Raw genomic sequence first — 55,686 nt, 5'->3', positions numbered from 1 at the left:
CATCGACCCGAAGGTCGTCGACCCGACCGACGTCGAGACCCTGCAGGACCTGATCGTCGGCGCGTTCCAGGACGCCGAGCGTGCTGCTCACGAGCTGCAGGAGCAGAAGCTCGGCGGCGTCGCCGGCGGTCTCGGCGAGCTGGCCGGCGGTCTGAACATTCCGGGTCTTCCCGGCGGCCTGGGCTAGCGCCCGGTGTTCGAGGGGCCGGTCCAGGACCTGATCGACGAGCTCGGCAGGCTGCCGGGCGTCGGACCGAAGAGCGCACAGCGCATCGCGTTCCACCTGCTCGCCGCTGAGCCCGCCGACGTCAGCCGTCTGCAGGACGTGCTGCAGAAGGTCAAGGACGGCGTGCGCTTCTGCGAGGTGTGCGGCAACGTCTCGGAGAAGGACCGCTGCCGCTACTGCTCGGATGCCCGCCGCGACGCCACACTGCTGTGCGTCGTCGAGGAACCGAAGGACGTGCTCGCGGTCGAACGGACCAGGGAGTTCCGCGGCCGCTACCACGTCCTCGGTGGCGCGCTGGACCCGTTGGCCGGCGTCGGCCCCGACCAGCTGCGAATCCGGCAGCTGGTGGCCCGCATCGGCGGCACCGGTCCCGCGCCGGACGAGACGGACATCAAAGAGATCATCGTGGCCACCGACCCCAACACCGAGGGCGAGGCGACTGCCACCTACCTGCTGCGGCTGCTGCGCGACTTCCCCGGGCTGACCGTGTCCCGGTTGGCGTCCGGCCTGCCGATGGGCGGTGACCTGGAGTTCGCCGACGAGCTGACCCTGGGCCGCGCCCTCTCCGGCCGCCGAGCCATGTAGCTCCAGCTCGTGAGTGTTGCGTGTGGTTATAGCCATACTCAACACTCACGAGCGGTCAGGCGGCCTCGACGAGCGCCGCGGCAGGCTGCATACGAGGCAGCTGGGTGACGGTGGCGGCCCGACGGGTCTGCGAGGCCAGGAAAGTCGACCAGCAGGAGACGTCGGGGCGCTGCTTCAGGATGGCGCGGCGCTCGCGCTCGGTCTTGCCACCCCACACCCCGAACTCCAGCTGTTCGTCGAGGGCCTTGGCGAGGCACTGGGTCAGCACCGGGCAGCCCCGGCAGATCTTGCGGGCCTCACGCTGCGCGGCACCGGTCACGAACAGCCGCTCCGGGTCACCGCCGCGGCAGTTCGCCGATGTCGCCCACGCCGCATCTGCACCCATGTCGCACTCCCCGCGTCTCGCCGATCAACTGGACATGAGTCAACCGGGCGCGGAGCCCCTCGAACAGCCTGTGAAACTACTCAATTACCCACGGTGACCTACCTAGGTAAAGCGGCCCTCGACAGATTGTCGATCATGCTGCCACGATGACCGGATGCACAGACGCGCGCTTCGCACGCTGATCTTGCTCACCGTGGGGGTACTCGTGGCCGGTTGCTCGGAAGCGGGCCAACCACCACCGCCAGCCGCTGACGGGCTGGCTGCCCAGCTGAAGGAGTTCCAGGAGGGCTACTTCCAGCGCCAGCCGCCGTTCGCCGTCAGTCAGGGCAGGCACGAGTTCGACGGGAAACTGCCGGACTGGAGCGCGGACGGTCTCAAGGCGACCGCGGCCTGGCTGCACGAGCAGCGCACGAAGGCCGAGGCGTTCAAACCTGAGACGCTGAACGACCAGCAACGATTCGAGCAGCGCTACCTGACGTCGGTGATCGACGGGGACCTGTTCTGGCTGGAGAACGCGCAGCAGCCGTTCACCAACCCCGGCTACTACCTCGACGGCGGTCTCGACCCGAACACCTACCTCAGCCGCCCGTACGCCTCGCCGGACGTGCGGCTCAAGGCGTTCGTGAAGTACGCCCAGGCGGTTCCCAAGGCCGCTGAGCAGATCCGGGCGAACCTGCGCATGCCGATGCCCAAGAGCTTCATCAAGTACGGCGCGGACGGCTTCGGCGGCCTCGCCGACTTCTACCGTTCCGACGTGCCGCAGGCCTTCGCCTCGGTGACCGACCCGGAGCTGAAGTCCCAGCTGAGCGCGTCGATCGAACCGGCGGCGCAGGCGATGCGCGGCCTCGCCGACTGGCTGAACAGCAACCTGGCGACCGGCACCGAGGACTTCGCGCTCGGACCACAGCGCTTCGCCGACATGATCCGCATGACCGAGGGCGTCACGACGTCGCTCGCCGAGCTCGAGCAGGTCGGGCGCGCCGATCTGGCACGCAACTCGGACGCGTTGAAGCAGGCCTGCGCGCAGTACAAGCCGGGTCTGCCGATCGAGCAGTGCCTCGCCGCGATGGCCGCCGACAAGCCGACCGTCGGCGTGGTCGACGAGGCGCGCAACCAGCTCGCCACGCTGCGCCAGTTCGTCGTCGACAAGGACCTGGTCAGCATCCCCGGCACCGAGCAGGCGCAGGTCGCGGAGGCGCCCGCGTACATGCGGTCCAACTCGGCCTACATCGACATCCCCGGTCCGTTCGACAAGGGCATGCCGTCGATCTACTACATCGCCCCGCCTGACCCGACCTGGCCGAAGGAGGAGCAGGACGCCTACATCCCGGGCAAGAACGACCTGCTGTTCACCTCGGCGCACGAGGTGTGGCCCGGGCACTTCCTGCAGTTCCTGCACGCCAACCGGTCACCGTTCGAGTTCGGTCAGCTGTTCGTCGGCTACGCCTACGCCGAGGGCTGGGCGCACTACACCGAGGAGATGGTGTGGGACGCCGGGCTGGGCAACGGTTCACCGGAGACGCACATCGGGCAGCTCACCCAGGCGCTGCTGCGTGACGTGCGGTTCCTGTGCGCGATCGGCATGCACACCCAGGGCATGACCCAGGCGACGTGCGAGCAGATGTTCCGTGAGCAGGCCTATCAGGACCCGGGCAACGCGCGCCAGCAGGCGGCACGTGGCACCTACGACCCGGCGTACCTGAACTACACGATGGGCAAGCTGATGATCCGCAAGCTGCGCGACGACTGGGTGGCCACCCGCGGCGGCAGAACAGCGTGGAAGGAGTTCCACGACAAGTTCCTGTCCTACGGCGGCCCCCCGATCCCCCTGGTCCGCGAACAAATGCTGGGCCCGTCAGCCCCTAGCGCGCTGTTCTGATGCCGTGAGTGATTTGGGCTGCTCCAGCAGCCCAAATCACTCACGGGTCGTCTCACCCAGCATCGGGAGGGGTTCGGCGGGTTCGGCGCCGGGGGACGGGGTGGTGAGGGCTACACCGGCCAGGATCAGGGCTCCGCCCACCGCCTGGATCGGGGTGGGGGTCTCGCCCAGCAGGAGCCATGCCGCAACCGCGGCGGTGACGACCTCCAGCAGGCCGATCAGTGACGCGCGGGCCGAGCCGATCTGGCCGATCGCCGCGATGCCCGCTGTGTACGCGAGCACGGTCGGGACCAGCACCAGGAACGCCGCGGTGAACACCCAGCCGACGTTGAACCCGGCCAGCACCACGCTCGTCACGTCGGTCGAGATCACCACCGGCAGGACACCGAACAGGCCGAGCAGCGTGATCAGCACGGTGCCGATCGCCATGCCCAGCCCGGCGAGCACGAGCGGCGGCGTGCCGGGGGAGTCACCGTTGCCGGACGCGCTCAGGTCGGGCAGCAGGAAGTAGACCGACTGGCACACGGCGGCGGAGAACCCCCAGACGAGCCCCTGCCAGGCGAGCCCGCCGCCGGTCCACACCTGGACCACCATGGTCAGTCCGACCAGCGCGATCGCACCGCCCGCGAGGGTCCGTCCGGTCGGCGGCTGGCGGCGGACCAGCCACACCCAGCCGATCACCAGGATCGGCCCGGTGTACTCCAGCAGCAGCGCGATCGGCACCGGCAGGTACCGCACGGCGTTGAAGTACGAGCCCTGGGCGCCGGCGATGGCGAACGCGCCGTACAGCACCATGCGCGCACCGTCGCGGCGGATCGAGGCCAGCACCCCCGGCCGGGTCACGGCGAGGATCGCGAGCAGCACGACCGTCGAGCCGCCGACCCGCACCAGCAACGCGCCGTTGGACGACCAGCCGGCGTCGATCAATGCCTTCCCGAACGGGCCGGACAAGCCGAAGCTGATCGCCGACAACACCGCAAGGCCAAGCCCAGTAGAACGGCTCACCCCGTGCCCTCCCAAGCGCCCCCACCCACCCCGTTCGTGGAGCCTCGCACACCACGATCAGCGTGCGCATCCGAGTTCCCAACACGTGGTGGCAGGGGCCTGAGGTTGAATGAGCGCGCACCGTCGACGACCAAGGGAGCACGGTGGACTTCACCGGTCAACTCAAGATCGATCGCCTGACCTACCGGCGGATGGTTGTCGCCGCCACCCCCAGGGGCAGGCTCTGGTTCAACCGGGGCCTGGGAGCGCTGCTCCTGCTCATCGCGGCGCTGCACGCCCTCGACATGTACAGCACCAGCGCGCAGGGCAAACCGGTCGGCGTCGGCACGGTGCTGCTGTTCGTCGTCCAGCTGCTCCTCGGTGTGTTCGTGCTGTTCGCCATCGAGCTCGCCGCCGCCCGGGGCTGGCGCAAGCTCGCGGCGATCGGCGGCCTGAAGTGGCTCTACGAGGTCGGTGACGAGGGAATCGGCATCGTCACCGCGCACAACGACACGAAGATCGGGTGGGACGCCATGGCGAAGATCGACACCCGGCCGGACGTGTGGCTGATCAAGCTGGAGACCGGTCCGAGGCTGGCGATCCCCCGAGCGGCCTTCACCAAGATCGACGCCGCCCGCCTGGACGCCCTCGTCGAGCAGCACCACCCGACCACCGCCCCGTGAGTGGCGAGTGGTCTCAGAGGACCACTCGCCACTCACGGGTTTCGGTCAGCGGCTGGCGCGGTTCACCGCGGAGACGACCGCGCGCAGGGACGCCGTGACGATCGAGTGGTCGACGCCTACACCCCAGAGGACGTCGCCGCCCACCGCGCACTCGACGTAGGCGGCGGCCCTGGCGTCGTCACCGGCGGTGAGCGCGTGCTCGTGGTAGTCCAGGACCCGGACGTCGAAACCGACTCCGGCCAGCGCGTCGACGAACGCCGCGATCGGGCCGTTGCCGGACCCGGTGATCTCGTGCTCGGTGTCCTCGACCCGCACCACGGCGACGATCTCGTCCCGGCCGTTGCCGTCGTTGGTCAACCGGTGGCGCACCAGCTGCAGCGGCGTGGCCAGCCGGAAGTACTCGTTGTCGAAGATGTCCCGCATGTCCTTCGGGTGGACCTCGCCACCCTCGGTGTCGGTCACCTGCTGGATGACCCGGGAGAACTCGACCTGCAGCCTGCGCGGCAGCTCCAGCCCGTGCTCGGCCTTCATGACGTACGCGACGCCGCCCTTGCCGGACTGCGAGTTGACCCGGATCACGGCCTCGTAGTTGCGGCCGATGTCCTTCGGGTCGATCGGCAGGTACGGAACCGCCCAGCGGAAGTCGTCGACCGCGACACCCTCGGCGTCGGCGTCGACCTTCATCGCGTCGAAACCCTTGTTGATCGCGTCCTGGTGCGAGCCGGAGAACGCGGTGTAGACCAGGTCACCGCCCCACGGGTGCCGCTCGTGCACCGGCAGCTGGTTGCAGTACTCGACGGTGCGGCGGATCTCGTCGATGTCGGAGAAGTCGATCTGCGGGTCGATGCCCTGGCTGAACAGGTTCATGCCCAGCGTGACCAGGTCGACGTTGCCGGTGCGCTCACCGTTGCCGAACAGGCAGCCCTCGATCCGGTCCGCGCCCGCCTGGTAGCCCAGCTCGGCCGCCGCGACGCCGGTACCCCGGTCGTTGTGCGGGTGCAGGCTCAGGATGATGCCGTCGCGGCGCTCCAGGTGCCGGTGCATCCACTCGATGGAGTCGGCGTAGACGTTCGGGGTGGCCATCTCGACGGTCGCGGGCAGGTTGACGATCATCGGGTTGGTCGGCGTCGGCTGCCAGATCGCGGACACCGCGTTGCACACGTCGACCGCGTACTCCAGCTCGGTGCCGGTGTAGGACTCCGGCGAGTACTGGAACTTCCAGTCGGTGGTCGGGTACTTCTCGCTGAACCGCGCGACCTCTTCCGCACCGTCGGTGGCGATCTTGCGGATGCCGTCGCGGTCGGACCGGAACACGACCTTGCGCTGCAGGATCGACGTCGAGTTGTACAGGTGCACGACCGCACGCGGCGCGCCGTCACACGCCTCGAAGGTCCGCTCGATCAGCTCGGAGCGCGCCTGGGTCAGCACCTGGATGGTGACGTCGTCCGGGATCAGATCGCCCTCGATGATCTCCCTGACGAAGTCGAAGTCGGTCTGGCTCGCCGAGGGGAACCCGACCTCGATCTCCTTGTACCCCATCTTGACCAGCAGCTCGAACATGCGCCGCTTGCGGGTCGGGGACATCGGGTCGATCAGCGCCTGGTTACCGTCCCGCAGGTCGACCGCGCACCACAGCGGCGCCTTGGTGATGCGGGTGTCCGGCCAGGTGCGGTCGGGCAGCGATACCGGCTCGACGAACTCGTGGAACGGTTTATACCGATGGAACGGCATCTGGCTGGTGCGCTGGGGGTTCCACGGTGCCTGACCGGCGGGGATGGGGCCGGCGGGCTTGCGCAGCCTGCTGTTGGGGCTGGCCGTGTAGGCGTCCGGAGACGTGGTCATTCGAAGGTGCTCCTGCTCTGGTGTGCGGTGGTCTTGTTCAAGGACTTGACCGGCGCACGCCAGAACCCGCGACGAGGGGCCGGTCGGTCAGACCCCGCCGCGGCGACGAAGGAGCAGCTGTGCCACGTTGACGAGACTAACGCCGATGATCGCGGGTAAGCAACCGTCGGTTAACGGTTATCCCCTCGGGCGGTGGGTCTTGCCCCCATTCGACGGGAGGCCGTGCCACCATTGGAGTAGTGCCCGGTTCAGCGTTGCCGAGAGGAGCATGATGCGTAGAGGCGTGGGGATTCTCGCAACAGTGCTGCGGGTGATCGGCATGATCATCTTTGCGATTCTGGTGATCCACATTTTGCTGGTGGTGTTCGACGCGAACCAGGCGAACGCGTTCGCCACGTTCATCCGTAGCGGCGCGAACCTGTTCTCCCTCGGGCTGACCGACCTGTTCACCCCGAAGGACCCGAAGGTCGCGGTCGGCGTCAACTACGGCATCGCGGCCGTGGTCTGGCTGGTGATCACCGGGATCGTGGTCGGCCTGGTGCGTCGTGTCCGCTTCTGACTCTCAGACGGGCGACGGCGAGGTCAAGGTCTGGACCAGCGAGCAGGCCAGGACGCCCCGGTTCACCGTGCGCGGCGCGCTGGGCAAGCTCGGCTCGCTGGTCATGGTCGTCGGCCTGGTCATCGCACTGATCATGGTCGCGCACATCGCGCTGGTGCTCGGCAAGGCCAACCCGGCCAACAGCGTCGCCATCCTGATCAACCACTGGGCCGAGCGGCTCGACTTCGGTCTCGGCCAGCTGTTCCTGGTCCCGGACGACCCGACGATCACCGTGATGGTCAACTACACGACCGTAGCGATCATCTGGCTGGTCATCGGCCTGGTCCTCGGGGGACTCATCCGCCGTATCTGAAGGAGCCCCATGCCCACCGCCGCGGTGTCGACCCGCAAGGGTCTGCGACTGTTAGCCAGCGCCGTGAAGCTCGTCGGCTCGATCCTCGCGCTGATCCTGGTCGTGTACATCATCTTCGTGGTCGGCGAGGCCAACCCCGCCAACCCGTGGACCGGCACCATCTCCGACTGGGCACACAGCCTCAACTTCGGCCTGGACAACCTGTTCACCCCGGCCGAACCGAAGCTCGCGGTCACCGTCAACTACGGCATCGCGGCGCTCATCTGGATCGTCCTCGCCTCGATCGTCGCCAAGATCCTGCGCCGCCTCTGACCCTCGGCCGGGGTCGCGCGATACGGGGTCTAGATCGCGTACGGCCAGCCGGTCAGCGCGTAGCCACCGAACCAGGCCGACGCCAGCGTCACCGCGACCGTGACCGACAGCGCCGTGTCGGGGCGGCGGCGGGCCAGCGCCAGCGCGATCGGGACGAACAGCACGAAGGCCGGCAGCAGCAGGCGGGCCTTCGAGCTCATCAGGCCGTTCGAACCGAGGTCCATCACCAGCACCCCCACCGCGTACATCACCAGCGGCCACGGCAGCCGACCCGCCAGGGACTGCCGGATGCACACCACCAGCAGCACCAGCGCGGCGAGCAGCACTGCGACGGTCACGACCTCCAGCACCGAACGGCCGGTGGTGAGGACCTCGCGGGTGAACTTCCAGGTGGCGGCGCCCGCGTCGAAACGAGAGTTCCAGCCGCGTCGCTGCAGGGTGAACCAGCCGAGCGGGGAACCGGTCCGGTATCCGACGAACCACAGGTAGCCGACGAGGCCGAACGGGGCGAGCAGTGCGCCCGCCCACGGCTGCCAACCGTCGCGGCGCGCGACGATCGCGGCCAGCGCGGCGAGACCGACGGCGGCCAGCAGCGCACCCGCCGTCGGGCGGACCGCACCGGCGACCGCCGTGCACCAGCCGGCGAGTACCCAGTTGCGGCGCAACACCGCGACCAGCGCCCACACCGCGCACGCGCAGAACAGCGCCTCCGAGTAGGCCATGCTCCACACCACGCCCATCGGCGCGGCGCTGACCAGCGCGACCAGCAACAGCCCGGCGCGGCGGGAGCCGCCGGGCACGAGCTCGCCGAGCCGCGCGAGCCCGTGCGCCAGCACCAGACCGGCGATCAGCGACACCAGCAGGCCGGACAGGACCAGCCCGGTGCTGCTGAGGAACCGCATGAGCGACACCGACACCGGGTAGCCGGGGAAGAACGCCAGCGGCGTCTCCATGGTCCGGTTGCCGCGCGCGTCGACGAGCCCGAGTGGCACCCCGTTGTAGCCGTTCGCGGCGATCGACAGGAGCCACTTGCCGTCCCACCGGGTCAGCCTGGTGAACGGTTGCTGGTCGTTCTGCCTAGCGAGCCAGGTCAACACTCCCAGCCCGATCAGGCGAACCGACAACCAGATCAAGCTCGGTGCCGCGGCGTGCAGCGCGCGCACCGCCCACTGCGGACGGTCTGAGCCACTCTCAGTCGTTTTCGCGACGTCTGTGCTGGTCACAGGCCCGGAATCTGCGGCGCTCGACGGGCTCGGTGAGGCGTCGGCAGCCGAGGCAACGTCGGTTGCCCGCTGTCCATCCGCCACTCTGCCCACCCTTCGCAACGGTCACTTTGCGTTGTGGCTTCGCTCATCAAGGCTAGTGCGAAGCCACAAGCTCGGTAGGCTGGGGCAACAGATCACACCGCGCGGGGCGCTCTGGTCACCAGGCCGGCGCAGTTCCCGCGCGCCCGACGGGGGAACTGGGAGGCGGTCGCAGGTGGCTCTTGTCGTACAGAAGTACGGCGGATCCTCTGTTCAGGATGCTGAGCGGATCAAGAAGGTAGCGGAACGGATCGTCCAGTTCCGCAAGGAGGGTCACGACGTCGTTGTGGTCGCTTCGGCGATGGGCGACACGACGGACGAACTGATCGACCTTGCCGAACAGGTCAGCCCCGCTCCACCACCGCGAGAGCTGGACATGCTGCTCACCTCGGGTGAGCGGATCTCCAACGCTCTGCTCGCGATGGCGATCCACTCGCTCGGCGCGGAGGCCAGGTCGTTCACCGGTTCGCAGGCCGGGATGATCACGACGTCCAAGCACGGCGACGCCCGCATCGTCGAGGTGAACCCGGGGCGGCTGAAGTCCGCGCTCGCGGAAGGCGCGATCGTGCTGGTCGCCGGCTTCCAGGGGATGAGCGGCGACAGCAAGGAGATCACGACTCTCGGTCGGGGTGGTTCGGACACCACCGCCGTGGCGCTCGCCGCCGCGCTGCAGGCCGACGTGTGCGAGATCTACACCGACGTCGACGGCATCTACACCGCCGACCCGCGCATCGTCCCCGACGCGCATCACCTGGACACGGTCAGCTACGAGGAAATGCTCGAGATGGCGGCCTGTGGCGCGAAGGTGCTGCACCTGCGCGCGGTCGAGTACGCGCGCCGCTACAACGTGCCGCTGCGCGTTCGTTCGTCGTACAACGACAAGCCAGGAACCCTGATCACGGGCTCGATGGAGGACATCCCAGTGGAACAGGCGATCATCACCGGCGTCGCGCACGACCGCTCGGAGGGCAAGGTCACGGTCACCGGCGTTCCGGACAGCCCCGGGCACGCCGCGCAGATCTTCCGTGCCGTCGCCGACGCCGAGATCAACATCGACATGGTGCTGCAGAACATCTCGCACGCCTCGAACCGGCGCACCGACATCACGTTCACGCTGCCGCGCAGCGACGGTCCCACCGCGGTCGCCGCGCTGGAGAAGGCCAAGGCGGCCATCCAGTTCGACGAGGTCTTCTACGACAGCGACGTCGGCAAGGTGTCGCTGGTCGGTGCCGGGATGCGCAGCCACCCCGGTGTGACGGCGCTGTTCTGCGAAAGTCTGTCGCGCGCCGGCATCAACATCGAGACCATGAACACCTCGGAGATTCGAATCTCCGTGCTGTGCCGTGAGGAACAGCTCAACGACGCGGTGCGCGCGCTGCACGAGGCGTTCGAGCTGGGCGGCGACGAAGAGGCAGTGGTGCATGCCGGGACGGGCAGGTAAGTCATGACAGTGCTAGCGATCGTAGGGGCGACCGGCGCGGTCGGCTCCACGATGATCGACATCATCGACTCGCGGGAGACCGTGCCGTGGTCGGAGATCCGGCTGGTGGCCTCGGCCCGCTCGGCGGGCAAGAAGCTGACCGTGCGCGGCGAAGAGCTGACCGTGATCGAGCTGGCACCCGAGGTGTTCGACGGTGTCGACATCGCGCTGTTCGACGTTCCGGACGAGGTCAGCGCCGAGTGGGCGCCGATCGCCGCGTCACGCGGAGCGGTCGCGGTCGACAACTCCGGGGCGTTCCGGATGGACCCCGACGTGCCGCTGGTGGTCCCCGAGGTCAACGCGGCCGAGGCGGCGAACCGGCCGAAGGGCATCATCGCCAACCCGAACTGCACGACCCTGTCGATGATGGCCGCGATGGGTGCCCTGCACCGCGCGTTCGAGCTGCAGGCCCTCGTGGTGGCGTCGTACCAGGCCGCCTCCGGTGCCGGCCAGGTCGGCATCGACCGGCTCTACGCCGAGCAGGCCGCACTCGCCGGCAAGGAGGTCGGGGTTCGCGCCGGTGACGTCGCGGAGGTGCTCGAGGCCGCCGGTCTCGGTGGCGACTCGCCGTTCCCCGCGCCGTTGGCGATGAACGTCGTGCCGTGGGCCGGTTCGGTGAAGGACGACGGCTGGTCGTCCGAGGAGCTCAAGGTGCGCAACGAGTCGCGCAAGATCCTGGGCATCCCGGACCTCAAGGTGTCCGCGACCTGCGTGCGGGTTCCGGTCGTGACCACTCACGCGCTGGCCGTGCACGCGACGTTCGCCAGCGAGGTCTCACCGGACAAGGCCCGCGCGGTGCTCGCCTCGCAGCCCACGATCGTGCTGCGCGACGACCCGGCCGCCGGCCAGTGGCCGACGCCGCTGGAGACCGTCGGTGGCGACCCGACCTGGGTGGGACGGGTCCGGCAGGCGTTGGACTTCCCGAACACCCTCGAGCTGTTCCTGTGCGGCGACAACCTGCGTAAGGGCGCCGCGCTGAACACCTACGAGATCGCCGAAACCGTCGCTGCCGGCTGAGGAGGCCTGACCCGGTGAGTCTTCAGGAGTTGCTGTCCCACCGCCCCAACCCGGCGGAGCTGGACACGAGCCTGTCCGCCCCGCCCGCCGAGAAGGTCGCGATCGTGACCTGCATGGACGCCAGGATCGAGGCCCTCGGGGCGTTCGGGCTGCGGATCGGTGACGCGCACATCATCCGCAACGCGGGCGCCGCGGTGACTACCGACGTGATCCGATCTCTGGCGATCAGCCAGCGCAAGCTCGGCACCCGCGGCGTCATCCTGATGGCGCACACCAGGTGCGGCATGCTGTCGTTCACCGACGACGAGTTCGTCAACGAGCTCGCCGAGGAGACCGGCCAGCCGCCCACCTGGCGGCCGGCTACGTTCGGCGACCCGGTCAGCCATGTCCAGCGAGGAATGGCGCAGCTGCGCACCAGCCCGTTCCTGCTGAAGGACATGACCATCCACGGTTTCGTCTTCAACCTGGACACCGGCGAGATCGACGAGGTCACCGAGTAGCCCGCACAGACCGAACACACGCCGCACAGAGGCCCCAGCCTCTGTTCGGCGTGTGCTTGCTGTGTGTGCGCTGATGGTTTGTCAGGTGTTTGTGCGTTTTCGGTACGGCGGCGGTCGGTTCTGGCTACCGTTCTGGTCTCAAAACCGGCCGGGGCAGTAGAAGGAGACGACTATCGTGGCAGGCATTGTGCCGACCTCGATCGAGTTCGAGCTGCCCGACGGCTGGCAGGCGGCGCCGCCGGACGAGGTGCGTGCCCCGGACGCGGCGTTCGTCGCGCTGTTCCCACACCCGGACCACGGGTACACCCCGACCATCACGGTCAACGACGAGTCGGGCAGCGGTTCACTGACCGACCTCGCCGACGACGCGGTAGCCGCGCTGAAGGACGCGGGCGCCGTCGTGGTGGTGATCAAACGCACCGAGGTCGGCTCGGTCGACGCACCCGGGCTGGTGCAGCTGCTGGCGATCGTCGTCGCGATCGACGGGACCACGTTCGACCTCGTCCAGTCCCAGGTCTACATGTCCCTCGTGGACGGGCCTGAGCTGGTCGTGCTGCGGCTCGTACTCACCGCGAGCAGCGGGCAGTACACCGAGCTGATGGCCGACTTCCAGGATTTCGTCGACACCGTGAGGTTGGAACCCGCCGGTTGATCGGCGACGATGTTCGGCATGCGGCAGCGGCGGCCACCAGGTCCGAAGACGTCCCCACTCGGCCCGCTCCACCACCGGGGACTGTGGTCCCAGATCATCGGTGGTCTCATCGTCGCCGGGGTGCTCGCGGTGGTCGGGCTGGTGTGGAACTCCTCGCCGGCACCCGGTCCGCCGCCGGTGGCCCCGACCGAGGCCGCGAAGACCGTCGTGGGGCAGCTGTCGACCGGGGTCAGCCTGAGCCGGTACGAGCAGCTGCTGGGCGGACCGCCGGCGATCCTGCGGCCTGCCAACGCGGTCCGCGAGGCCGTCTGGGTCGCCGACCTGTACGCGGTGCAGGCGCTGGTCGGCCCCCTCGACCAGGTGCTCGGCTACTCCGTGACCACCAGGTCACCGGCCTTCACCCCGCCGCTGGAACGGCTCGACCAGTACCGGCTCGGGGTGGCCAGGTTCGGTGACATCCCCGAGATCCTGGGCACCGGTGACTCGACACTGGTCAGCTCCTCCTTCGGGCCGCGCGGCGACTGGTTCTACAGCGAGACCATCCCGGCGAGCGGCGCGACGCACGACGACACCATCGCGCTGACCTCGTCCGATGCGTCCGACATCGACTCCGGGCTGACCGACGCCGGCCTGCCCGGTATCGGTCTCGACGGGAAGCCGGAGCTGGTCAGTGTGACCGATCCGAGGATCGCCGGGCTCCGTCCCCGGCTCGTGGTCACGACCTACACGGTTCTCGGGCCACAGCTCGACCCCGCGCGGCTACCCGAGGAGTTCCGGTTCGGGGCCAGCGGAGCGGACATCGACGCGGTGCATCCACCGCACTAGTGCAGACCTCTGACCAGGCGCAACGGTTCGGTGTGCTTGTACCAGGTCCAGCGGGTCACCGGCCGAGGATGGGGCACACCGTCCGAGACGACCAGGGTGGCCAGGCAACCGATCTGCACGGCGCGACCGCTGGACGCACGTACCCGGGAGCCGAGCAGACCCGGGCGCACCACGCGCACGTCCACCCCGACCGGCGCGAGCGGCGTGACCTCCAGGCGCCGGGCACCACCGCGCAGGACGAGGTCGTCGTCGCAGTAGACGACCCCGCGCAGCGGCCTCAGCTCACCCCGCCCGAGCAGCACCCCACCGTTGTCGTCCCTGACCAGCGGCACCGCGTCGGGATCGCCGCGCACCGCGAGCGTGGCCGCCGCGTCCGGGTTCGTCGGCAGCCCCCAGACGTCCGCGACCGCCGAGTCCGGTGACGTCGGCAGGTAGGCGAGCTCGACCTGCGCCAGGCGTTCCTTGCGCAACAGACGCAGCGCCACAGCGGCCAGGTCGGCATCGGTGCCGGCAACCACGATGCGGGTGGATTCCGAGGTCAGCGCGTCGACGTCGTCCTTGCCCGGACGCTCGGCAACGGCGTGCGCCGGGACGTCGGACAGCGCGGGAGGCAGGTCGCCCGCCCAGGAAGGGCAGGTCAGCGTGACGATCTTCATGACGAGGTCAGCGTCTCATAGTGCCCGGGTGGGTGATGAGTTAGTCTCTGCCGGGCCGTGCGCGGCCCCGGTTGTTTGTGCATGCTGTGTGCGTGCACGCGTGAGTGCTGTGTGCACGTTCGTTCGTTGACGTCAGTTGATTCCAGGCCGGGAGTGAGGGCTGACCATGCCCGCAATTGTGTTGATCGGCGCCCAGTGGGGCGACGAAGGCAAGGGGAAGGCCACCGACCTGCTCGGTGGCAAGGTCCAGTGGGTGGTGCGGTACCAGGGCGGTAACAACGCCGGCCACACCGTTGTGCTGCCCGATGGGCAGGACTTCGCGCTGAAGCTCATCCCGTCCGGGATCCTCACCCCTGGCGTCAAGAACGTCATCGGCAACGGGGTGGTCGTCGACCCGGGTGCGCTGGTGAGCGAGCTCGCCGGCCTGGAAGAGCGCGGGGTGGACACGTCCGGCCTGCTGCTCTCGGCCGATGCGCACCTGATCATGCCGTACCACATCGCGATCGACAAGGTCGGCGAGCGCTACCTGGGCAAGGCCAAGATCGGCACGACCGGTCGCGGCATCGGGCCCGCGTACCAGGACAAGATCGCGCGCGTCGGGGTCCGCGCCGCCGACCTGCTCGACGAGAAGATCCTGCGGCAGAAGGTCGAGGCCGCGCTGGAGTTCAAGAACCAGGTGCTGGTCAAGGTCTACAACCGGGCGGCGCTGGACGTCGACGAGGTCATGGAGACCGTGCAGACGGCAGGCCGCCGGTTCGAACACCGCATCGCCGACACCCGGCTGCTGATCAACGAGGCGCTGGACCGGGGCGAGACGGTGCTGCTGGAGGGCTCGCAGGGCACCCTGCTCGACGTCGACCACGGCACCTACCCCTTCGTGACCAGCTCCAACCCGACCGCCGGTGGCGCGGCCGTCGGCGCCGGTATCGGTCCGATGCGGATCGACCGGGTGCTGGGCATCCTCAAGGCGTACACCACGCGCGTCGGATCCGGCCCGTTCCCGACCGAGCTGCACGACGCGATGGGTGAGCGGCTGCGCAAGGTCGGCGGTGAGGTCGGCGTCAACACCAAGCGGCCTCGTCGGTGCGGCTGGTTCGACGCGGTCATCGGCAGGTACGCGACCAGGGTCAACGGCATCACCGACTACTTCCTGACCAAGCTCGACGTGCTGTCCGGCCTGGAGAAGGTCCCGGTGTGCGTCGCCTACGAGGTCAACGGCAAGCGGTGCACCGAGATGCCGATGACGCAGACCGACGTGCACCACGCCGTGCCGGTGTACGAGGAGTTCCCCGGCTGGTGGGAGGACATCTCCGAGTGCCGGTCGTTCGAGGACCTGCCGAAGAACGCCCAGGACTACGTCCTCGCGCTGGAAGGCATGATCGGCGCCAAGGTGTCCGCGATCGGCGTCGGCCCGGGCCGCGAACAGACCATCGAACGTTAAAGACCCGTGAGTGATTTCGGCTGCCAGGGCAGCCGAAATCACTCACGGGTTTACTTGGCCTTGGTCGACAAGAACTGGGTGCGGGCCTCGATGCCGGTGTCCGTGTTGTCGGTGAAGATGCCGTCGACGCCGAGCTGGAAGAACCGCACGTCCTCGTCGATGCCCTTGCCGTAGTCCGACGCGCTGAACGGGTTCGGTGAGCTGCGCAGGTCGGCTGGCAGGAACTGGTTCTCGTCCCGGAACGTGTACGGGTGGACCATCAGGCCCGCGCGGTGCGCGTCCGCGACCAGCGTCGTCGGCTGGCCCGGGTTGCCCGCCATGTCGGTGGGCACGATCTGCGACTTCTCCGGGCCGATGCCCTTCGCGTAGGTGGCGATCTCCGCGAGGCCCGCCGGGGTGAGCAGGTCGGCGTAGGTGCGGCGGTCACCGGCCGCGACCAGGTCGGCAGGCGCTCCGGTCACGTCGATCAGCTGGATCATCGGCACCGGAATCTGGCTGTGCAGGCCCCGGATGTTCGTCTCGAACGACTCGATGAAGACCTTCGAGTCCGCCTTGTTCAGCCCGTTGCGGTTGAGCACGTCGACGAGCATCGGGTCCACGCCGATCCCGAGCGAGCGGAAGAACGTCGGGTGCTTCGTCTCGATGTACACGCCGATCGTGCGGTGCAGCTCGTCGGACATCCGCTTGGCGGTGTCCAGGTACTCCTGCAGCGTCGGAATCTGGTAGCGCCCGTTGTACATCGTGTTGTGCTGCCGTACATCGGGCAGCCGCTCGACCGCGCGCAGCGTCTTCAGCTCGGCGAGGGTGAAGTCCTCGGTGAACCAGCCGGTCATCTGCGTGCCGTCGATGGTCTTCGTGGTCTTGCGGTCGGCGAACTCCGGGTGCGACGCGACGTCGGTGGTGCCGCCGATCTCCGGCTCGTGCCGGTCGACGAGCACACCGTCCTTGGTTGGCACCACGTCGGCCTCGATGTAGTCCGCGCCCATGCGCGCTGCCAGCTCGTACGAGGCGATGGTGTGTTCCGGCCGGTAGCCCGGCGCGCCTCGGTGCCCGATCACCAGAGGTGTTGCCTTGTCGTCGCCCCGGCTCGGGGCGGCGCTGGGCTGGCCGGGGCCGGAGGGCTGGGCGGTCGAACAGGCGGTGGTCAACGCTGCCACCGTGGCGATCAGGCCGAGAGCCAGCCGCCGCGAACCCATCATCATGCGCACACCTTCACCTCGGTCGATGTCCACACCGCGACACCCGGATTGCGCGGGTGTGTCGAGGGAGTGGCAGCTTCGGGCGGGAGCCTGCCAGATTTCTCGATTTCGTGAACGAACGCGGCTCCCACGTGCCATGATCCCGGCCGACCGCTCGTAGATCAACGACACCTGTCAACTACCTCGGGAGTTCAGGCCATGCGCAAGAGGCTCTTCAGCGTGACCGCCGCGTTCGCGGTCAGCGGACTGATCGTCATGGGTGGCCAGCTCGGTCACGCCCCGGCATCGTCGGGCGACCAGCGGGTCGCCCCGGTCGCGATGAGCCAGCAGCTCTCGCGCGACGAGGACGAGATCGACCGGGCCATCCGCGAGGCCCAGGACGGCAGGCAGCCGCAGCGAGCCCAGCCGCAGCGCGCCGCCGCCCCGCCCCAGCGGGCGCCGCAGACCCCGCAGCAACAGCAGGCGGCCCAGCAGCAGGCGACGATCGACCAGCAGAACGCCCAGCTGGCGCAGCAGAAGGCGGAGCTGGACCGGCAGGCACAACTGAACCAGCAGAACCAGGCCACGAACCAGCAGAACGAGGCCGTGAACCAGCAGAACCAGATCCAGCTGCAACAGCAACAACAGCAGCTCGACCGGCAGAACGCCCAGATCCAGCAGCAACAGATGAGCCAATAGCAGCCAGAACCTCGTGAGTGTTGAGTGTGGCTATAGCCACACTCAACACTCACGAGGGGTCAGTCGTCGCGGGAGAGCTGGGCCTCCTCGAGGTCCAGCTCTCGCATGACCCGGCGCAGCACCTCGTCGTCGATGCGGCGTTCGTCCCGGAACTTCACGAACGTCTCCCGCTCGGCCGCGACCATCTCGCGGCGCAGCCGCCGGTGCGCCGCACTGGGGCTCTCACCTGCCTCCTCGGCGCCCCGGCCGAGCCGTTCCCAGGACGAGTTCGTCCGCATCTGCGCCATGTAGCGCAGCTTCTGCACGGTGTGGTCGGTCACCTGACCACCTTCCGCCGCCAGCTCGTCGAGCCGCGCGACAGCGGCCTGCCCCGCGGCGTGCTGCGCCTGTGCTTCGGCCAATGCGTCTGTCGAGGACTCCTGACCGGTCACCCCCAGGCGGCGGATCAGCCATGGCAGCGTCGTGCCGTGCAGCAGCAGCGTCGCCACGGTCACGAAGAACGCAAGGAAGATCAGCTGCTCGCGGTGCGGAACCCCGGGGATGATCGCGAACGCGGCCGCGAGCGAGACCACCCCGCGCATCCCTGCCCAGGAGGTCACGGCCGGCATCTTCCAGCTCATCGCAGGCTCACGTTCCCGAATCTTCTTGGACAGCATCCGGGGCAGGTACGTCGACGGGTACATCCAGACGATCCGGGCCAGCACGGCGGCCGCGGTGATGCCGATGCCGCCGAGCAGCAGCGGCCCGACCGCGCCGACCTCGCGCACCACGCTGGTCAGCTGCAGACCGATGAGCGCGAACACCACCGCCTCCAGCACGGTGTCCGAGGCACGCCACACCGCATCGTCCTGCAGCCGCGTGGCGAACCCGGTCTCCGGCGCGCGGTGCCCCAGGTACAGGCCCGCGACGACGACGGCGAGCAGCCCGGAGGTGTGTGCCTCCTCGGCGATCAGGTAGACCGCGAACGGCACCACGATCCCGAGCGCGCTCTCGATCGGTGAGTCGTTGAGGTGCAGCCGGATCCAGTGCACCAGCCAGCCCACGGCCAGCCCGATGACGGTGCCGCCGACACCGGCCAGCAGGAACATACCGATGCCGGACAGCAGCGAGATGCCCGTGCCCGCGGCAGCGGCCATCGCCACCCGGAACAGGGTGAGCGCCGTCGCGTCGTTGATGAGGCTCTCACCGGCGAGGATCGTCATCGTCCGACGAGGCAGGCCGAGCCTGCGGCCGACCGCGGTCGCCGCGACCGCGTCCGGCGGGGCCACGACGGCACCGAGCACCAGCGCGGCGGGCAGCGTCAGACCGGGGACCAGCCACCACGCGGTCACCCCGACCACGATCGTGCTGAAGATCACCAGCCCGACGGCGAGCAGCCCGATCGGCCGGATGTTGGTGCGAAACCCCAGGTAGGACGAGTCCAGCGCGGCCGAGTAGAGCAGCGGCGTCAATACCAGGAGCAGCACCAGGTCGGGGTTGATCCGAAAGTCCGGCACCCACGGGACGAACGACGCCGCGATGCCGACCACGACCAGCACGAGCGTCGGGCTCGTGCCGAACCTGCGACACACGGCGGTGACCGCAAGGCAACCGAGAACCAGCGCGATGAGCGAAATACCTTCCACGCCAGGAAGAATGACTGGTGGGTCTGGCAAAGGACCAGCCGGGAGCCGCGAAAGGGACACATTGTGAGCTGTACGCACGTTGCATCGTTCGATTCGCCGACCTGGGTCGAGCCGAGGCCGGACAACACCGAGGGCTGCGCCGACTGTCTCGCGGCCGGCGAGCACGTCTGGGCGCACCTGCGGATGTGCCTGGGCTGCGGGCACGTCGCCTGCTGCGACTCCAGCCCGCACCGGCACGCCGCACTGCACTCCAAGGAGACCGGACACCCGGTCATGCGCTCCTTCGAGCCCGGTGAGGCGTGGCGTTGGTGCTTCGTCGACGAGGCGGTGGTCTGACGGGTGCCGATGAACGTCGCGGTGGTCGGGGCCGGCGTCGTCGGCCTGGCCACCTCGTCCGCCCTGCTGGACGCGGGTGCGCGGGTGAGCTGCTTCGAGGCCGAGGACCCGATGAGCCAGCGCTCTGCCGGTTCGTCGCGGGTGTTCCGGCTGGCGCACGCCGAGCCGGAGCTCGTCTCGCTGGCGATGCGCGCCCGGGAGCGGTACCGCGAGTGGAGCGAGCTGGCCGGCCGGGCGTTGATCGGCTCGCAGACGACGATGTTCGCCTCGTCGGACGCCCCGCGGTGGGCCGCGGCCATGCGCACCGCCGGTGCCGAGGTGGAGATACCCGACCCGGTGTCCGTACCGGTTCCGGTGGGTGATGCTCCGGTGCTGGTCGACCCGGCCGGTGGGGTGGTCGACGTGACCGGCGTCGGGGAGTTCCTCGTCCGGCGCGTCGGCGGGAGCCTTGTCGAACGCGCGGTGCGCTGGGTCGAGCTGAGCGGGGATCGGGTACTGGTCGACGGCGAGACGTTCGACGCGTGCGTGATCGTCGCCGGTGCGGGGACCGCCTCGCTCGCCGCGCAGGTCGGGTTGAGCGTGCCGGACCGGTTGGCGCGGCACTGCCGGTTCACCTTCGCGGTCCACGATCCGGGGCTACGACCGCCCTGTGTGCTGGACCGCAGCGAGCACTGGAGGGCCGGGTTCACCAGTTATCAGCACCTGACCGCGCCTGGGCGGTGGGCGGTCGGTGGGCATCTGGCCGGGAACCCCGTTGAGACCGATCAGGTGTCTCGGCAGGGGTTGATCGACGCTGCTCGTGAGTTCACCAGCTCGTATGTGCGGGAGAGTCTTCCCTGGTGCGACCCGGAGCCGGTGGAGGAGCTGTACTGCGACAGCCTCAGTGGGTGGGGGGACGGGTACGTCGTGCAGCGGGCCGGAGCCGTGGTGGCGCTGCACGGGGACAACCTGTTCAAGCTCGCGCCCGTGTTGGGGGATTCGTTGGCTGCCGCTGTTGTTGCGTGAGGGTGGTGGCGGGGTCTACTACCCGTGAGTGGCAAGTGGTCCTATAGCGACACTCGCCACTCACGACGAAAAGCGTGTCGTGAGTGGCGAGTGTCGCTACGCCTTCGGCGCCCCTTCGGGGTAGGGCCACGTGCCACTCACGAATTCTGCTCTGGCGAAGACTGCTGCGTCCGTGTTGTCGGTGAAGATCGCGTCCACGCCCAGCTGCAGGTAGTGGTGGATTTCCGCCACCGCGTCGGGGTGTGCCAGCGGGATGAACTGCGGCTCAGCGCGGAACGTGTACGGGTGGACGGCCAGGCCCGCCGCATGGGCGTCGTCCACCAGCGCGGCGTCCAGCATCGACTTGTCCGGGCCGATCGCCGACGCGTACCGGGCGACCCTGGCCAGGCCCTCCGGCGTCGTCATGCGCTGGTAGTCCGACACCGCGTTGTCCGCCGGGCCGCCGCTCGCGCTCAGCAGCTGCACCAGCGGGACGCTCAGCCCGGCGGCACGCAGCTCCCGCAGGTTGTTGACCTCGAAGGACTGCACGAACACCGGGGCATCCGGCCGATCGAGCCCGAAGTCGCGCAGCGAACGCAGCAACAACGGCTCCAGCGGCAGACCGATCGACGCGTGATAGCTCGGGTGCTTCGTCTCCGGGTACACCCCGATCGGCCGGCCCAGCTCCTCGGTGAGGCGACCGGCGAGCGCCAGGATCTCGTCGAACGTCGGAATCGGGAACTGGCCGTCGAACCGGGTGTTGCGCGGCCGGATCGCCGGGATGCGCTCGACCGCGCGCAGCGTGCGCAGCTCGTCGAGCGAGAAGTCGCCGGCGAACCAGCCGGTGCGGGCGACGCCGTCGATCTCCCGGACGGTCCGCCGACCGGCGAACTCGGGATGCTGTGCGACGTCCGTGGTCTCGCCGATCTCCGGCTCGTGCCGGGCGACCAGCACACCGTCGCGGGTGCTGACCAGGTCCGGTTCCAGGTAGTCGGCACCGAGCCGGGCAGCGAGCTCGTAGCCGGCCAACGTGTGCTCGGGGCGGTATCCGGATGCGCCGCGATGCGCGATGATCAGCGGGGACCGGGTCAGCAGCGTGGTCATAGCGCGCACGATTGTGGGTGCTGACGACCGGCGTGCCACGTCCGGGGGCCCGGCGGTGAACGTGTGGGTGAACGCTGGTGGCCGCCATCAACTCCGGGTAGGCAAGATCCGCGAAGTCGACCTGCGAAATATCACGATCCGTGGAGGCGGTTAGGCTCCGCATCTGTGCGAGTCCTGGTAATTGGCTCCGGAGCCCGTGAGCATGCCCTGGTCCTGGCGATGGCGCAGGATCCCTCGGTCACCGCGCTGGCGTGTGCCTCCGGCAACGCCGGCACCCAAACGGTCGCGGAGAAGCTGGGTCTGGCCGATGTGGCCGACCCCGACGAGGTCACCGCGCTCGCCCGGCAGTGGCGAGCCGACCTGGTGGTGGTCGGCCCCGAGGTGCCGCTCGTCGCCGGGGTCGCCGACGCCGTGCGCGCCGACGGGATCGCCTGCTTCGGTCCCAGCGCCTCGGCCGCCGCGATCGAAGGCTCCAAGGCGTTCGCCAAGGACGTCATGGCCTCCGCGAACGTACGGACCGCACGCGCCGAGATCGTGGACAACCCGGCACACCTGGACGCCGCGCTCGACCGCTTCGGCCCGACCTGGGTGGTCAAGGACGACGGACTCGCCGCTGGCAAGGGCGTCGTGGTCTCCGACGACCTGGAGACCGCACGGGCGCACGCCATGATGCTGCTCGACGGTGGCCACCCGGTGCTCCTCGAGTCCTTCCTCGACGGCCCGGAGGTGTCACTGTTCTGCCTGGTCGACGGCACCACCGTTCGGCCGCTGCTGCCCGCGCAGGACTTCAAACGCGTCGGCGACGACGACACCGGACCCAACACCGGCGGCATGGGCGCCTACGCGCCGCTGCCCTGGGCGCCGGAGAACCTCGTCTCGGACATCGTCGCCTCGGTGGTCCAACCCGTCGTGGACGAGATGGCCGCGCGGGGCAATCCGTTCAGCGGTCTGCTGTACGCGGGCCTCGCGCTCACCTCCGAAGGTCCCGCTGTCGTCGAGTTCAACTGCCGGTTCGGTGACCCGGAGACGCAGGTCGTGCTCGCGCTGCTGCGCTCCCCGCTCGCGGCCCTGCTGCACGCGACCGCCACCGGCACGCTCGGCGAGCAGCCCGAGCTGGAGTGGGCTTCGGGATCGGCCGTGACGATCGTCGTCGCGGCCGACGGATACCCGGGGACGCCCCGCCTCGGGGACGTCATCACCGGCGCCGAGGTCGACGGGGTGCTGCACGCCGGGACCCGGCTGCGTGACGACGGGGCCGTGCTGTCCGCGGGCGGGCGGGTGCTGTCCGTCGTGGGGACAGGCTCGGACCTTGCCTCGGCTCGGGAGGATGCGTACCGGCGGGTTGTCGAGGTCCGGCTTCCCGGGTGCCACTACCGGACCGATATCGCGCTGAAGGCGGTCGAGGGAAAAGTCGTTCTCTAACTCGGCCTGCTTCGCGCGCCATCGTTCCCGGCAGGCCCTCCGGGCCAACCGGGAACGATCCAGGCGGCTCGCCTAACGGCTCGCTGCCTGGGGTTTTTCCTCGCGGACCCCCTTCGGGGGCCCACTGCGGAAAAAAGTCGCCTTCGGCGACGCGCGCGCTTGGTGCCCTGCTTGGGAGCCGCCACTCAGGCACTACCCGCCTTCGGCGGAACGGCCTTCGGCCCGCCTTGCGGGGCCCAGCCTTGAAACGTGCGGCACCACGTTCCCGGTGCGGGGTGAGGTGGTTGGGTTGCGATGCGCATCCCACGCTCGGGGTGTGGGTTACGTCTTTTCGGTTCTTCTTGCTTCTTCTGCCAGGTGGTCTATTCGGTGTTGCACGCCCGGGGAGTCGGGGATGTCGGCCAGGGTGATCATTTCGGCGTAGCGGTGGGCCACGTCGTTGTAGCGCAGGGCCGCTGCTCTGGCGGCGTTGCCGAGGCGGCGGGACTCTCCGTGGTCCGCCAGTGCGGCGATCACCTCGTCGGGCATGCGTAGCGCATCCGAGGGGAACCCCAGTGGCTCGGCCGCCGCCAGGTACTCGCCGAACTGGCGCGACGACGTCGGCAGGTCGCCCACCAGGGCGCAGCCTGCCGCCATCGCGTCGTAGAAGCGGCCGCCCACCTCCCGGTGCTGGCCCGCGTGGCGGCGGTGGTCGAACTGGCTGAAGTTGGTCAGCATCATGCGCGACCTGGTTGCCATCGTGGTGAAGATCCGCCGGTGCTGCGCGAGCGAGGTGATGGCGCCGAGCTGGCCGATGTCGTGCTGGTAGCGGCCGCCGTTCGCGTCCGCCCAGTGGTTCAGCAGCCGGTGCTGGCCGGGTGGGCGAGCGCCGGGGCTGAAGATGTCGATCGTGCGTTCCTCCGACTCCCTGGTGGGGAACGCCAGCACGTCGATCATCGGCGGGACCACCCCGACGGTGCGCAGCCGGTCCGAGCGCAGGTGCCCGAGCGGTGGCATCTCGGTGCCGCTGAACAGCGCGTCGACCCGCTTGCGCAGCTGACCGACCAGCTCCGGGTACCTGCGCAGGTCACGTTCGGTGACGACCGAGATGTGCACCAGAACGACGTCACCGAGCTCGTGCCAGCCGGGCACCCCGACCAGCACGGCCGCATCGGCCAGGTCGCGGGCCAGCACGACCAGCACATCGGCCGGATTACCTCGCTGCTGGTGGTGCTCGATCCGATACGGGTGCACCAACCGGCTCGAGTTCATCGCGCGGCGCAGCACGCCCGAGGTGAACGGCGGCCGCGAGTACCTCGGAGAGGACAGCACGACCCGGTACAACCCGGCTGACGTCGTCTCGACCAGCACCTCCTCGGCCTCGTGCAGACCACCGAAGTCGGCGATCGGCCGCACCTCGCGCAGACTCAGTACAGCGACGCGCGGCCCGCGGTCCGGCTCCGTCCGGTCCGGGCGGGGCAGCCCAGCGGGCACCGACATCTCGACCACCTCGCCGGGCACGACGCGGGGGAGCGACTCGCCGAATGGGTTGGGGCGCAACGTCAACTCTCTGGGGTCAACTCTCGGTTCGGAAGAGACGGTTCTTCGCTGAGCGGCCAGTATGAATCAGCACACAACCGTCGACGGCCTGTTTTGGCAAGACACGTCACCGCGTTCACTCCAGAGCACCGCGGTCGGTTCACGTCACCGCGTTCATCCCAGCGCCGATCCGGTGACCAGCATGAAATTTCCGATGAGCGGTGGATTTGCCCGATGGTGGGCGTGGCAGAGAGGGTCTGGGTGACCGGTCACCGCGGCGCGGGTGCGGGTCGCGGACGCGACGATGGGTGACCGTAACCACGCCGGTACCGTTTATCAGATGACGATCGTAGTCGGCTGCTGATCAGCGTATGGCAGCGATGAGTACCGCGACCGATTCCCGGTCGGCACTGCGGATCGGACCGTTCCAGGTCGACCCGCCGGTGGTGCTTGCCCCGATGGCCGGGGTGACGAACGTGGCGTTCCGCCGGTTGTGCCGTGAGTACGGCGCCGGCCTGTACGTCTGCGAGATGATCACCTCCCGGGCGCTCGTCGAGCGGCACCCCGAGACGTATCGGATGATCCGGTTCGACCCGGAGGAGTACCCGCGCTCGCTGCAGCTCTACGGTGTCGACCCGGCGACCGTCGCGGCGGCCGTGCAGATGGTCGTCGACGAGGACCTGGCCGACCACGTCGACCTGAACTTCGGCTGCCCGGTCCCGAAGGTGACCCGCCGGGGTGGCGGGGCCGCGCTGCCGTACAAGCGCCGGCTGTTCGAGCGGATCGTCACCGGCGCGGTGCGCGCCGCGCAGACCAGCGCGAAGCCGGGCGGAATGCCGCTGACCGTGAAGATGCGCATCGGCATCGACGATCAGCACCACACCTACCTCGAGGCGGGCCGGATCGCGGCCGATGTGGGCGCGGCCGCCGTCGCATTGCACGCGCGGACCGCCGCGCAGCGCTACTCCGGTCAGGCCGACTGGTCGGCCGTCGCCCGGTTGCGGGACGCGCTGCCGGGTGAGCTGCCCGTCCTGGGCAACGGTGACGTGTTCAGCGCTGCCGACGCGATGCGGCTGATGGCGGAGACCGGGTGCGACGGCGTCGTGATCGGTCGCGGCTGCCTCGGGCGGCCGTGGCTGTTCGGCGAGCTGGAGGCGGCGCTGTCCGGTCGTCCGGTGCCGCCGACGCCCACGCTCGGTCAGGTCGCCGGCACGCTGTCGCGGCACGCGCGGCTGCTCACCGAGCACCTCGGCGCGGACAAGGGCATCCGGGACTTCCGCAAGCACATCGCCTGGTACCTCAAGGGCTTCCCGGTCGGTTCGACGCTGCGCCGCGAACTGGCGATGGTCGGTTCGCTCGACCAGCTCGATGAACTGGTCGCCCAGTTGGACGGCTCGGCGCTGCCGGACGACGTGGAAGCCCCACGCGGACGGCAGGGGTCGCCGGGCAAGGTCACCTTGCCGCACGGGTGGCTGGAGGATCCGGACGACGTCACGGTTCCCGGCGGGGCGGAGTTGGCGAGTTCCGGCGGGTAACTAAACGTAAAGGACACCGATTCGCTCACTCGGGCGAAAAGACCAGGACACGGGCCGTAACAACCGGCCAACCGGCGATCAGCACCGACGATGGGGACCCCTAGGAGGTGGATGTGGAGTGAGTTCCTCGCAGCGCGGCCGGACGGCCGAGCGGCCCTCGCACCGTGCCGACAGCGCGGTGGGGCGCGTCCCCGCGGCGCGTCCGGAGAGTTCGCTGAACACTCATCTAGAACTTGACTCCCATCTCGACCTGACGGCCGTGCAGGAATGCATCGCGGACGGCGAGGAACTGGCGCGGCTCGGCCTGTGGGAGGAGGCGTACCGGCGCATGGCCAACGCGGTCGAGCTGCTGCACGACGCGCCCGATCGCCCGCACCCGGTGCGCGCCGAGCTGGACCGGCTGCGTCACGAACACGAGATGGTCCGTGAGCAGGCCCGCCGTGACTTCCTGACCGCCAGCTACAACCGCCGCTACCTCGACGATCGGCTCAGCACGCTGCTGAACGACCCGGCCGTGGTCCGCTCCGGCATGGCGCTGGCCATGGTCGACATCGATCACTTCAAGAAGGTCAACGACCGCTACGGGCACCCGTTCGGTGACCGGGTCCTGCAGCACGTGGTCGCCCAGCTGGACGCCGCGCTGCCCGACGGCGCGTTCTGCGCACGGTACGGCGGCGAGGAGTTCGCGCTGGTCATGCCCGGTTTCGAGCCGTCGGAGGCGGTCGAGGTGTGCGAGGTTGCCCGCACCCGCATCGACACGCACCGGTGGCTCGAGCTCGACCCGGACCTCCGGGTCACGGTGAGCGTCGGGGTCGCGCACAGCGTCGCCGAGCCACCGGACGTCGAGCAGCTCCTGGTCGGCGCGGACGTGCTGCTGTACGCGGCGAAGGGGGCGGGTCGCAACGCTGTCGCGTACCGCAAGCACGACGGCGCGGTAGCCCTCGCCGGGGCTGCCGGCGCACGGCGTGACATCCCACAACCGGCGTCGATGCGAGGGTAAACTGCCCAGCGCACTGCTATAACGCCGTGCGACCTCAGGGTGACCGAGGGACCTGGGTACGATTTCCACAAGTACCCAGGCTCACGATCAAGATCAGCCGGGAGGTGGCGTGGCGGACGGTGACCCAGAACAGGTGACCCGTACCCGCCGCCGCCGAGACGCCGAGGAACCGGGCGGTCTCAGCGTGGCCGACCTGCTGGCCAAGCACGGTGCCGACGTCTCGCCGAGGGAGACCAACCAGCACAGCCTGCGCGGTCAGCCCCAGGACGAACCGGTCGCCGACGACGACCAGGATGCGCCGCCCGGCTGGGACACTCCGGACGACGCGGGCGGCTGGGACGACGAAACAGCCCGCGATGACCCGCGCGACTGGGACGAGCCCGACGGCTGGGACGTCGATCCGCCCAGGTCGCCGGACCGGAACGGTTACCCCGGGCCGGCTCCTCAGCCCTCGAACTGGGACAACGGCGAGACCGCCGAGTTCTATCCCCGACGCGTCCTGGACAGCATCTTTCCGAAGGGCGTGCCCAACGCACCGGCGTCCCGGCCGGGCGGGGGCGCCTACGACGTGCTCGGTGACGACGACCAAGGCGTCACCGAGAAGCTGTTCCCCAAGGGCTCGATCAGCGCGCTGAACTCGCCACTCGGTGCCTACGGCGACCAACCGCCTCGCCGGCAGGGCGGCACCGAGCCGCACAGTTCTCTCGACCAGCCGACGAGCGAACTGGCGGTTCAGCCGGGGCCACAGAAGCCGACGTCACCGGTGGACGTGCTCACCGCCGAGATCAGCGCCGAGGATCTGTTCGACGACGCACCGGCCGGCGACGACGCCTCGGACGATCCGGTGGTCAACGGCCGCCGCCCGGATCTCCCGAGCGACCGGTCGCACGACGAGCGGGACGCCGACGACGAGTACGGCCGTGACGAGGACGACCGCGAGGACGACCACGACGACGAACCCGTCGAGCCCGAGGTGTCCGAGGTGCCCGCCGCGCCGCGCACCGAACGGGAGTACTCGGGTGACCAGCCGGAGGAACTGGTCGGGTTCGAGCTGCGCGCCGCCAAGATCGACGAGACGCTGACCAGGCTCACCGCGATCCACGCCGGTATGGGCAAGGAGATGACCGCGCGGGTCAGCCGCACCGGCAAGGTCCCGGTGGTCGCCCCGAAGGCAGAGCCCGAGGCAGCAGAGCCGCCGGCACCGCCTGAGCCGCCCTCCACCCGGCGCAAGGCGGTCCGGATCGTCGCGATCGCCGCCGCGGTCGCGTTGTTCGTCGCGATCACCGCGGGGTGGATCACCCAGCTGCAGCTGGACGGCAAGCTGCGCACGGTCGCGGCACTCGACCCCAACTCGGGCGCGATCGTCGACGCCGCCGCGCAGGCCGGCGACCACAACTATTTGATGATCGGCACCGATCCCGGCGGCCTCGACCAGACCGTCACCGGCGCGGTCAAGGCGACCGGCATGAGTACTGTCCTGCTGGCGCACGTACCGGCCGCGCGGGACCGCGTCGTCTGGCTGTCGCTGCCGGCGAACCTGGAGATCGACCGCCCCAGCTGCGACACGTACAACCAGGCGAGCGCGAGCTACCCGGGTGGCACGACGCCCGCGCAGTCCGGGGTTCAGCTGGCCAGCGCGTTCCAGGTCGGCGGACCCCGATGCGTCACCAAGGCGATCCAGCAGCTGACCGGGCTCGCGGTCAACCACTTCACCGCGCTGGACCTCGCGGGCGTGCAGAACATGGTCGACGCGATGAACGGCCTCGTCGTGTGCGTACCGAAACCGGTGCTCGACAGCCAGCTCGGACCGATCGTCTCGGCGGTCGGCAAGCAGGTCATGGGCGGTCAGACCGCGCTCACCTACATCCGCGCGCAGCACGTGCGCGGCGAGTCGCCCTCCGGGGTCGAGCACAACCTGCGTCAACAGGCGGTACTCGCCGCGCTGCTCGCCAGGGGCACCTCCGACCAGACGGTCGGCAGCATCGGCAAGCTGGAACGCCTGGTCAGCGCATTCGCCGAGCATTCGGTGAACGACTCGGCGAACCTGACCGACATCGGCAAGCTTGCCTCGGCGATGCACGACGTCGACCCGACGAAGGTCGACTTCGTCGGCGTGCCGACCGCCGCGCAACCCGACACCCGGGGCAACCAGGTGCTGCGACCGGACGACGCGAAGACGCTGTTCGACCAGATCCGGACGAACAAGGCACTGCCGGGCGAGGGTGCCAGCACCACGACCGTCACCGGCCCGACCAGCGACGACGCCGCGTCCGCGACCGTGCCACCCAGCGCGATCACCCTGGTCGTGCGCAACGGCTCTTCGAAGTCCGGCCTGGCGAACCAGGCGGCCGATTCGCTGCGGACCCTCGGCTACACGGTGTCGAAGACCGGCGACTCGCCGCACCTGGAAGACGGCAAGAGCGTCATCCGCAGCTCCCCGGATCAGGCGGATCAGGCCGCGACACTGGCGCAGGCGGTGCCCAGCGCGATCACCCAGACGGTGTCCGGGACCGGCACGCTGGAGCTGGTGCTCGGGGATTCCTTCGACGGCCAGGTGCAGGCGGCTCAGGGGCCTGCCGCCGCCGCGCCGCCCAGCCTGGTCACCGCAGCAGCCCTGAGCTGCAAGTAATCTGCCCAATTCACCTTCCGTTCACCTGGTGATGGGGGGTGGGTGATCCCTTTCGCATACTCTTATCCAATGCGTGAGGCGTATCAAACGAAGCTCGACGGCCTGGCTGGTGAGCTGGCGGACATGTGTGAGTCCGTCGGCGCTGCGATGCGGAAGGCCACCGATGCTCTGTTGAACGCCGACCTGGCGCTCGCCGAGCAGGTCATCACCGAGGACCTGCGGATCGACGAGCTGCGCAACCGGACCGAAGAGGACTCGTTCGCGCTGCTCGCCCTGCAGGCCCCGGTGGCCACCGACCTGCGGGTCGTCGTCGCCGCCATTCACGCGGCCGGTGACCTGGAACGGATGGGTGACCTGGCGCTGCACGTGGCGCGCGCCGCGCGGCGTCGGCACCCGGCCGATGTGCTGCCGGAGGAGGTCAAGCCGTACTTCGCCGAGATGGGCAAGGTCGCGTGCGAGCTGGCGCAGAAGGCCGCGGCTGTGATCCGTAACCCGCAGGTGGAGAAGGCCAACGAGCTGGACTCCGACGACGACGCGATGGACGACCTGCACCGGCACATGTTCACCGTGCTGATGAGCCCGGACTGGACGCACGGTGTCGCCGCCGCCGTCGACATCACGCTGCTGGCCCGGTTCTACGAGCGCTACGGCGACCACTCGGTCGCGGTGGCCCGCCGCATGGTCTACGTCATCACCGGCGAAATGCCAGGCCCCCTGGAGGTCTAACCCCCCCGTGAGTGGCAAGTGGTCCTATAGCAACCCTGGGCACTCACGACGGAAAAGCTGTCGTGAGTGCCCAGGGTTGCTACGCCTTCGGCGCCCCTTCGGGGTAGAACCACTTGCCACTCACGGGGTGGCGACCAGTTCTCGTTCCTGGACCGCGGGGCTCAGCTTTGCTGCCTGGGTGGCGGGATAGAGGCCCGCCAGCAGGCCCAGGAGGAGGCTGGCGCCGAAGGCGATCAGGACCGCCTGGATCGGGATCTCCACCGCGCCGGCGCCGCCGGTGAGCTCCGGCATCACCTGGGTCTCGACGAGCACCAGCGCGCCGATGCCGAGGCCGACGCCGAGGATTCCGCCGAAGGCGGCCAGGATCGTCGACTCGGCGAGCACGTGCCGGAAGATCGTGCTTCTCGGAGTGCCGTCCGCGATGTGCTGGCGGATCTCCTCGGTGTGTTCGGACACGGTGAGCAGGATCGTGTTGGCGATGCCCAGCGCGCCGACCAGCAGCATGCAGGCCGCGACCGCGATGATGAACCAGTTCAGCATCGTCAGTGACTGGCTGGAGGACGCCACTGTGTTCGTCGTGTCCGCGCTGTAGTTGCGCTGCGCGGACGACCCGATGTTGTGCTCCCGGTCCATGATCTTGCTGATCTGATCGGACAGCGGTGTCAGCGAGTCGAGGTCCTTGGCGATCACCGAGATGCTGTTGAGCGAGTCGGTCCCGCCGAAGAGGTAGGCACGGGCGGTCGGCATCGGGACCAGCGCGACGCCGTTGCCGACCGCGGACTTGGCGAGGATGCCGATCACCTTGAACTGGTGCCGGCCGATGTAGATGTTCTGGCCGAGTGCCGCTTCCGAGTTGCCCGCGAACAGCCACTTGACGACGGACGAACCGATCAGCGCCACCTTGGCCTTGCTCCGGTACTGGTCCTCGGTGAACATCGAGCCCGCCGCGATCTGCCTGGTCCGGAGCTTGAGCAGGCCCTCGTTCGAACCGGTGGCCTTCGCGGTCCGGAACTCGTTGGCGCCGAAGCGCATCACCGCGGCGCCCTCGACCACCGGCACGACCCGGTCGACCAGAGTCGGGTCGAGCTCACGCTGCAGCGCGGCGAGGTCGCCGTCGTCGAGACCCTGTTTCGGCGCGAGGATGTCCGGCGTCGACGGGGTGATCGCGATGGTGTTGTTCGTGTTGTTCAGGGTGGTGCCGACCATGGAGAGCACGCCGTTGCTCAGTCCGATCAGCACGATCATGGCCGCGACGCCGATCATGATGGTCAGTGTGGTGAGCCCGGTGCGCAGCCGGTTCGCGCGCATTCTGTGCAGCGTCATCCGCAAGGCATTCTTCGACTGCATTCAGTCACTCCCTGGCCCGGCCCCCCGGGATCCTAAGAATGTCCTCAGAATGACTGACCTGCACGAATGGCGCAAGATGTGATGGCGGTAACCCCCCGATGGCCCAGCCGGTTGCGCAAACGGCGGAACGCACACACAAGATCACCACCGCCTGAGGGCTGATTCCCCCTCGAAAATCAGCCCTCAGACGGTGGTGATCTTGAGCGGTGTCGGACCCATTCGAGGTGGTTGGAGAGGTGCCTCCGGACTCGGTGGGAGTCGGACGGGAGATGAACTCAGTCGTTCGACGCTCTACAGCGGCCCTTATCGCACCGTTCAATCTTCCAAGCTGTGCACTTACTTCCCTTGCATGCTTGGATTGCTTTGCGTAATGTCCATATCCCGCTACCGTTCTCTGAAGCTACAGTGGTTACGTAGTTGTTTCTATCGTCGGGATTGTGCAGATTCGCAACCTGCTTGCGTTGCACATTGTCGTTCCAGGCGTACGTAAGTTGAGCATGCGCATTGCAATCGGGACTACCCATGCTGCCGTTAAACTTGATCCCCATGACGGGTGAACCGCCACCCTGAGAGATGCCGCCCATCGGGATAATGCTGATCCCGATCTCGCAGTCCTCCATGGTGGTTGACAGCACGTCGGAAGGTGCCGATGCCTTAAATAAAGGACCTGTCCCCGTACTGGCGCTGGCCTCTGACTGAAGCGCGGGGATTGCGCACATGAATACCGCGGTCAAGGTAACTGATAGAGCTTTGCGCCACTGCAACTTCAGTACTCTCCGCTCGGATGGATAGTGTCGGCTCCTGGGAGTCCTGATCAGTCAGGAACACCGTCATGACACTTCTATCGTATAGCGGTGGCGAGACATGATGGCGAAAGTGTTTGCAATCGCGAACGTTGGCTCGATTGCGGCCGGCAGGCCGTCCAGGTGTGTTCGAGGGCGGCGGACACTATCGGTTCGATGACTAGCCGAAGCGGCCGGAGATGTAGTCCTCGGTCGCGCGCTGAGTGGGGTTCGAGAAGATCTTGTCGGTGTCATCGATCTCCACCAGCTGGCCGGGCTCGCCCGTCGCGCGCAGGTTGAAGAAGGCCGTCTGGTCGCTGACCCGGGCGGCCTGCTGCATGTTGTGCGTGACGATGACGATCGTGTAGTCCTTCTTCAGCTCACCGATCAGGTCCTCGATGGCGAGGGTCGAGATCGGGTCGAGCGCCGAGCAGGGCTCGTCCATCAGCAGCACGTCGGGCTGCACGGCGATGGCCCGCGCGATGCACAGCCGCTGCTGCTGACCGCCGGACAGGCCGCCACCCGGCTTGTTGAGGCGGTCCTTGACCTCGTTCCACAGGTTTGCACCGCGAAGCGAGCGCTCTGCGATCTCGTCCAGACTCTTCTTGTTCTTCTCACCCTGTAGCTTCTTGCCTGCCACGACGTTGTCCCGGATCGACATCGTCGGGAACGGATTCGGCCGCTGGAACACCATGCCGATGGTGCGCCGCACTTCGACCGGGTCGACGCTGTCGCCGTAGATGTCCTCGCCGTCCAGCAGCACCTGGCCGGACACCTTCGCGCCGGGGATGACCTCGTGCATGCGGTTCAGGGTGCGCAGCACGGTGGACTTCCCGCAGCCGGACGGCCCGATGAACGCCGTCACGCTGCGTGGGGGAACCGACAGGCTGACGTTCTGCACTGCGTGGAAGGTGCCGTAGAAGATGTCGACGTCTTTGAGATCCAGCCGCTTGGCCATGATCGAGTCCTTACTTCGTCTTCGGCGCGGTGATCTTGGACAGCGCCGCGGCGATCAGCTGGAAAACGGTGATGATCAGGATCAGGGTGAGCGCGGAACCCCAGATGCGGTCCACTCCAGCGTCGGTGGGGTTGTTGCGCTCGACGGTCATGGTTAGCGGAAGTGAGGCCATGGGGCCGTCGAACGGGTTGAAGTGGATGTATGGCGCATATGCCACCAGGATCAGTACGGGTGCCGTTTCGCCCATGATCCGGGCGAGGGCAAGCACGATGCCGGTGAGCATGCCGGACAGCGCGGTCGGGATGACGATCTTGACGATGGTCTTCCACTTGGGCACGCCGAGTGCGTACGCGGCCTCGCGCAGGTCATCAGGGACGATCTTGAGCATCTCTTCGCAGGATCGCACCACAACTGGGACCATCAGCAGCACCAGCGCGAGCGATACCGCGATCGCGCTGCGCGGAAGTCCCAGGATTGAGATCCAGACCGCGTAGATGAACAGGGCGGCAACAATGGACGGCACGCCGGTGAGGATGTCCACCATGAACGTCGTGGTTTTCGAGAGCCTGGAGGTGGCTTTTCCTCGGCCGCCGTATTCCACTAGGTAAATGGCAACCATGACACCGATTGGAGTGGCGATTAGTGCCGCGACCAAACTCTGAATCAGCGTTCCGTAGACCGCGTGATAGACCCCGCCACCGGTCTGCCGGGCGAGTAGCCCGTTGAATGACTGAAACCACCAATTGGCGTTCAGTACCACGTCCAGGCCCTTGGCGAGAACGGTGATGATCACCCATAGCAGGGGTACCAGTGCGATGACGAAGCATGCGGTTACCAGCACGGTCGCGAGGCCGTTGCGGAACTTGCGGGCCGCACTGATATTGGTGAATGCGGGCTTGATCGCCGGTGCGTCGATCGGTGGTGAAGTAGTCACGTTGAGTCTGCCCCTCGGTTCACGATGGCCCTCGCCAACGAGTTCACCGCGAAGGTGAAGATGAACAGGACCAGGCCGGCTGCGATATAAGCGCCGGCGGACAGCGCATTGTTCAGCTCGGCGAAGGACAGCGCGATCTTGGAGGCGAATGTAGCGCCACCATCGAACAGGCTGCCCCGGAACGGTGCGTTCACGGTCGAGAGAATGACCATCAGACCGATGGTCTCGCCCAGCGCACGACCCAGGCCGAGCATCGAGGCGCTCACGTATCCGGCCCGGCCGAAGGGCAGCACAGTCGTCTTGACGACCTCCCAACGGGTAGCGCCGAGAGCAAGCGCAGCTTCTATCTGGGTGCGCGGGGTGCGCTCGAACACCTCACGTGTCACTGCTGTGATGATCGGCAGAATCATCACCGCGAGCACGATGCCGGCGGTGAAGAGGTTGGTGCCGCGTGCGACCGGCACGTTGTCGTCGTAATGGTGGAAGAGGAAGAACCAGCCGAAGTGGGCATTGAGCCACACGCCGATCGGGCTGATGACGGGTGCAAGTACGAGCAGGCCCCATAGCCCGAAGATGATCGACGGGACAGCCGCCAGAAGATCGATCAGGTAGCCGAAGGGTTTGGCGAGCCTGCGAGGTGCGTACTGAGTGAGGAAGAGTGCGATGCCTAGGCCTACCGGCATTGCCAGCACGAGCGCATAGGCAGACACCTCGATGGTGACCAGCAGCAGGTCGAGAATTCCGAAACTCAGAGCGTTCGGATTCTCTGCGGTGAAGTCCCGGCTGGTCAGGAAGTTGGCGTGGTTGGCGAGCAGCGCGGGGACGGCCTGGATCAGCAGGAACAGCCCGATCGCGCCGATGACCAGGACGATGAACCAGCCGGAGCCGGTGGCCAGGCCACCGAAGATCTTGTCGCCCCGCTGGACGACGGCTCCACGGCTCGGTTCGGGCGGCGGATCGACATGCTTCGGTGGCGCCAGGCCCTCGGTCGGCGCCACTTCCCGGGGCGGGTGCTCGCCGTCCGGTGTCGAGTCGGTGCGGGAGATGTTGCCGACCTCCGTCATGTCTTACCCCCAAAATTGTGCCAGTCGGGCCGCGCGAGTGCGACGGCCCGACCGGCTGCGACGGATGGTTAGGAGATTGCGTTGATCGCGGTGAGGAGCTTCTGCTTGAACTCCTCGGGCAGCGGCGCGTAGCCGGCCTCGGACAGCTGCGCCTGGCCGCTGGTGGCCGCGGTGGTCAGGAAGGACTTGACCGAGGACGCGACGTCCGGGGTGTAGCCCTTCGAGCAGACCAGCTCGTAGGTGGCGAGGATCAGCGGGTAGGCGCCCGGGGTGGCCGCGCCGTAGACCGACTTGAGGTCGAGCCGCAGGTCGTTGCCCTCACCGGTGATCTTGGCAGAGGAGATGGCCTTGCCGACCGTGTCGTTGTTCAGTGCCACCGGGCCGGCGCCGTTGTCCAGCTTGGCCATGCCCAGCTTGTTGTCCTGGGCGTAGGACAGCTCGACGTAGCTGATCGTGCCGTCGGTCGAGCTGACCGCCTGGGACACACCGGCCGACTGGTTCGCACCGGAGCCGACGCCGCCGACGAACTTCTTGCCGGCGCCCTTGGTCCACGCGCCCTTGCTCGCGGCCTGGAGGTACTGCTGGAAGTTGTCCGTGGTGCCGGACTCGTCCGAGCGATAGATGACACTGATCGGCAGGTCCGGCAGCTGGGCACCGGTGTTCTGCGCGGCGATCGCCGGGTCGTTCCACTTGGTGATGCTGCCGTCGAAGATCTTCGCGGCGGTCTCGCCACTGAGTGTCAGGTTCTCGACGCCCTTGACGTTGTAGGCGATCGCGACCGGCCCGAACACGAGCGGCAGGTTCCAGGCCGGGTTGCCCTGGCAGCGCTTGTTCGCGGCGTCGACCTCACCGTTGTCGGCCTTCAGCGCCGAGTCCGAACCACCGAAGTCCGAGAGCCCGGCGGTGAACTGCTTGACACCGGCACCCGAGCCGGACGGGGTGTAGGCGAGGTTCTTACCAGGGCATTTCTGCTGGTAGGCCTGGATGAACACGTCGATCGCGTTCTTCTGGGCGCTGGAGCCCTCGCCGGTCAGGTTGGCTTTACCGCTGCAGTCGACAGGGGGTCCGGCAGCTTCGCCGCCACCGGCCGCGCCCCCTGAGTTGGGGTCGCTGCCACATGCGGACAGAGCCAGTGCGCCGACTGCCGCCATGGCGAGCACGACGCCGGGCGTCTTGAGCTTCACGCAGTTCCTCCGGGGTGATCGAGTCCATAGGTGGGCTCTTGCGGACGCGCAGCGGCCGCACTACCTCGAACGGTAGGGAGGATGAGTGGACGGTTTCCCGCGAAAAGGTTAACGGAGGGTGAACACATCACTGTTCGTGATCGCCGCCACTAAGATATACCACCGATAGTGATCCCACCGGTCACTCTATTCCCAGCCGGCTGCGGTTCGGTGGGGGGCTCGTGAGTGCTGAGGCGGCTACGCTTCGCGCCCCTTCGGGGTAGACGGCCTCATCACTCACGAGGCTCATGCGAGAACTGGGCGTCCACGTGCCAGCGGGTGAAGCCCAGCTTCTCGTAGACGCGGACCGCCGCGTGGTTGTCGGCCTCCACATAGAGGAGCACGTCGCTCAGGCCCTGGTCCCTCAGGTGGCGCAGGCCCGCCAAGGTCAGCGCGGCGCCCAGCTTGCGGCCCTGCGCCGTGGGATCGACGCCCAGGACGTAGACCTCTCCGATGTGTTCGGGATCGGTGTGGACCTTCGTCCAGTGGTAGCCGAGCAGCCGTCCGGTCGCCGCGTCCTCGGCAAGGAAGAAACCGGCCGGATCGAACCAGGCCTCGGACTCGCGTTCGGCCAATGGCGTGACGTCCCAGCCGCCCTGCTCGGGGTGCCAGTCGAACGCCGCGTTGTTGACCCGCAGGAACTCGTCCTCGTCCTGGCCGACCACGAACGTCCGCACCCGGACGTCGTCGGCGAACTCCGGCTCGGCGAGCTCGGGATCGCTGAGGCTCCTGCGCATCTGCCACAGCGCGCGGATCTGACGGAATTCCAGTCGCTGTGCCAGGCGCAGCGCGCCGGGGTGCTCCCCGTGTGCCCAGATCCGCAGCTCGGCGCCGTTCGCGCGGTCCAGTAGCCCTTGGACCAGCTGCGTGCCGACGCCTCGACGGCGCGCGTCGGGGTGGACGGCCAGCTCGGCGGTCGCGCCGAAGTCCTCGTCGTCCAGCTGGGCGTAGCCGACCAGCCGGTCCTTGCCCGCCTGTCCGACGCCGTCGTGCAGCAGTAGGTGAGCGCCCTTCTTGGTCAGGCCCATGACCACGTGCTCGCCGACCGGCGGGGTGCCGTCGGCCGAGGTGGCCGCCTCGATCAGCGCCGACACCTCGGCGGCGGTGCCCTGGTCCAGCTCCTCGGTCCAGGTGGCCGCGCTCACCGGTGCTGCAGCCGGGTCGTGGCACCGAAGCGGGACTCGTTCGCGTCGGGTTCGGCGTCCGCCGTCTCGTCGGACAGGTCGCCGGTGTCACGTCCGGTGTCCCGGGAGCCGAGGCCGCCCCTGCCGGGACGGACGAACTTGTAGCCCACGTTGCGGACCGTGCCGATCAGCTGCTCGTGCTCGGGCCCGAGCTTCGCCCGCAGCCGCCGCACGTGCACGTCGACCGTGCGGGTGCCGCCGAAGAAGTCGTAGCCCCACACCTCCTGCAGCAGCTGAGCGCGGGTGAACACCCGGCCCGCGTGCTGCGCCAGGTACTTGAGCAGCTCGAACTCCTTGTACGTCAGCTCCAGCGCCCTGCCCTTGAGCCGCGCCGTGTAGGTGGCCTCGTCGATCATCAGCTCGCCGAGCATCAGCGCGCCGCTGCCGGACTGGGCGTCGGCGCCGGGACGCGTCTTCAGCAGCCGCAGCCGCGCGTCGATCTCGGCGGGACCCGCGCCGGGCAGCAGGATGTCGTCGACCGCCCATTCGGCGGACACCGCGACCAGCCCGCCCTCGTTCAGCACCGCGACCACGGGGACGTCCATACCGGTCGTGCCCAACAACCGACACAGACCGCGTGCCGCGACCAGATCGGTGCGTGCGTCGACCAGCACCGCGTCGTGCGGACCGGCGTCGAGCAGCGCGGCGACCTCGGGGGCGCCGGTGCGGACACCGTGTGGGAGCAGGGCCAACGCCGGTAGGACAGCCTCGGGGCTGGGGTCGGTCGTGAGCAGCAGCAACTCCACGGTTACCTCCATCCGGGGCGCACCGCGATCGTGCCGCGTGCCGCCCCCAGGCCAGACCCGGTTGTCGGAGAAATCCTGGTTACCGGGAGGATACCGGGGTGAGCCCGTCCGTGAACCGTTCCGCGTCGAACCTCACGCTGATGGCTCTTAACAAAACTTTCGGTAACTGTATCGACGGAGACCTGGGATGAAGCGAATCGTGATCGGACTGATCGTAGCGATCGTGCTGCTGGTCGCGGTCGACTTCGCCGCCGCGTCGGCCGCCGAGTATCAGGTGTCGGCGAAGATGCGCGAGCAGCTCGCACTGCCGGACGACCCCGCGGTGAAGATCAACGGGTTCCCGTTCCTGACGCAGGCCTTCGCCGGTGACTACAGCAGGGTCGACGTCGAGGCGAACTACCTCGCCATCGGCAAGATGGAGAACCTCGGCATCCGCACGCAGCTCTTCCACGTGCGCGTGCCGTTCTCCCAGGTGATCAGTGGCTCGGTGCGCAGCATCCGGGTCGACAACGCCGAGGGCACCGTCCGCATCATGAAGGACGACCTGATGCGGCAGATGAGCCAGGTCACGCCCATCACGAAGCTGACCGTGTCGCCGGTCGACGACGGTGCGCTCGACGCGGCGCTCGCCGATTCCGGCAAGGCGACGCCCGGTTCGTCGGTGACCGGCATCAACCCCGACTCCGCCGTGCGGCTCGGCGGTGTCGTGTCATTCCTCGGTCAGAAGATGAACGTCCAGGTGATCGCGGTGCTGAACCTCGCGGGCAACCAGATTCAGATCACCCCGCGCGACATCCGCATCGGGTCCGGCGCGGAAGCCGCCCAGCTGCCGCAGCTCGTGCAGACGCAGCTGCGCAAGCTGTTCACCGTCAAGGTCGACCCAGGTGTCCTGCCGTTCTCGGTGACCCCGACCAGGCTGCGCGCCGTTCCGGACGCGCTGGAGATCTCCGGTGTTGCGCACGACGTCGTGCTGGGCTCCCCGACCCAGCCCACGACGAGTACCAGCAACAACTGATCCCGGGCCACGCGCGCCCAGAAGATCACACCCCAAACCGACACATCCTCCGTTACTCTGGCAGCCGTGTATTGGCCGCTGACCAGACGACGCGCAGTTGACCTGTGTCGTGTCGGCAGCTGCCTGTGTCCGGTTCGCTGAGCGCGAACCGCTGACGCGCCTTTCTCTGGCGCTTTGTCGAGCCCTCGTTCGCATCCGGTCGCGTCTCGCGTCCTCCGGTGCCGCGCGCTCATGCCCAGCAACGCCGTCCACCACGTTCGTCAGCCAGATGAAGATCAAAGGGAGCAAAATCGTATGAGCCGCCAGGATGTCCTGGTCACCGCCGACTGGGCCGAGCAGAACCTCGACACCGATGGGGTGGTGTTCGTCGAGGTCGACGAGGACACCTCCGCCTACGAGGGCGGACACCTTCCGGGCGCGGTACGCATCGACTGGAAGACCGAGCTGCAGGACCAGGTGGTCCGCGACTTCATCGACAAGGCCGGCTTCGAGAAGCTGCTGTCCGAGAAGGGCATCGGCAACGACGACACCGTCGTGCTCTACGGCGGCAACAACAACTGGTTCGCCGCGTACGCCTACTGGTACTTCAAGCTGTACGGGCACGACAAGGTGCAGCTGCTCGACGGTGGGCGCAAGAAGTGGGAGCTGGACGGGCGCGAGCTGAGCAAGGACCTGCCGGACCGCAAGCAGACCAGCTACACCGCGCAGGAGCCGGACAACTCGATCCGCGCGTTCCGCCAGGAGGCCATCGACGCGATCGGCAACAAGAACCTGATCGACGTGCGCTCTCCCGACGAGTTCTCCGGCAAGATCCTCGCGCCGGCGCACCTGCCGCAGGAGCAGTCGCAGCGCCCGGGTCACATCCCGACCGCGCTGAACGTGCCGTGGAGCAAGACCGCGAACGAGGACGGCACCTTCCGGTCCGACGAGGAGATCGCCGCCATCTACAAGGAGGCCGGCCTCGACGAGTCGAAGCCGACCATCGCGTACTGCCGGATCGGTGAGCGCAGCAGCCACAGCTGGTTCGCGCTGCACGAGCTCCTCGGACACACCGACGTCAAGAACTACGACGGTTCGTGGACCGAGTACGGCTCGCTCGTCGGTGCCCCCATCGAGCTCGGGACCGGTGCCTGATGTGCGGCGCGCCTGACCAGGCGCAGTTGCTGCCCGCCGGTACCGACCTGACCAAGGAGACCGTGGTCGTCGGCCGCGTCGTCGCCGGAACCGAGCCGGTCGCCGGTGCGTTCGTCCGGCTGCTCGACGGCGGCGGCGAGTTCACCGCCGAGGTCGTCTCCTCGGCATCGGGTGACTTCCGGTTCTTCGCCGGCCCCGGCAACTGGACGGTGCGTGCGCTGTCCCGTTCCGGCAACGGCGAGACCCAGGTGACCGCTGACGGCCCCGGCCTGCACAAGGCCGAGGTCGCGGTCGGCTGACCTTTCTGATCTCGCGGGCCGGGGCGTTTGTCGCCCCGGCCCGCGCCACAGGTCAGTTCGGGAGTGCCATCAGTCGTCCACCCATGTCGTAGACCTGGTCGGCAGACGGCGCGGTGACCGGTTTCGGGCCGCCGTAGTCGCTGTAGTCGGCCGCCCAGGTCGTCTTGCCGAGTTGAGGACTGTCCGCGCTCGCCTCGGCATGGACCGGCAGGCCGCGTTCGTCGAGCCACAGCTCCAGATGTTCCGCGGAGATACCCATGGCGTCGAACTCCGAGCGCAGCTGGCCGAGAACCTCGTCGGTCAGGCCGAGATTCAGGTCCGTGACCAGCTTGTGCAGCTCGATCGTCCCGGCATAGTGGGTCGTCGACACGCCACCCCGCTGTTCCTCGCCGACCTCGGTGAGATCCCCCGCCTGGCGCAGCATCGCCGCGGACCGCACCGGGTTCGTCTGGCCGAGTGCCGCCGTCAGCAGCTGTCCCATCGGGCCGTAGGCCTTCTCCGCGTCGGCGTAGGTCAGCTTGCCCCACGCCTTGCCGCCCATGAAGCTCTGCAGCTGGGCGGGCATGCTGGTGTACATCGCGTCCTCGGTGAAGACCGCGCGGGTCGGTTCGCCCGGGCTGAGACCGCCCATGGTCAGCTCGCCGGTCGTGCCCTGTACCCAGGACAGCGACCCGTCGATACGCATCGGCGGCATGGACCCGGTGGTCGCCGTCGCCGAGACCTTGGCGGACCGGGCGTTGAGCGCCTGCTCCGAGGAACCCGCCAATGCCTGACCCGGACTGCTCGCCGAGCCACAGCCCGCCGTCAGCCCGACGACCAGCGCTCCTGCCAATACAGCACGTCTCATGGGCACCCCTCCGCGTTCGGTGATCGCACACGGTAGCGGTTATGCCACTCGGCTCTCAGCTGTTTACGTCTATAACGGCTGGTGGAGGGGCATGACGGTCGGGGAGTGTGCGATGCGCGGGTGGGCGAGTGCGGTAGCCGGGTTGACGATTGCTCTGGCGGGTTGTGGTGCTTCGGTCCCGTCGACCTCGCCGCCGGAGCCCGTCGCTGCTCCGGCGCAGGTCAACCCGTGTGCGTTGCTGAGCACCGCGCAGCGGACCACGCTGGGACTGGGCATGGGCTCGCAGCAGCCCGACGACCGCGACGCCGGTCTGGTCAGCTGCAGCTGGACCAACATGCCGATCGCGGCGAACGAGCCGAGCATCGACTACACCGCGCGGCTCGTGGACGGGCCGGCCGTGACGTCCGGCGAGGTCGCCAGGCCGAGCGAGGACCAACGGACGCACTGCACCTACCAGGTGGAACTGTCGCCGAGCCGTTCGCTGGTCGTCGGCTACGGCAACATTCCCGGCGACGTCCCTGGGATCAACCACCAGTTGGCCTGCCAGCAAGCCCAGGCGGCGGCCACCGCGATGACCGCCACCTACCGAGCAGCACCCCGGTAGGTCGTGAGTGGCTAGGGCGCCTATAGGCGCCCTAGCCACTCACGACCTTGGGCTGGGTGGTGAGCGCGGCGGCGACCGCGGCGGTCCAGGGTTCGGTGGGACGGCCGAGCAGGCGGCTCAACGTGCCGTCGCCGCGGGCGAGCTCACCCCTGGCGACCGCGTCGTCGACGTCCTGCAGGATCGCGGCCACGTCGGCGGGCAGCCCGGCGCCGACCAGGATCGCCCGGTGCTCCTCGGGTGACACGTGCTGGTAGACCACCGACCTGCCGGACCGGCGCGACACCTCGTCGGCCAGTTCGGCGAAGCTCCACGCGGTGTCACCGCTCAGCTCGTAGGCGGTCTGGACCGGGCCGTCGGCGAGCAGCACGGCCACCGCGGCCTCGGCGTACTCGGCGCGGGTCGCCGAGGCGACCCGCGCGTCCGGCCCGGCCGACCCGACGATCGCGCCGCGAGCGATCGCGGGCGCGAGCTGCTCGGTGTAGTTCTCCGTGTACCAGCCGTTGCGCAGCACCGCGTACTCCAGGCCGGACTCGGCGAGCGCCAGCTCCGTTCCCTTGTGGTCGTCGGCGAGCGTGAAGTTCGCCTGCTCGCCGCCCAGCACACCGGTGTAGACCAGTCGCGTCACGGTGCCGCTCGCCTTCGCGGCGTCGATCACCGCGCGGTGCTGTGGAACCCGCTGACCCAACGGTCCGGAGGACGAGACCAGCAGCACCCGGTCGGCGCCGGCGAGCGCGGCGGACACCGTCTCGGGCCGGGTGTAGTCGGCGAGCCGCGCCTCGACACCGAGGTCGGCTATCGACTCCGGTCGGCGGGCCGTCGCCACGATCTCGCCGGCGGGCACACCGTTGGCCAGCAGCTTCTTGATGACTCCTCGGCCGAGGTGGCCGCTTGCTCCAGTGATCACGATCATGGGTTCGACGGTAGACTCGACACTAACTTTAGGTAAGTACGTACTCGAAAGTGCGGTAATGGCATGCAGGTAAGTGTCGAGGTAGAGGGCTTTCCGTTCGATGTCTTCGAGCCGAACTGTCCGAGCCGGGGTGTCCTGGAGCACGTCACGAGCCGATGGGCGGTGCTGGTGCTGTGGCTGCTGCTCGAGGAGGGCACCCTGCGGTTCAGCCAGCTGCGGCGCCGGGTCGGCGGGGTCAGCGAGAAGATGCTCGCGCAGACCCTGCAGCGCCTCGAACGCGACGGCTTCGTCGAGCGGATCGCCCATCCGGTGATCCCGCCGCACGTCGACTACTCGCTCACGCCGCTCGGTGTTCCCGCTGCTCAGCAGGTTGCCGGCCTGGCGTCCTGGATCGAGCAGCAGCTGCCCGCCGTGCAGTCCGCGCGCGAGGCGTACGACAGATCAAAATGACGCCAAACCGTGTCGTGAGCACGGTGAAAGATTCATCTGACAGGTATATAAAAGTGTTTCGGGGGTCAAGTACTGAAAGCTGGTGATCACGGTGGGCCAGTGGCTGCGAGTAGTCGCCGGTATGGCGTGTGGTGTCGGTGTGGTACTGGTAGCGGCGTGTGGCACTGCCAACCCGCCTTCGGGTTCGGCGACGATCAGCGCTCCGACCAGCGGCGCGGCGGACGCCACGACTGATTCGTGCAAGTTGCTCACCCCGTGGCAGTTACGTCAGCTGGCCGTCACCAAGGGCGCGCCGCAGCAGAGCAACGACAACCTCGGCGGAACCTTCTGCACCTGGTCGAACATCCCGGCCAGCGACGGCAGCGTGTACTCGGCACGGCTGATCAACAGCCCGGTCTCGTCGACGAAGCCGGCGGCCGCGATCTCCGGGTTCAACACGACCGAGGTGGCCGCCTCACAGCTGAACCCGGACACGAGCTGTGTCTACCTGCTGAACGTCGAGCAGAACCGTCAGCTGTGGGTGCAGTACACCAAGGGCGGCAACGTCCAGGGCATGAACCATCAGGTGGCCTGCCGCAAGGCGCAGGCGGCGGCGGCCGACATGGCGGTCACCTACCGTTCGCTGCGGTAGGGCAAGTCCAGACGGCGGTGGAAGCGAACCTCGGGTAGCTCGGTTCCGTCGGGACGGTGTTCGATGCGTTCGGCACCGTCCTCCCGCCAGTCGTGCCGGCGGTAGAAGCTGAACGCACGTTCGTTCCCGACGAGGGCCCACAGGATCGCGTCGGCGAACCCGAAGTCCCGCATCGCGGCCAGTGCGGCGGTGTGCAGCCGGCTGCCGATTCCCTGGCGCCACCGGTCCGGCCGCAGGTAGAGCGCATACAGTTCGCCGTCCGAATGGTCACCGCGACACGGGCCGATGGAGGCGAAACCGACGATGTCGGCCTCGGTGGCCACGAACGTCGCGGTCCTGGGCATTTCGTCGGCGAGGATGCTCGACCATCGTTCCCCCCGGTGGGCGGGGGACAGGTTGTCCAGCACTTCGGCGGGGAGCAGACCCCGGTAGGCCTCACGCCAGGAAGCGACCTGGACCTCGGCGATCCCGGCCGCGTCCTGAACGGTCGCCGAGCGAATGTGCATCAGAGATTGTTGCGTAGGGACGTCGGCGAGCGCTCGTACGGCCGAGCAAGATGGTCCGGTGACAAACGATCAGGGTTACCTGTTGGACAACCAGCAGTCCGAGGCCGGGCGGCGGTTCGACGCGCTGTCCCGGCTGCTCGACCCGGTGACGTTCCGGCACTTCACCGCGGTGGGTGTGGCGACGGGGTGGGCGTGCTGGGAGATCGGCGCGGGCGGGGCCAGCGTGCCGGCCTGGCTGGCCGAGCGGGTCGGTCCGTCGGGCCGGGTGGTGGCGACCGACATCGACACCGCGTGGATGCCCGCCGAGGGCGCCGCGTTCGAGGTGCTGCAACACGACGTCGGCGTCGACCCGCCGCCCTCTGGCGGTTTCGACCTGGTTCACGCCCGGTTGGTCCTGACCCATGTGCCCAGGCGGGTCGAGGCGCTCGCGTCGATGGTGCGGGCGTTGCGACCTGGTGGCTGGATGGTGATCGAGGACGCCGACCCGGCGTTGCAGCCGTTGATCTGCCCGGACGAGTTCGGGCACGCGCAGCAGCTGGCGAACCGTCTGCGTCAGGGGTTCCGCACGTTGATGGCGGAGCGCGGCGCCGAGCTGGCGTTCGGCAGGACGCTGCCCCGATTGCTACGGGAGTCGGGGCTGGAGGACGTGCAGGCAGACGCCTACTTCCCGATCACCTCACCAGCGTGCACCGACCTGGAGACCGCGACCGTGCACCAGATTCGGGATCGGCTCCTCGCGGCCGGTCTGGCCACCGAGGCGGAGATCGAACAGCACCTGGCCAATGTGGCCGATGGTCAGCTCGATCTGGCTACCGCGCCGTTGATCTCGGCGTGGGGCCGCAAGCCGCTCTAGAGCGCCTGATCTGTGGACTGGTCCATCACGTAGATCGCGGCGCCACCCGGGTCCTGGTACGTGGCCAGGAAGCCGCCGGGAATCTCCGAGGGCTCCGCGACGACGCCGAGGGTCTCTGGACGTCCGGCATGGAAGGTCTTGAGGCTGTCGACGACGAACAGCGGCCCGACCGGAGCTTCGGGGTCGTTCGCGTCGAGCATGACCTGCACATCGCTACCTGGCAGCGTGAGGGCGACGGTCGCGTCGCCCTCACGCCACACCTCGGTGAAGCCGAGGGTGTCTCGGTAGAGGGCGAGTGAGGCCTTCAGATCGGAGGTCGGGACGAGCAGGAACTCGAGCTTCACGGCGGATCCTCTCGTGTCGTAACTGGATTACGGCGGAGCATAATCGCATTATGTCCACGTGCACGAGTGGATTCCGGTGTCGACCTCGCCGAAGGGCAGGCTCGCGCTCGCCGCGGTCACGGAGTTTGGCCTGCGCCCCTTCGACGAGGTCACCGTGGCGGAACTGTCCGCCGCGGCCGGGGTCACCACGGGTGCGCTCTACCACCATTTCGGCAGCAAGCTCGGGCTGTACGCCTTCGTGCGGGAGGACGTCGAGCAGCGCCTCCTGGACCGCATGGAAGGCGCGCTGGCAGCGGGTCAACCGGACCGGTCTGCCGCTGTGACATCAGCCTTGCTCGTCGGGCTGGATTTCGCCGTCCGGGAGAGCTTCCTCCGCATCCTGGGTGACCCTCCCGCTGGTACGGATCACGACCGTCTCGCCGACATGCTCGGCCGCACGACGGCACCGGTTCTCGGTCAGGTGCTCGCGGCGGCCTGGCGCGCGGCACTCACCGCCGTCGCGGAGGGAGCCGAGCCGGAGGAAGCTCGCGCGGCCATCGCGGCTCTGATGGTGCAGACACCGCTCAGTGGGTGAGCTGCCAGACCTCGCGAGCGATTTCGGCGTAGCGGTCTACGGGGCCGGCGATGTCCGCACTGAACCAGTGCGTGAATTCTTCGTGGATGATGCGCCGCAGGTCGGACTCGGTCGCGGCTTCGGCTAAACGGGGGACGATCGTCCTGGCTTCCGGCCCGTACTCGTCGGTGTTGTGCTCGAAGTTGATGCCGATCGGGTCGTGCCGAAACAAGAGCGCCTCGACGTCGGCTTCCAACCCATCCATGCGTCGAACGTTATCAAGTATGAGCTGGTTGTCGTCACGTGTAAGCCGCACGCCATGTCTGGTTTGCCCGGTGTTCGGGTGATACGCGCGATCCTTGCAAGGTCAAGGATGAGGAGCGTGGTCACCGTGGTGGTGCTGGGTACCTGGAACCTGGAGAACCTGTTTCGTCCCGATGGTGGTGCGCAGGCCTATGACGCGAAGCTGGCGGCGCTGGCCTCGACGATCACCACGTTGAGCCCGGACGTGCTGGCGGTGCAGGAGGTCGGCCAGCCCGAGGCGTTGGCCGACCTGGTTGCTCGGCTGGGCGGCGAGTGGCACACCGAGCTGGCTGCGCCCGACGGTCGAGGCATTCGGGTCGGGTTCATCTCCCGGTTGCCGCTCGCGGGTGTGGAACAGGTAGCGGACTTCCCCGACAAGCTTCGCCCGGTGCAGGTCGACGACACCGGTGCGCCGGTCTCGACGATGGGTCGTCCCGCATTGCATGTGCGGGTCGAAGCCGCCGGCCGCGCGTTCGACCTGGTGAGCTGCCACCTGAAGTCGAAACTGTTGACCTTCCCGGGTGGGCGCTTCTCCACGTCGGACGAGGGTCTACGAGCCCGGTACGCGGTGTACGCGCTCAACCGGCGCGCCGCCGAAGCCGCCACGGTCCGGGACTACGCAACGCGGCTGCTCGACGGACAGGGCGATCAACGAGCGGTCCTCGTGCTCGGCGATCTCAACGACGAGCCGGAGGCGGCGACGACGCAGATTCTGCTCGGTCCGCCGGGCTCGGAGATCGGGACGGGCGGGTTCACCCAGCCTGATCAGGGTGACGGTCAGCGACTGTGGAACCTGGCCCCGCTGATCCCCGCCGAGCAGCGCTATTCCCGCATCTACCAGGGCAGGCGCGAGCTCATCGATCACATCCTGGCCAGCGGTGCCGTGGCGCGAACGCTGACCGAGGGTGACGTGACCAGCGGCGGCGCCACGCCCGCGTCGATCGGCGACAACCCCCACGCGCGCGCCGACCAGCCCGGCTCGGACCATCGCCCCCTCGTCGTCGAGGTCGCTGACCGGCCGTGACCACTAGAGGGCGATCGCCGATCGCAGGTCCCTCAGTGACTCGTCCATCAATCGCCTGAGGGCGGTCGGGTCGTCCTGGTCGACCCAACGGGCGAAGGCCACGTGAAAGACGGTCACGCTCGCGTGGGCGACGAGGATCGCGGCGTTGGCGGGGACGCCGCGATCAACGAGCGCGGCCTGGACGGCTCCGGCAAGCGACTGAAGCTTGATCAGCTCGCGCTCCTGCAGCTCCGGGTTCGCCGCGACGACCCGGGCCCGTATCCGGGCGAAGGCGTAGCGGTCGGTGAACAGCTCGGCCACCCCATCGAGCCCAGCAAAGACCGCGACCATCGGGCCTGCGTCCGCCGGGGCCGTTTCGATCCCGGCGACCCAACGTTGCTGAAGCTCGTGCGCGCCGCTGAACAGCACTTCGCGCTTATCGGAGAAGTACCGGAAGAAGGTCCGTTTGGTCAGGCCAGCGGCCTCGGCGATCTGCGCGACCGTGGTCTGGTCGTAGCCCTGCTCCTCGAAGAGGGCTATGGCGGCCCGACTGAGGCGGCCTTCGGCGTCTGGTCTCCAGCGGGACATCGCCTCTCAGCGTACTTGATGGCACCAAGTGACATGGGGTGCTACGTTCGATGTCACCAAGTGACATCGAATCCTTGATGGAGTCCTCATACATGTGTTCGTCACCGGAGCGTCAGGCCACATCGCCGCCGCCGTCATCCCCGAACTGATCAACAACGGGCATCGGGTCGTCGGCCTCGCACGCTCCGACGCCTCGGCCGCGGCGATCACCGCGCTCGGTGCCGAGGTCCACCGCGGCGATCTGGACGAACTCGACGATCTCAAGGCCGAGGCCGCCCGGGCCGACGGCGTGATCCACCTCGCCTTCAAGCACGAGGCGATGCGTACCGGCGACTTCACCGGCGCGGTCGACTCGGATCTGGCCGCCATCCGAGCGATCGGCGAGACCCTGGTCGGTACCGACAAGCCCTTCGTGACGACCGGCGGCACCTTGATGCTCGCCATGGCCGGGATCACCGGCCGCCCCGGCACCGAGGACGACCAGTCCGGCGGCGGTCCCCGCGTCGATGCGGCGAACTACACGATCAGCCTGGCCCAGCGGGGCGTGCGCTCTTCGGTCGTGCGGCTCGCGCCCATGGTCCACAGTGACCTCGACCACCACGGCTTCACCCACGCCCTGATCGGCTTCGCCCGGGAGAACGGAGTGGCCGCCTACACCGGTGACGGCTCCAACCGCTGGCCCGCGGCCAACACCTACGACATCGGCGTCCTCTACCGCCTGGCGCTGGAGAAAGCCTCCGCCGGTTCGACGCTGCACGGCGTCGGCGACACCGGCATCACGCGCAAAGTGATCGCCGAGACGATCGCGGGCAAGCTCGGAATCGAGACCATGAGCATCACCGAGGAGCAGGCCCCGCGGTACCTCGGCTTCCTCGCCGTCTTCGCCGGCCTCGACAACCCGACGTCCAACAACAAGACCCGCGAACTGCTGGGTTGGGAGCCGACCCGTCCCGGCTGGATCGAGGGCGTGCGAACCGGCCATTACTTCGGGTAAGTCCGGCGCCAGGACGACTCTCGGGTGTCCAATAGGACGTTCAGCGACCAGCCCGGTCACACCACCATGCGGATGAGGAGTCGGACCTGAGGTAAGTGTGGGCCCCCGGGGGATCGAACCCCGAACCCGCGGATTAAAAGTCCGCTGCTCTGCCGATTGAGCTAGAGGCCCCGTGCGGTGACCCAGCGTACCTGGCCCGTCCGAGTGGACCTGACCCTATCCGAACGGGTGACCCGATCCGGTGGCGTTGGCCTGGGAGAGAAGCCAAGACATGATCGTTTCCCGATGATTACACTATGCAAAAGTTGAAGAGATACCTGACGGTCGTCGGGACTACGGGTGTACTGCTCGCCGCCGCCGGGTGCGGGAGCTCCGAGAAGCCGTCCACGATGCCGGACATGCCGCATCCGGCGTCGTCCAGCACCGGTACGCAGGTGATGGTCACGTTCGCCAAGGACAAGGCTGCCTTCAACTACGACAAGAAGCTCGTGCCGGACGGCGCGCGGGCGCTGGTCGCGGAGTACATCCAGGACAACTCGACGACGATCACGTTGAGTGTGCACGGGTTGCTGCCGAACCGGGCGTACGGCGCGCACGCGCACGCCAAGCCGTGTGGGCCGGTGGGGGATGACGCGGGTGCGCATTTCCAGCACATGCCTGATCCGGTGAAGCCGTCGGTGAACCCGGCATTCGCCAATGCGCAGAACGAGATTTGGCTCGACTTCACGACCGACGCGCAGGGCAACGCGACCGTCACGCGCACCGTCGAGTGGAAGTTCACCGATGCGCGGGCCGGGTCCGTCGTGATCCACGCCGACCCCACTCAGACCGCTCCCGGCAAGGCCGGCACCGCGGGCGCACGGGCGGCGTGTGTGAGCGCCAGTCTCTAATGGGATTGCCATGATCACCACCGCCTGAGGGCTGATTTCGGGCCGAAGAACAGCCATCAGACGGTGGTGATCTTGGCGCCACTAACTCGATGGAACCGTTGCGTGTCGGGAGCCGTCTCTACTGGCATGACGCGCTACGTGACCAAGGACCTCGAGCAGGTCGGCACCGAGTTGGCCCGGCGGGCCGCTGAGATCACCACCTGGTTGGACTCGGCGGCCCGAGCTGCTCCCCCTGGCGTGCCCGACGAGCAGGCTCGGGCGATCGCCGACGTCGATCTTGCCTGCTACCAGGCGTTGTCGCAGACGGCGGACCGATTATCCGCGGCGGCGGGCGCCGTCGCGGCCTGCGCGATCGACATGCGGACCACGGACGCCGACATCGCCCGGCGGATGTGCCGGACGGGTGTCTGGTGAGCACGCCCTCGGAGGCGGCGTCGGTGCGCTGGGCCGAGGCGTCGGCGTTGCTCGGGCACGCGGGGCGGGCGCCGATCCAGCTGGTCACGTGGCTCGGGCCGGCGTGGACCGGGGACGCGGCCCGGGCGTACCAGGGCTGGGCCGAAGCGCTCGAACAGGCCACCCGCCGGCTGGCGGGGGCGTTGTCCGGCCTCGCCGCCGTGGTGACGAGACGTCCGTCGCCGGGGTGGGACCTCGAGCTGCGGGCCGTGGAGCGGGCGTTGCGTGAGCTGTCCCAGGTACGGGTCCCGGGAACACCTCGAGCGCCGACGCCGAGGCAGAACATTCCTCGGCCTCGGCCGCCCACTGACGAACGCCTGCATCCGGTCACGCCGAAGCGCGGCGGCGGCTCGGTCGACCAGTGGGTAACCGAGGCCACCCGGATTCTGCGTGCGAACGGGTACCGCGACGAACAGATCGACACGGAGGACATCAAGACGATCATCAAGTACGAGTCGGCGGGCAACCCGGACGCGGTCAACAACAGCGACAGCAACGCGCGCCGGGGGACACCGTCGACCGGGTTGATGCAGACGATCCCGCCGACGTTCGCGCGCTGGCACCTTCCGGGACACGACAACATCCGCGATCCGGTCGACAACATCATCGCCGGCGTCCGGTACGCGGTCGCCCGCTACGGCTCGGTGTCGCAGGCCCCGGGCATCGTCAGTCTGGCGGCGGGAGGTCGATATCGGGGCTACTGAGCGGCTTAGGCTGCACCACATGATCGGTGGAGCTGAGGCCAGGCTGTCGGTGGCGCAACGGGCGGCGGTCGAGCCGTTCCACGTGATGGACGTCTGGGCGGCGGCAGGCGCGCGGCAGCGCAGTCACGGCGACCTGATCAACCTGTCGGCCGGTCAGCCGTCCACGCCGGCACCCGCGCCGGTCCGCACCGCCGCGGTTCAGGCGCTGAACACGGATGTGCTCGGCTACACGGTCGCCACCGGTATCCCGGAGCTGCGTTCCGCGATCGCCGGCCACTACCTCGGTTGGTACGGCGTCACCGTCGAGGCCGAGGACGTCCTGGTCACCACCGGGGCATCCGGTGGGTTCCTGCTCGCCTTCCTCGCCGCGTTCGATGCCGGCGATCGCGTCGCGCTGGCCCGCCCTGGCTACCCCTGCTACCGCAACATTCTGGGTGCGCTCGACTGCGAGGTCGTGGAGCTCGACTGCGGACCGGACACCCGTTTCCAACCCACCCGCGACATGCTCGAGGAGGTCCATCGATCCGACCCGGTCAAGGGGTTGATCCTGGCGAGCCCGGCCAACCCGACCGGCACCGTGCTCGAACCCGACGAGCTGGCCGACATCGCGCGGTGGTGCGAGGACAACGGGGTGCAGCTGGTCAGCGACGAGATTTACCACGGCCTGTCGTATCCGGGTGCGCCCTCGACCAGCTGCGCGTGGCAGACCTCGCGCGAAGCGATCGTCGTCAACTCGTTCTCGAAGTACTTCTCGATGACCGGGTGGCGGCTGGGCTGGCTGGTCCTGCCACCTCGGCTGGCCGACGCGGCCTACCGGCTCGCCGGCAACTTCACGGTGTGCCCGCCCGCACTGCCGCAGCACGCCGCGGTGGCCGCGTTCGACCCGGTCAGCATCGCCGAGGTCGAGGGACACGTCGCCCGGTACGCGGTGAACCGGTCGCTGCTGCTCAACGGGTTGCCCGAGATCGGCATCGAGGCGCTCGCCCCGGCGGACGGAGCGTTCTACGTCTACGCCGACATCGGGCATCTCAGCCAGGACACGATGAGCTACTGCCGCACGTTGCTCGCCGACACCGGCATCGCGGTCGCGCCCGGACTCGACTTCGACACGGTGCGCGGCCAACGCTTCATCCGGCTGTCGTTCGCGGGCGAGACCGCCGACATCTCCGAAGCCCTGGACCGCCTCGGCAAGTACTGGGGCTGAGTCAGGCGGGGCGAGTGCTCGGCGCCTCGACCGGGCCGATGCGGGCCAGCGCTGTCTCGATGTCGGCGTCGGTCAGGTCGCCGTGGGTGACGAACCGGACCGCGTTGCCCATCGGTACCGCCAGCACACCGGCCTGCTCGAAGCGGCGCAGCGTGCTGGACAGGTCGGCCGGCCACATCAGCACGATGTTCGTCGCCGGCTCGTTGACCTGCCAGCCGCGCTCCGCGAGGCCCGAGGCCAGGCGGGCGGCCCGGACGTGGTCCTCGGCGAGTCGCTCGATGTTGTCCAGCGCGACCAGACCAGCCGCGGCGAGCACACCGCCCTGGCGGACGCCGCCACCCAGCATCTTGCGCAGCCTGCGAGCCTCCGCGATGAACTCGGCCGACCCGGCGACCACCGAGCCGACCGGCGCGCCGAGGCCCTTGCTGAGACAGACCTGGACCGTGTCCACCCCGACGGTGAGCGCTGCGGGCGGGAGCCCGAGCGCCACCGCGGCGTGCCACAGGCGAGCGCCGTCGAGGTGCACGGTGAGCCCGGCGTCCCGCGCGGCGGCGGCGAGCGCGGCGTGCTGGTCGACCTCGGTGACCGTGCCACCGGCCGACATGTGCGTGTTCTCCAGACACAGCAGCGTGGTGCGCAGCGCGTAGTACGGCGCGTCCTTGCCGGCCGCGCGCACCACCGCGTCCGGGCTGATCCGGCCGGGACCGGCGTCGTGCGGCAACGGCCGGGGCATGCCGCCGGCCAGCCACGCGGGTGTACCGAGCTCGGCGTCCAGAACGTGCGCACCGGCGGGCGCGAGGAACGCATCGCCCCGCTTCAGGTGCGCCATCATCGCGATGATGTTGCCCATCGAGCCGCTGGGCGTCCACAGCGCGGCCTCGGTGCCGACCAGCTCGGCAACCCGATCCTGCAACGCGGCCATCGTCGGGTCGCCGTCGAGAACGTCGTCGCCGACCTCGGCGGCGGCCATCGCCTCGCGCATCCGCTTGCTCGGACGGGTGACGGTGTCAGAACGAAGATCGATCATCGACGTGACCGACGACCGGGATCGGCCGCCGAACCGGGAACCGCTTCGAGTGCTGGACCGCGACCCAGCGCGTGGAGAATGCCGCACACTGAGACATTGAAGCAGCCCCCACCGACAATGTCGCGGCGGGGTAACGAACTGATAAAGGCGTCTTTACCTGTGGCGGGAGTGACTGGAGTGGATCAGGCCGGCGAGGCGGCGTTCGCCGACTACTTCCGGGCCCGGCGCGAGGTCGTGCGGCGAAACGCCTACCTGTTGTGCGGCGACTGGCACCGGGCCGACGACCTCGCTCAGACCGCGTTCGTCGCGCTGCACCGCAAGTGGGACTCGATCCGGGATCCCGGTGCTGTCGATGCCTACCTGCGTCGCATCCTGGTCCGTGCCATGATCGACGAGACTCGACGGCCGTGGCGCCGCGAGCGGGCGGTGCCGGAGACCCCCGAACCGATCCATCAGGGTCGGTCCGATGGCACTGCGGAGCAGGTGACCACCCGGCACACGCTGACCCAGGCGCTGGACCGGCTGCCCCCTCGGCAACGCGCGGTACTGGTGCTGCGTTTCCTGGAAGGACTGGACGTGGCCGCGACCGCGAAGGCGCTGGGCTGCCGGCAGGGCACGGTGAAGAGCCAGACCTCGCACGGTCTGGCGACGCTGCGCACGGTGCTGGGAGGGGAGTCGGCGTGGATCAACGCAAGCTGACCGAGATGTTCTCCGACGCGGCGGACGACGCGGACCGAGGTGCACCGCCCGCCACATTCGGCCATGACGACGTGCTGGCCGGGTCCCGGCGGGCGCGCGAACGGTCCCGGCGCAGGATGACCGGCGGCGTGGCGATCGCCGCTGTGGTGCTGGTCGGGGCCGGACTGTTCAGCGCGGGCCGGCTGACCGCGCCGTCCGGTGATTCGACGACCCTCGCGCAGCCGTCGAGCGCCCCCGCCGAGGCACCCGCCCAGCCGTACGCGGCGGCACCGGACGCCGCGCAGAAACGGGTCGCGCCCAGCGACTGCTCCGAACCGGACCAGCAGCTGTTCGACCAGCTCAGCGCGGTGTTGCCGCAGCTAAAAGGGGTCACACCACGCCCACTGGGTGATCAGGTGAGCTGTCCACGAGGCGCGCGGGGCTTCGAGGTCGACGTCACCGACGGCGCCGCCAGCGGCACGCTGCGGGTGCTGCTCTCCCCGAACGGCGGCGGAATGACCATCCAGCGTGGCCACGGCGGATCGATCATCACGACCTCGACCAGCACCGAGAGCGGAGGCTCGTTGTCCCTCTCGGCCATCTCGGACTCGGGCCCAGCCCCCTACGGCAAACGCATCAACCAGTTGGCCCACACCCTCGCCGACCAGAACTGAGGCCGGCCCTTCGCGCGTCCAAGTTTCCGGTCGGGACCCCTCGTCGGCTTCGCCTCGAGGGGTCCGCGACCGGAAACTTACGGCGGCTTCGCCGGTCGCTTCGCTCCGGCTTCGCTGCCGTCGCTGACGCGCGCTTGTCTGGTTGCGTTCTGCTTCGCCTGGTGCGTTCTTTGCAGTGCTGCGCACTGAACCCCCTGCGGGGAGACTCGCGGAGCGGACCTCGCGCACTCGCAGACCTTCTGGCCCACCTCGCAGACCCACGTGTTGTGTCGCAGATGCTGCAGTGTCTGCGACGCGACATGACGCTCTGCGAGGTGTTGCGAAAGTGGTCAGTGGGGCCAGGGGT

61 protein-coding genes and 1 tRNA gene (1 of these 62 running past the window's edge) are annotated in these 55,686 nt (G+C 68.5%); 38 read left to right on the top strand and 24 right to left on the bottom strand.

The window, feature by feature from the left end; all coding sequences use genetic code 11:
- Positions 1 to 187, top strand: the 3' portion of a protein-coding gene (locus tag G406_RS0141135) for a YbaB/EbfC family nucleoid-associated protein (RefSeq protein WP_028938400.1). It extends 164 nt beyond the left edge of the window; only the last 187 of its 351 coding nucleotides appear in the window; its start codon lies off the left edge, out of view; its stop codon occupies positions 185 to 187.
- Between the two features lie 6 nt (positions 188 to 193).
- Positions 194 to 811: a recombination mediator RecR gene (gene recR, locus G406_RS0141130; RefSeq protein ID WP_028938399.1), complete on the top strand. Its 618-nt coding sequence runs from the start codon at positions 194 to 196 to the stop codon at positions 809 to 811.
- 55 nt (positions 812 to 866) lie between these two features.
- Here recR and G406_RS52990 read toward each other — a convergent pair whose 3' ends face one another.
- Complete coding sequence (locus G406_RS52990) at positions 867 to 1,196, bottom strand: WhiB family transcriptional regulator (protein ID WP_051343368.1); 330 nt, start codon at positions 1,194 to 1,196, stop codon at positions 867 to 869.
- Positions 1,197 to 1,350: 154 nt separating this feature from the next.
- Here G406_RS52990 and G406_RS0141120 point away from each other — a divergent pair, with 154 nt between their 5' ends.
- Positions 1,351 to 3,075 carry a DUF885 domain-containing protein gene (locus G406_RS0141120; RefSeq protein WP_028938398.1) on the top strand — a complete coding sequence of 575 codons (1,725 nt, stop codon included), beginning with the start codon at positions 1,351 to 1,353 and terminating at the stop codon, positions 3,073 to 3,075.
- Between the two features lie 36 nt (positions 3,076 to 3,111).
- Here G406_RS0141120 and G406_RS0141115 read toward each other — a convergent pair whose 3' ends face one another.
- Positions 3,112 to 4,080 (bottom strand): EamA family transporter, encoded by a 969-nt coding sequence (locus tag G406_RS0141115; RefSeq protein ID WP_028938397.1) that lies wholly within the window; start codon positions 4,078 to 4,080, stop codon positions 3,112 to 3,114.
- A gap of 143 nt (positions 4,081 to 4,223) precedes the next feature.
- On the opposite strand from G406_RS0141115, the gene G406_RS0141110 reads away from it, so the two are divergent.
- Positions 4,224 to 4,742 carry a YcxB family protein gene (locus G406_RS0141110; RefSeq protein WP_028938396.1) on the top strand — a complete coding sequence of 173 codons (519 nt, stop codon included), beginning with the start codon at positions 4,224 to 4,226 and terminating at the stop codon, positions 4,740 to 4,742.
- Between the two features lie 45 nt (positions 4,743 to 4,787).
- Here the strand turns inward: G406_RS0141110 and leuA are convergent, their stop codons facing one another.
- Entirely contained in the window at positions 4,788 to 6,584 is a 1,797-nt protein-coding gene (gene leuA, locus G406_RS0141105; RefSeq protein WP_028938395.1) for a 2-isopropylmalate synthase, read from the bottom strand.
- Between the two features lie 271 nt (positions 6,585 to 6,855).
- Between leuA and G406_RS52985 the strand changes: the two genes are divergently transcribed.
- Genes G406_RS52985 through G406_RS0141090 form a run of 3 tightly spaced genes read left to right on the top strand, consistent with a single transcriptional unit; the run spans position 6,856 to position 7,807 of the window.
- Positions 6,856 to 7,143 carry a hypothetical protein gene (locus G406_RS52985; RefSeq protein ID WP_245607409.1) on the top strand — a complete coding sequence of 96 codons (288 nt, stop codon included), beginning with the start codon at positions 6,856 to 6,858 and terminating at the stop codon, positions 7,141 to 7,143.
- Positions 7,130 to 7,495: a hypothetical protein gene (locus G406_RS52980; protein WP_028938394.1), complete on the top strand. Its 366-nt coding sequence runs from the start codon at positions 7,130 to 7,132 to the stop codon at positions 7,493 to 7,495. The genes G406_RS52985 and G406_RS52980 overlap by 14 nt, the downstream gene beginning before the upstream one ends.
- 9 nt (positions 7,496 to 7,504) lie before the next feature.
- A complete protein-coding gene (locus G406_RS0141090) occupies positions 7,505 to 7,807 on the top strand; it encodes a hypothetical protein (RefSeq protein ID WP_028938393.1) in 303 nt (100 codons plus the stop codon).
- 29 nt (positions 7,808 to 7,836) lie between these two features.
- On the opposite strand, the gene G406_RS0141085 is transcribed toward G406_RS0141090, so the two are convergent.
- Positions 7,837 to 8,970 carry a hypothetical protein gene (locus G406_RS0141085; RefSeq protein WP_245607408.1) on the bottom strand — a complete coding sequence of 378 codons (1,134 nt, stop codon included), beginning with the start codon at positions 8,968 to 8,970 and terminating at the stop codon, positions 7,837 to 7,839.
- A gap of 316 nt (positions 8,971 to 9,286) precedes the next feature.
- On the opposite strand from G406_RS0141085, the gene G406_RS0141080 reads away from it, so the two are divergent.
- From G406_RS0141080 to G406_RS0141060, 5 genes are all read left to right on the top strand, one after another.
- On the top strand, positions 9,287 to 10,552 hold the full coding sequence (locus G406_RS0141080) for an aspartate kinase (protein ID WP_028938391.1): 1,266 nt from the start codon (positions 9,287 to 9,289) through the stop codon (positions 10,550 to 10,552).
- Positions 10,553 to 10,555: 3 nt separating this feature from the next.
- On the top strand, positions 10,556 to 11,608 hold the full coding sequence (locus G406_RS0141075) for an aspartate-semialdehyde dehydrogenase (protein WP_028938390.1): 1,053 nt from the start codon (positions 10,556 to 10,558) through the stop codon (positions 11,606 to 11,608).
- Between the two features lie 14 nt (positions 11,609 to 11,622).
- A complete protein-coding gene (locus G406_RS0141070; RefSeq protein ID WP_028938389.1) occupies positions 11,623 to 12,108 on the top strand; it encodes a beta-class carbonic anhydrase in 486 nt (161 codons plus the stop codon).
- Between the two features lie 175 nt (positions 12,109 to 12,283).
- On the top strand, positions 12,284 to 12,760 hold the full coding sequence (locus tag G406_RS0141065) for a hypothetical protein (protein ID WP_028938388.1): 477 nt from the start codon (positions 12,284 to 12,286) through the stop codon (positions 12,758 to 12,760).
- Between the two features lie 18 nt (positions 12,761 to 12,778).
- Entirely contained in the window at positions 12,779 to 13,585 is an 807-nt protein-coding gene (locus G406_RS0141060; RefSeq protein WP_156935439.1) for a hypothetical protein, read from the top strand.
- Here the strand turns inward: G406_RS0141060 and G406_RS0141055 are convergent.
- Positions 13,582 to 14,241 carry a hypothetical protein gene (locus tag G406_RS0141055; RefSeq protein WP_028938386.1) on the bottom strand — a complete coding sequence of 220 codons (660 nt, stop codon included), beginning with the start codon at positions 14,239 to 14,241 and terminating at the stop codon, positions 13,582 to 13,584. The two genes, G406_RS0141060 and G406_RS0141055, sit on opposite strands and share 4 nt — an antisense overlap.
- 166 nt (positions 14,242 to 14,407) lie before the next feature.
- Between G406_RS0141055 and G406_RS0141050 the strand changes: the two genes are divergently transcribed.
- Positions 14,408 to 15,682: an adenylosuccinate synthase gene (locus G406_RS0141050; protein WP_028938385.1), complete on the top strand. Its 1,275-nt coding sequence runs from the start codon at positions 14,408 to 14,410 to the stop codon at positions 15,680 to 15,682.
- 50 nt (positions 15,683 to 15,732) lie between these two features.
- On the opposite strand, the gene G406_RS0141045 is transcribed toward G406_RS0141050, so the two are convergent.
- Complete coding sequence (locus tag G406_RS0141045; protein ID WP_028938384.1) at positions 15,733 to 16,878, bottom strand: glycerophosphodiester phosphodiesterase; 1,146 nt, start codon at positions 16,876 to 16,878, stop codon at positions 15,733 to 15,735.
- A 201-nt stretch (positions 16,879 to 17,079) separates the two neighbouring features.
- Here G406_RS0141045 and G406_RS0141040 point away from each other — a divergent pair, with 201 nt between their 5' ends.
- The gene (locus G406_RS0141040; protein ID WP_028938383.1) at positions 17,080 to 17,559 is read left to right on the top strand and encodes a hypothetical protein; all 480 of its coding nucleotides are present in this window, start codon (positions 17,080 to 17,082) and stop codon (positions 17,557 to 17,559) included.
- 59 nt (positions 17,560 to 17,618) lie between these two features.
- On the opposite strand, the gene G406_RS0141035 is transcribed toward G406_RS0141040, so the two are convergent.
- Positions 17,619 to 19,184, bottom strand: a complete 1,566-nt coding sequence (locus G406_RS0141035; protein WP_028938382.1) for a Na+/H+ antiporter — start codon at positions 19,182 to 19,184, stop codon at positions 17,619 to 17,621.
- A gap of 63 nt (positions 19,185 to 19,247) precedes the next feature.
- Here G406_RS0141035 and G406_RS0141030 point away from each other — a divergent pair, with 63 nt between their 5' ends.
- Both G406_RS0141030 and G406_RS0141025 read left to right on the top strand, forming a co-directional pair.
- On the top strand, positions 19,248 to 19,520 hold the full coding sequence (locus tag G406_RS0141030) for a UBP-type zinc finger domain-containing protein (protein ID WP_245607407.1): 273 nt from the start codon (positions 19,248 to 19,250) through the stop codon (positions 19,518 to 19,520).
- A 9-nt stretch (positions 19,521 to 19,529) separates the two neighbouring features.
- Positions 19,530 to 20,525 carry an FAD-dependent oxidoreductase gene (locus tag G406_RS0141025; protein ID WP_028938381.1) on the top strand — a complete coding sequence of 332 codons (996 nt, stop codon included), beginning with the start codon at positions 19,530 to 19,532 and terminating at the stop codon, positions 20,523 to 20,525.
- Between the two features lie 96 nt (positions 20,526 to 20,621).
- Here the strand turns inward: G406_RS0141025 and G406_RS52975 are convergent, their stop codons facing one another.
- Positions 20,622 to 21,608, bottom strand: coding sequence for a glycerophosphodiester phosphodiesterase (locus tag G406_RS52975; protein WP_051343366.1), 987 nt, complete (start codon positions 21,606 to 21,608; stop codon positions 20,622 to 20,624).
- Between the two features lie 165 nt (positions 21,609 to 21,773).
- On the opposite strand from G406_RS52975, the gene purD reads away from it, so the two are divergent.
- Entirely contained in the window at positions 21,774 to 23,030 is a 1,257-nt protein-coding gene (gene purD / locus G406_RS0141015; protein WP_028938380.1) for a phosphoribosylamine--glycine ligase, read from the top strand.
- Positions 23,031 to 23,351: 321 nt separating this feature from the next.
- On the opposite strand, the gene G406_RS0141010 is transcribed toward purD, so the two are convergent.
- The gene (locus G406_RS0141010) at positions 23,352 to 24,569 is read right to left on the bottom strand and encodes a glycosyltransferase (RefSeq protein WP_156935437.1); all 1,218 of its coding nucleotides are present in this window, start codon (positions 24,567 to 24,569) and stop codon (positions 23,352 to 23,354) included.
- A gap of 359 nt (positions 24,570 to 24,928) precedes the next feature.
- On the opposite strand from G406_RS0141010, the gene dusB reads away from it, so the two are divergent.
- The 4 genes from dusB (at position 24,929) to phoU (ending at position 30,438) form a co-directional block, all read left to right on the top strand.
- A complete protein-coding gene (gene dusB, locus G406_RS0141005) occupies positions 24,929 to 26,083 on the top strand; it encodes a tRNA dihydrouridine synthase DusB (protein WP_037081276.1) in 1,155 nt (384 codons plus the stop codon).
- Positions 26,084 to 26,201: 118 nt separating this feature from the next.
- On the top strand, positions 26,202 to 27,083 hold the full coding sequence (locus G406_RS52970) for a GGDEF domain-containing protein (protein WP_051343365.1): 882 nt from the start codon (positions 26,202 to 26,204) through the stop codon (positions 27,081 to 27,083).
- A 109-nt stretch (positions 27,084 to 27,192) separates the two neighbouring features.
- Positions 27,193 to 29,712, top strand: a complete 2,520-nt coding sequence (locus G406_RS0140995; RefSeq protein WP_028938377.1) for an LCP family protein — start codon at positions 27,193 to 27,195, stop codon at positions 29,710 to 29,712.
- 69 nt (positions 29,713 to 29,781) lie between these two features.
- A complete protein-coding gene (gene phoU / locus G406_RS0140990) occupies positions 29,782 to 30,438 on the top strand; it encodes a phosphate signaling complex protein PhoU (RefSeq protein WP_028938376.1) in 657 nt (218 codons plus the stop codon).
- Positions 30,439 to 30,558: 120 nt separating this feature from the next.
- Here the strand turns inward: phoU and G406_RS0140985 are convergent, their stop codons facing one another.
- From G406_RS0140985 to G406_RS0140955, 7 genes are all read right to left on the bottom strand, one after another.
- Positions 30,559 to 31,785: an ABC transporter permease gene (locus tag G406_RS0140985; protein ID WP_084216804.1), complete on the bottom strand. Its 1,227-nt coding sequence runs from the start codon at positions 31,783 to 31,785 to the stop codon at positions 30,559 to 30,561.
- Positions 31,786 to 32,748: 963 nt separating this feature from the next.
- Positions 32,749 to 33,525, bottom strand: coding sequence for a phosphate ABC transporter ATP-binding protein PstB (gene pstB, locus G406_RS0140980; protein WP_028938374.1), 777 nt, complete (start codon positions 33,523 to 33,525; stop codon positions 32,749 to 32,751).
- 10 nt (positions 33,526 to 33,535) lie between these two features.
- A complete protein-coding gene (pstA, locus tag G406_RS0140975) occupies positions 33,536 to 34,459 on the bottom strand; it encodes a phosphate ABC transporter permease PstA (protein ID WP_028938373.1) in 924 nt (307 codons plus the stop codon).
- Complete coding sequence (pstC, locus tag G406_RS0140970) at positions 34,456 to 35,523, bottom strand: phosphate ABC transporter permease subunit PstC (RefSeq protein WP_028938372.1); 1,068 nt, start codon at positions 35,521 to 35,523, stop codon at positions 34,456 to 34,458. The genes pstA and pstC overlap by 4 nt, the downstream gene beginning before the upstream one ends.
- Positions 35,524 to 35,591: 68 nt before the next feature.
- Complete coding sequence (pstS, locus tag G406_RS0140965; protein ID WP_028938371.1) at positions 35,592 to 36,707, bottom strand: phosphate ABC transporter substrate-binding protein PstS; 1,116 nt, start codon at positions 36,705 to 36,707, stop codon at positions 35,592 to 35,594.
- A 272-nt stretch (positions 36,708 to 36,979) separates the two neighbouring features.
- On the bottom strand, positions 36,980 to 37,891 hold the full coding sequence (gene mshD, locus G406_RS0140960) for a mycothiol synthase (protein WP_037081205.1): 912 nt from the start codon (positions 37,889 to 37,891) through the stop codon (positions 36,980 to 36,982).
- Complete coding sequence (locus G406_RS0140955; RefSeq protein WP_169736883.1) at positions 37,888 to 38,688, bottom strand: winged helix-turn-helix transcriptional regulator; 801 nt, start codon at positions 38,686 to 38,688, stop codon at positions 37,888 to 37,890. Before G406_RS0140955 ends, mshD begins: the two co-directional genes overlap by 4 nt.
- Before the next feature lie 175 nt (positions 38,689 to 38,863).
- On the opposite strand from G406_RS0140955, the gene G406_RS0140950 reads away from it, so the two are divergent.
- The 4 genes from G406_RS0140950 (at position 38,864) to G406_RS0140940 (ending at position 41,124) form a co-directional block, all read left to right on the top strand.
- Positions 38,864 to 39,691: an LmeA family phospholipid-binding protein gene (locus G406_RS0140950; RefSeq protein ID WP_028938368.1), complete on the top strand. Its 828-nt coding sequence runs from the start codon at positions 38,864 to 38,866 to the stop codon at positions 39,689 to 39,691.
- 66 nt (positions 39,692 to 39,757) lie between these two features.
- On the top strand, positions 39,758 to 39,832 hold the full coding sequence (locus G406_RS59915) for a putative leader peptide (RefSeq protein ID WP_425414685.1): 75 nt from the start codon (positions 39,758 to 39,760) through the stop codon (positions 39,830 to 39,832).
- A 153-nt stretch (positions 39,833 to 39,985) separates the two neighbouring features.
- Positions 39,986 to 40,825, top strand: coding sequence for a sulfurtransferase (locus tag G406_RS0140945; RefSeq protein ID WP_028938367.1), 840 nt, complete (start codon positions 39,986 to 39,988; stop codon positions 40,823 to 40,825).
- A complete protein-coding gene (locus G406_RS0140940) occupies positions 40,825 to 41,124 on the top strand; it encodes a DUF1416 domain-containing protein (RefSeq protein ID WP_028938366.1) in 300 nt (99 codons plus the stop codon). Before G406_RS0140945 ends, G406_RS0140940 begins: the two co-directional genes overlap by 1 nt.
- A gap of 52 nt (positions 41,125 to 41,176) precedes the next feature.
- Here G406_RS0140940 and G406_RS0140935 read toward each other — a convergent pair whose 3' ends face one another.
- Positions 41,177 to 41,971, bottom strand: a complete 795-nt coding sequence (locus G406_RS0140935; protein ID WP_156935436.1) for an SCO4651 family lipoprotein — start codon at positions 41,969 to 41,971, stop codon at positions 41,177 to 41,179.
- Positions 41,972 to 42,062: 91 nt separating this feature from the next.
- Between G406_RS0140935 and G406_RS0140930 the strand changes: the two genes are divergently transcribed.
- Entirely contained in the window at positions 42,063 to 42,575 is a 513-nt protein-coding gene (locus tag G406_RS0140930; RefSeq protein ID WP_028938364.1) for a DUF3558 family protein, read from the top strand.
- A 31-nt stretch (positions 42,576 to 42,606) separates the two neighbouring features.
- Here G406_RS0140930 and G406_RS0140925 read toward each other — a convergent pair whose 3' ends face one another.
- Positions 42,607 to 43,485 (bottom strand): NAD(P)H-binding protein, encoded by an 879-nt coding sequence (locus G406_RS0140925; protein WP_028938363.1) that lies wholly within the window; start codon positions 43,483 to 43,485, stop codon positions 42,607 to 42,609.
- A gap of 63 nt (positions 43,486 to 43,548) precedes the next feature.
- Here G406_RS0140925 and G406_RS0140920 point away from each other — a divergent pair, with 63 nt between their 5' ends.
- Both G406_RS0140920 and G406_RS0140915 read left to right on the top strand, forming a co-directional pair.
- Positions 43,549 to 43,935, top strand: a complete 387-nt coding sequence (locus G406_RS0140920) for a winged helix-turn-helix transcriptional regulator (protein ID WP_028938362.1) — start codon at positions 43,549 to 43,551, stop codon at positions 43,933 to 43,935.
- Positions 43,936 to 44,017: 82 nt separating this feature from the next.
- A complete protein-coding gene (locus G406_RS0140915) occupies positions 44,018 to 44,566 on the top strand; it encodes a DUF3558 family protein (RefSeq protein WP_028938361.1) in 549 nt (182 codons plus the stop codon).
- On the opposite strand, the gene G406_RS0140910 is transcribed toward G406_RS0140915, so the two are convergent.
- On the bottom strand, positions 44,548 to 45,072 hold the full coding sequence (locus G406_RS0140910) for a GNAT family N-acetyltransferase (RefSeq protein ID WP_037081201.1): 525 nt from the start codon (positions 45,070 to 45,072) through the stop codon (positions 44,548 to 44,550). The genes G406_RS0140915 and G406_RS0140910 overlap by 19 nt on opposite strands.
- A 58-nt stretch (positions 45,073 to 45,130) precedes the next feature.
- Here G406_RS0140910 and G406_RS0140905 point away from each other — a divergent pair, with 58 nt between their 5' ends.
- Positions 45,131 to 45,925 (top strand): methyltransferase domain-containing protein, encoded by a 795-nt coding sequence (locus G406_RS0140905; RefSeq protein WP_028938359.1) that lies wholly within the window; start codon positions 45,131 to 45,133, stop codon positions 45,923 to 45,925.
- Here G406_RS0140905 and G406_RS52965 read toward each other — a convergent pair.
- On the bottom strand, positions 45,922 to 46,269 hold the full coding sequence (locus tag G406_RS52965) for a VOC family protein (RefSeq protein ID WP_037081200.1): 348 nt from the start codon (positions 46,267 to 46,269) through the stop codon (positions 45,922 to 45,924). The two genes, G406_RS0140905 and G406_RS52965, sit on opposite strands and share 4 nt — an antisense overlap.
- A 58-nt stretch (positions 46,270 to 46,327) precedes the next feature.
- Between G406_RS52965 and G406_RS0140895 the strand changes: the two genes are divergently transcribed.
- A complete protein-coding gene (locus G406_RS0140895; RefSeq protein WP_028938358.1) occupies positions 46,328 to 46,843 on the top strand; it encodes a TetR/AcrR family transcriptional regulator in 516 nt (171 codons plus the stop codon).
- Here the strand turns inward: G406_RS0140895 and G406_RS0140890 are convergent.
- Entirely contained in the window at positions 46,833 to 47,087 is a 255-nt protein-coding gene (locus G406_RS0140890; RefSeq protein ID WP_051343364.1) for a hypothetical protein, read from the bottom strand. The genes G406_RS0140895 and G406_RS0140890 overlap by 11 nt on opposite strands.
- Positions 47,088 to 47,204: 117 nt before the next feature.
- Here G406_RS0140890 and G406_RS0140885 point away from each other — a divergent pair, with 117 nt between their 5' ends.
- On the top strand, positions 47,205 to 48,149 hold the full coding sequence (locus tag G406_RS0140885) for an endonuclease/exonuclease/phosphatase family protein (RefSeq protein WP_245607406.1): 945 nt from the start codon (positions 47,205 to 47,207) through the stop codon (positions 48,147 to 48,149).
- A gap of 3 nt (positions 48,150 to 48,152) precedes the next feature.
- Here the strand turns inward: G406_RS0140885 and G406_RS0140880 are convergent, their stop codons facing one another.
- Positions 48,153 to 48,716, bottom strand: coding sequence for a TetR family transcriptional regulator (locus G406_RS0140880; RefSeq protein WP_028938355.1), 564 nt, complete (start codon positions 48,714 to 48,716; stop codon positions 48,153 to 48,155).
- Between the two features lie 94 nt (positions 48,717 to 48,810).
- Between G406_RS0140880 and G406_RS0140875 the strand changes: the two genes are divergently transcribed.
- Positions 48,811 to 49,710 (top strand): SDR family oxidoreductase, encoded by a 900-nt coding sequence (locus tag G406_RS0140875; protein ID WP_245607405.1) that lies wholly within the window; start codon positions 48,811 to 48,813, stop codon positions 49,708 to 49,710.
- A 98-nt stretch (positions 49,711 to 49,808) separates the two neighbouring features.
- Here the strand turns inward: G406_RS0140875 and G406_RS0140870 are convergent.
- Positions 49,809 to 49,881: transfer RNA gene (locus tag G406_RS0140870), tRNA-Lys, on the bottom strand.
- Positions 49,882 to 50,015: 134 nt separating this feature from the next.
- Between G406_RS0140870 and G406_RS0140865 the strand changes: the two genes are divergently transcribed.
- From G406_RS0140865 to G406_RS0140850, 4 genes are all read left to right on the top strand, one after another.
- Positions 50,016 to 50,600, top strand: coding sequence for a superoxide dismutase family protein (locus tag G406_RS0140865; protein WP_028938353.1), 585 nt, complete (start codon positions 50,016 to 50,018; stop codon positions 50,598 to 50,600).
- 126 nt (positions 50,601 to 50,726) lie between these two features.
- Entirely contained in the window at positions 50,727 to 51,014 is a 288-nt protein-coding gene (locus G406_RS0140860) for a hypothetical protein (protein WP_028938352.1), read from the top strand.
- On the top strand, positions 51,011 to 51,757 hold the full coding sequence (locus tag G406_RS55080; RefSeq protein WP_051343363.1) for a lytic transglycosylase domain-containing protein: 747 nt from the start codon (positions 51,011 to 51,013) through the stop codon (positions 51,755 to 51,757). The genes G406_RS0140860 and G406_RS55080 overlap by 4 nt, the downstream gene beginning before the upstream one ends.
- A gap of 19 nt (positions 51,758 to 51,776) precedes the next feature.
- Positions 51,777 to 52,961 (top strand): pyridoxal phosphate-dependent aminotransferase, encoded by a 1,185-nt coding sequence (locus G406_RS0140850; RefSeq protein ID WP_051343362.1) that lies wholly within the window; start codon positions 51,777 to 51,779, stop codon positions 52,959 to 52,961.
- Between the two features lies 1 nt (position 52,962).
- Here G406_RS0140850 and G406_RS0140845 read toward each other — a convergent pair whose 3' ends face one another.
- Positions 52,963 to 53,988, bottom strand: a complete 1,026-nt coding sequence (locus G406_RS0140845) for a threonine aldolase family protein (RefSeq protein WP_028938350.1) — start codon at positions 53,986 to 53,988, stop codon at positions 52,963 to 52,965.
- 177 nt (positions 53,989 to 54,165) lie between these two features.
- Here G406_RS0140845 and G406_RS0140840 point away from each other — a divergent pair, with 177 nt between their 5' ends.
- Together G406_RS0140840 and G406_RS0140835 are read left to right on the top strand one after the other, a co-directional pair.
- Entirely contained in the window at positions 54,166 to 54,687 is a 522-nt protein-coding gene (locus G406_RS0140840) for a SigE family RNA polymerase sigma factor (RefSeq protein ID WP_028938349.1), read from the top strand.
- Positions 54,669 to 55,340 carry a hypothetical protein gene (locus tag G406_RS0140835; protein WP_028938348.1) on the top strand — a complete coding sequence of 224 codons (672 nt, stop codon included), beginning with the start codon at positions 54,669 to 54,671 and terminating at the stop codon, positions 55,338 to 55,340. Before G406_RS0140840 ends, G406_RS0140835 begins: the two co-directional genes overlap by 19 nt.
- Positions 55,341 to 55,686 lie beyond the last annotated feature (346 nt).

This window comes from Actinospineispora spinosispora DSM 44797, assembly GCF_000429025.1.
Classification (GTDB): domain Bacteria; phylum Actinomycetota; class Actinomycetes; order Mycobacteriales; family Pseudonocardiaceae; genus Pseudonocardia; species Pseudonocardia spinosispora.
Note: the sequence above shows the minus strand (reverse complement) of the source record. Positions and strands in the feature narration are given on the sequence as shown.

Bases quoted from the DNA above. Each gene is read 5' to 3' on its own strand.
- G406_RS52990 (WP_051343368.1), bottom strand. From the start codon at position 1,196: ATGGGTGCAGATGCGGCGTGGGCGACATCGGCGAACTGCCGCGGCGGT.
- G406_RS0141120 (WP_028938398.1), top strand. From the start codon at position 1,351: ATGCACAGACGCGCGCTTCGCACGCTGATCTTGCTCACCGTGGGGGTA.
- leuA (WP_028938395.1), bottom strand. From the start codon at position 6,584: ATGACCACGTCTCCGGACGCCTACACGGCCAGCCCCAACAGCAGGCTG.
- G406_RS52985 (WP_245607409.1), top strand. From the start codon at position 6,856: ATGCGTAGAGGCGTGGGGATTCTCGCAACAGTGCTGCGGGTGATCGGC.
- G406_RS0141090 (WP_028938393.1), top strand. From the start codon at position 7,505: ATGCCCACCGCCGCGGTGTCGACCCGCAAGGGTCTGCGACTGTTAGCC.
- G406_RS0141075 (WP_028938390.1), top strand. From the start codon at position 10,556: ATGACAGTGCTAGCGATCGTAGGGGCGACCGGCGCGGTCGGCTCCACG.
- G406_RS0141060 (WP_156935439.1), top strand. From the start codon at position 12,779: ATGCGGCAGCGGCGGCCACCAGGTCCGAAGACGTCCCCACTCGGCCCG.
- G406_RS0141055 (WP_028938386.1), bottom strand. From the start codon at position 14,241: ATGAAGATCGTCACGCTGACCTGCCCTTCCTGGGCGGGCGACCTGCCT.
- G406_RS0141050 (WP_028938385.1), top strand. From the start codon at position 14,408: ATGCCCGCAATTGTGTTGATCGGCGCCCAGTGGGGCGACGAAGGCAAG.
- G406_RS0141045 (WP_028938384.1), bottom strand. From the start codon at position 16,878: ATGGGTTCGCGGCGGCTGGCTCTCGGCCTGATCGCCACGGTGGCAGCG.
- G406_RS0141040 (WP_028938383.1), top strand. From the start codon at position 17,080: ATGCGCAAGAGGCTCTTCAGCGTGACCGCCGCGTTCGCGGTCAGCGGA.
- G406_RS0141025 (WP_028938381.1), top strand. From the start codon at position 19,530: ATGAACGTCGCGGTGGTCGGGGCCGGCGTCGTCGGCCTGGCCACCTCG.
- G406_RS52975 (WP_051343366.1), bottom strand. From the start codon at position 21,608: ATGACCACGCTGCTGACCCGGTCCCCGCTGATCATCGCGCATCGCGGC.
- dusB (WP_037081276.1), top strand. From the start codon at position 24,929: ATGAGTACCGCGACCGATTCCCGGTCGGCACTGCGGATCGGACCGTTC.
- phoU (WP_028938376.1), top strand. From the start codon at position 29,782: ATGCGTGAGGCGTATCAAACGAAGCTCGACGGCCTGGCTGGTGAGCTG.
- G406_RS0140985 (WP_084216804.1), bottom strand. From the start codon at position 31,785: ATGCAGTCGAAGAATGCCTTGCGGATGACGCTGCACAGAATGCGCGCG.
- pstB (WP_028938374.1), bottom strand. From the start codon at position 33,525: ATGGCCAAGCGGCTGGATCTCAAAGACGTCGACATCTTCTACGGCACC.
- pstC (WP_028938372.1), bottom strand. From the start codon at position 35,523: ATGACGGAGGTCGGCAACATCTCCCGCACCGACTCGACACCGGACGGC.
- G406_RS0140955 (WP_169736883.1), bottom strand. From the start codon at position 38,688: ATGGAGGTAACCGTGGAGTTGCTGCTGCTCACGACCGACCCCAGCCCC.
- G406_RS0140950 (WP_028938368.1), top strand. From the start codon at position 38,864: ATGAAGCGAATCGTGATCGGACTGATCGTAGCGATCGTGCTGCTGGTC.
- G406_RS0140945 (WP_028938367.1), top strand. From the start codon at position 39,986: ATGAGCCGCCAGGATGTCCTGGTCACCGCCGACTGGGCCGAGCAGAAC.
- G406_RS0140940 (WP_028938366.1), top strand. From the start codon at position 40,825: ATGTGCGGCGCGCCTGACCAGGCGCAGTTGCTGCCCGCCGGTACCGAC.
- G406_RS0140935 (WP_156935436.1), bottom strand. From the start codon at position 41,971: ATGAGACGTGCTGTATTGGCAGGAGCGCTGGTCGTCGGGCTGACGGCG.
- G406_RS0140930 (WP_028938364.1), top strand. From the start codon at position 42,063: ATGACGGTCGGGGAGTGTGCGATGCGCGGGTGGGCGAGTGCGGTAGCC.
- G406_RS0140925 (WP_028938363.1), bottom strand. From the start codon at position 43,485: ATGATCGTGATCACTGGAGCAAGCGGCCACCTCGGCCGAGGAGTCATC.
- G406_RS0140920 (WP_028938362.1), top strand. From the start codon at position 43,549: ATGCAGGTAAGTGTCGAGGTAGAGGGCTTTCCGTTCGATGTCTTCGAG.
- G406_RS0140910 (WP_037081201.1), bottom strand. From the start codon at position 45,072: ATGCACATTCGCTCGGCGACCGTTCAGGACGCGGCCGGGATCGCCGAG.
- G406_RS0140890 (WP_051343364.1), bottom strand. From the start codon at position 47,087: ATGGATGGGTTGGAAGCCGACGTCGAGGCGCTCTTGTTTCGGCACGAC.
- G406_RS0140880 (WP_028938355.1), bottom strand. From the start codon at position 48,716: ATGTCCCGCTGGAGACCAGACGCCGAAGGCCGCCTCAGTCGGGCCGCC.
- G406_RS0140860 (WP_028938352.1), top strand. From the start codon at position 50,727: ATGACGCGCTACGTGACCAAGGACCTCGAGCAGGTCGGCACCGAGTTG.
- G406_RS0140850 (WP_051343362.1), top strand. From the start codon at position 51,777: ATGATCGGTGGAGCTGAGGCCAGGCTGTCGGTGGCGCAACGGGCGGCG.
- G406_RS0140845 (WP_028938350.1), bottom strand. From the start codon at position 53,988: ATGATCGATCTTCGTTCTGACACCGTCACCCGTCCGAGCAAGCGGATG.